A 56,404-nucleotide genomic window follows, 5' to 3' on the forward strand; every position below is an offset into this window, starting at 1 on the left:
GCCGCGAAGCAGCTGGCGAAGGAACTCGACTCGCCGACCACCATGCCCGGCAACATGCACGTCGTCGCGCTGCGCAACGCCGACGCAACGAAGCTCGCGAAGACCTTGCGCGGGATGCTCGGTAAGGGCGGCGACACCGGCTCATCGGGTGGCTCGAATGAGGCGAATTCGTTCAACCAGAACGGTAGTGGTGGAGGCGGCTTCGGCAGCAATTCGACGGGCACGTCGGGTACGCCGCCGCTGCCGTCGGGCGGACTCAATGGCAGCTCGGGGGCGTCACCCTTGGGTGGTGGCGGGGGCGGCGGATACGGTTCGAGCGGCGGCTCGGGCTCAGCCGGCCTGCTCGGTGGCGACAAGGACAAGAACGACGACAATCAGCCGGGCGGCATGATCCAGGCGGACTCGGCGACCAACTCGCTGATCATCACGGCGGCTGAGCCGGTGTACCGCAACCTGCGAGCAGTGATCGACCAGCTCGACGCGCGGCGCGCGCAGGTCTATATCGAGGCGCTGATCGTCGAGTTGAACTCGAACACGAACGCCAACCTCGGCATTCAGTGGCAGGTCGCGAACAATTCGATCTTTGCCGGCACCAACCTGGCGACCGGCACCGGCAACAGCATTATCAATCTGACGGCCGCGGCCGCAGCGACGGGCGCGACCGGCGGTCTCGCCGGGGCGCTCGCAAGCGGGAGCGGTATCCAGCAGGGTCTCAACGTCGGCTGGATTCACAACATTTTTGGTGTGCAGGGACTCGGCGCGCTGTTGCAGGCACTCTCGCAGACGCAGGATGCGAACGTTCTGTCGACGCCTAACCTCATCACGCTCGACAACGAAGAAGCGAAGATCGTTGTCGGCACGAACGTGCCGATCCAGACGGGTTCGTATTCGAACCTCACGAGCGGGACGACCAGCAACGCGTTCAATACGTTCGACCGCGTCGATGTCGGTCTGACGCTGCACATCAAACCGCAGATTACCGAGGGCGGGATTCTAAAGCTGCAGCTCTACACGGAAGACTCGGCGATCGTGAACGGCACGACCAACGCGGCGACCAATCCGGCGGGTCCCGAGTTCACCAAGCGTTCGATCCAGTCGACCGTGCTTGCCGATAACGGCGAGATCATCGTGCTGGGCGGCCTGATGCAGGACAACTACCAGGTCAGCAACAGCAAGGTGCCGTTGCTGGGCGATATTCCCTGGATCGGCCAGTTGTTCCGCTCGGAACAGAAGACCCGCGCCAAGACCAACCTGATGGTGTTCCTGCGCCCCGTGATCATCACCGATCGCGATACCGCGCAGGCCGTGACGGCGAACCGTTACGACTACGTCCAGGGCGTGACGGGCGCGTACAAGTCGGATAACAACCTGATCAAGGACAAGGACGATCCGGTGGTTCCGCCGATGCCGATCGGCCCGAGCCAGGGTGGTTCGCCCGCGATGAATCTGTTCGATCTCGACAGGATGCGTCGTCAGCAGATGGCGCCTCCGGCCATGAATGGCGGCGCTGTGCAGACGAATCCGGTCACGAACGGCGGTGCTGTGCAGACGAATCCGGTACCGACGGCACCGTCCACGGCGTCACCTGGAGTGCAGCCGTGAGCACGCCGTCCACGCCGCCGTCAGCTTCGGGATCGTCCGCAGCGGCGCGCGTCGTTGCATCGACGCAAGCCGCGGCGATTCCGCCCGCAGTCGCGGCGGAGCATGCCGAACGCATCGCGCCGTCGGCGGTCGCCGCGCGCCTTGTGCCCTACGGCTTCGCCCGCGGCGGCCAGATTCTGGTCGCGCATCAGCATGCCGATAGTCTCGAAGTCTGGATCAGCGAACGCACCAGCGATGCCGCGCTTGCTGAAGTCGCACGCAACTTCGGCGCGTTGTCTGTGGTGCGTGTGCCGGCTGACGAGCTCGCGCTCGCGATCAACCAGGCGTACGCGCGCCAGGACGGCAGTGCGGCGCAGGTGGTCGGCGAAGTGGAAGGTGAAGTCGATCTGTCGCGTTTGATGCAGGACATTCCCGAGATCGAGGATCTGCTCGAATCGGAAGACGATGCGCCGATCATCCGCATGATCAACGCTCTGCTCACGCAAGCGGCACGCGAACAGGCTTCGGATATTCACATCGAGCCGTTCGAGACTTCGTCTGTGGTGCGCTTCCGTGTCGACGGCACGTTGCGCGATGTTGTGCGGCCGAAAAAAGCGCTGCATGGCGCGCTGATATCGCGGATCAAGATCATGGCGCAGCTCGACATTGCCGAGAAGCGTCTGCCGCAAGACGGCCGGATCACGCTGCGCGTCGGCGGACGTCCGGTCGACGTGCGTGTCTCGACGCTGCCCACCGGCCACGGCGAACGCGCGGTGCTGCGTCTCTTGGAAAAGGACGCCTCACGCCTGAATCTCGAAGCGCTCGGCATGGCGCCCGATACGCTCGTCAAGTTCGACAAGCTGATCGGCAAACCGCACGGCATCGTGCTGGTGACCGGCCCGACCGGCTCGGGCAAGACGACCACGCTGTACGCGTCGATGTCGCGGCTTGAGACCGCGACCACCAACATCATGACGGTCGAAGACCCGATCGAATACGACCTCTCAGGCATCGGCCAGACGCAGGTCAACGAGCGGATCGGCATGACCTTCGCGCGGGCGCTGCGCTCGATACTGCGGCAGGACCCGGACGTCATCATGATTGGTGAAATCCGCGACCTGGAAACGGCGCAGATCGCGGTGCAGGCATCGCTCACGGGTCACCTTGTGCTGGCGACATTGCACACGAACGACGCGGCATCCGCCGTGACCCGTTTGACCGACATGGGCGTCGAGCCGTATCTGCTGGCGTCATCGCTTCTCGGCGTGCTGGCGCAGCGGCTGGTGCGGCGCCTGTGCCCGGTATGCCGCGAAGAGCGCGTCGAAGAGGATGGCAGCGTGCGCTGGCATCCGGTCGGTTGCGAGAAATGCGGCCAGTCGGGTTACGCGGGACGTCGCGGCGTCTACGAACTGCTTCTGATCGACGATGAAATCCGCACGCTGGTTCACCGCAATGCGTCCGATGCGGAAATTCTCACTTCGGGTCGCGCGCAAGGCATGCGTACGCTGCGCGAAGACTCGGACCGCTGGCTCGCATCCGGGCTGACGTCGCTTGAAGAAGTGATTCGCGTGACGGGCGGAGCATAAGCGCATGCCGGCATTTCGTTTCGAAGCAATCGATGCGGCGGGCAAAGCGCAAAAAGGCGTGCTCGACGCGGACAGCGCGCGCGGCGCGCGGACCAATTTGCGTTCGCAGGGACTGACGCCACTCGTCGTCGAACCGGCTGCGACGCGCACACGCGGTGAGCGCAATCAACGCTTGTCACTGGGACGGCGTTTGTCGCAGCGCGAGCAGGCGATTCTCACGCGGCAACTGGCCAGCCTGCTGATTGCCGGTCTGCCGCTCGATGAAGCGTTATCGGTATTGACCGAGCAATCGGAGCGCGACTACATCCGCGAGCTGATGGCGTCGATTCGTGCGGAAGTGCTCGGCGGCCATTCGCTCGCCAACGCGCTGACGCAGCATCCGAAAGACTTCCCTGAGATCTATCGGGCACTGGTAGCCGCCGGTGAACATACCGGTAAGCTCGGTCTCGTCCTCTCGCGCCTGGCCGACTACATCGAGCAACGCAACGCGCTCAAGCAGAAGATCGTGCTCGCGTTCACCTACCCGGCGATCGTGACGCTGATCGCCTTCGGTATCGTCACGTTCCTGTTGAGCTACGTGGTGCCGCAAGTGGTGAACGTGTTCGCCAGCACCAAACAGCAACTGCCGATCCTCACCATCATGATGATGGCGCTGTCCGGTTTCGTGCGGCACTGGTGGTGGGCGATGCTAATCGGCGTGGTCGTGCTGGTGTATCTGGTGCGCTCGATCCTGAAGCAGCCCGGCCCGCGCCTCGCTTTCGACCGCTGGCTGTTGACCGCCCCGCTGCTCGGCAAACTCGTGCGCGGTTACAACACCGTGCGCTTTGCCAGCACGCTCGGCATTCTGACGGCGGCCGGTGTGCCGATCCTGCGCGCATTGCAAGCCGCAGCCGAAACGCTCAGCAATGTCGCGATGCGCGAGAACATCGACGATGCGATCGTGCGTGTGCGCGAAGGCACGTCCCTATCGCGCGCGCTCGGCAATACGAAGACATTTCCGCCGGTGCTGGTTCACCTGATCCGTTCCGGTGAAGCGACCGGCGACGTGACGACCATGCTCGATCGCGCGGCCGACGGCGAAGCACGTGAGCTCGAGCGTCGCACGATGTTCCTGACGAGCCTGCTCGAGCCGTTGCTGATTCTGGCGATGGGGGGCGTGGTGCTGGTGATCGTGCTGGCGGTGATGCTGCCGATCATCGAGTTGAACAACCTGGTGCAGTAATGCGGAAACCGGGCAGAACGCCCGGTTGGGTCAGCGCACGTAGATGGTAGGACCTGGCGCATTGGCCGGCAGGAACACTTCGGAATGCGCGCCATTGCGGTCGATGATGATCGAGCGGGCGCGGACTTCGGAGAGTTTGGCACCTTGCATGAGCGCGCTGCCGAGCGACACAGCATGCGGCGGTTCGCCACCGACGCTGACGATGGCCGCGGCGCCTTCCCGCAAAGCGAGGATGCCGAACAGATGCACATCCTGGTTCGCGCTGCGGGTGAGTTGTCCGCCGAACAGCGTGGCAGCCTGATCGGTCGAGACCTGCGTATGCGCGGCGGCGGCGGGCAACGGCGCGCCGGACGTCGTGGAGATCGTGATGACCCAGTAGGTCAGCGTCGCGCAGAACACGGCGAACAGTGCGAGCGACAGAAGGCGGATTTGGATAGCGTTCATGCGCATATTGTACGGACTATTGTGAAAATTGCGTTGGGGTGCCTGGCGGTTTCACGCAACCCTTCAAGAACATGACATTAAAATGACCGGCCGGGCGTGTTCAATGGCATCTTGATTGCCTGGCGCGCGAATTCCGCCCGATCGAAATTTCACCTGAAAAGAGGTAGCAAGCTATGCAATTGTCGACCCTTCGCCGTCATGAAATCGCGGGTCCGCGCAGCCGTCGTCAACGCGGTTTCACGCTGATTGAAATCATGGTCGTGATCGCGATTCTGGGTATTCTGGCCGCGCTGATCGTGCCGAAAATCATGAGCCGTCCGGACGAAGCGCGGCGTGTCGCCGCCAAGCAGGACATCGGCACCGTGATGCAGGCGCTGAAACTCTACCGTCTCGACAACGGCCGTTATCCGACTCAGGAGCAAGGCTTGCGCTCGCTGATCGAAAAGCCGAGCACGGACCCGGTGCCGAACAACTGGAAGGACGGAGGCTACCTCGAACGTCTGCCGAACGATCCGTGGGGCAATAGCTACCAGTATCTGAATCCGGGCGTGCATGGCGAGATCGATGTCTTCAGCTATGGCGCCGATGGTAAGGCGGGCGGCGAAGGCAATGACGCCGACGTAGGGTCGTGGCAATAGACGGGTAGTTGATCGTTCGTGGCCGGCACTATGCGACTGTCTGCTTGCAAGTCCCGTGTGGACACTCCGTGTGCGGCATCGCTGCCGGGCACGGCGTGCGTCGGCGCGCGTGATTTCAGCGTAAGCCGCCGGAAGCGTGCGGCGGGTTTCACGCTGCTGGAAATGATGGTGGTGCTGGTGATCGCGGGCATCCTGGTATCGCTGACCGCGTTGACCATGACGCGCAACCCGCGTACCGATTTGAACGAAGAAGCGCAGCGTCTCGCGCTGCTGTTCGAATCGGCCGGCGATGAGGCGCAGGTGCGCGCGCGGCCAATCGCCTGGCAACCGCTCGATGGCGGCTTCCGCTTCGATCTGCGGACCGAAGACGGTTGGCGTCCGTTGCGTGACGACCTGCTTGGGCCGCGCAATTGGGAAGGTGGTGTGACCGGCGTCACGATCGAATACCCGGGGTCGGATTCGCACCCGAGCCGTGTCGTGTTCGGCACGGAAGCGATCGACGTACCTGTACAGATCACGCTGTTTTCGGCCGCGGGGCGCGCGACGATCATTGGCACCGGCAATGGCCGCTATGAGGTGCATTGAGATGCGTCGTTGCAGGAACAGGGGCGTGCGCGAGATGGTCCACGGCGCAGAGCGCGGTTTTACGATGATCGAAGTGCTGGTGGCGCTGGCGATCATCGCGATCGCGTTGGCGGCGTCGTTGCGCGCGGTGGGGAGTCTGGCGAGCGGCGAAGCCGATTTGCATCGTCGGCTGCTGGCGGGATGGAGCGCCGACAATACGCTCGCGCAATTGCATTTGACGCATGGCTGGCCGAACGTTGGCTCGACGAGTTTTGACTGCTCGCAAGGCAATCTGGAGTTGATCTGTACCGAGCATGTGACGGCGACGCCGAATCCGGTTTTTCGTCGGGTGGAAGTGATGGTGACGACGCCGGGGCGTTCCGGCAATCTCGCCCAGATGGTCACGGTGGTCGCGAATGAAAACAACCGTTCGCTCTGAGCGCCGCGGCCGATCGGGCGCGCGTGGTTTCACGCTGATCGAGTTGCTGGTCGCGATTGCGATCATGGCGGTGATTGCCGTGCTGTCGTGGCGCGGGCTGGACCAGATCATTCGTGGCCGGCAGACGATCACGAACGCGATGGAAGACGAGCGCGTCTTTGCGCAGCTATTCGACCAGATGCGGATCGACGTGCGGCAGGCCGCGTCGGATGATGAGTCCGGGCAGGCGGCCGTATCGGTGAGTGGCAACGTGCTGCAGATCGTACGGGAGATGGTATTGCCGGGGACGGCACCGCGCTTGCAGGTGGTGAGGTATCGCATATCCGAGGGGCGCGTGGTGCGGTATGCGTCGCCGCCGCTGGGGAATGTGGGCGAGTTGCGGGGTGCGCTGCGCGGTGGTGAGGGGAATGGGTGGACGGCGGTGCCTTTGATGGGGGGCGTCGGGGCTATTTCTGCCCGGCTGTATGTGCCGAAGGTTGGCTGGACCACGCAGATGAAGGATGTGCAGAGTGCGATTACGGAGAACGATAATAATTTGAAGGTGCCCCAGTTGGGGAATGCGCCGCTGCCGCGGTCGGTGACTGGGCTGGAAGTGAGTGTGGGGGCTAAGTCGTTGGCGCGGCCTGTAACGCGGGTTTTTCTCGTCGGAGAATGAGTATGAGGTTCTCTTCTTTGTCTCCGCGACGCTCTGGGTTTGGGCGCGTGCGCGCGTGCCTTTCGGTTTTGTCTTCTTTGCCTGCCTGGCGGGTTTGTCTGCACGCTTGCGGTGTTGGCCTTTCCTTGATTTGCTTTTGGTCTATTAGCGTTCCCCCTGTGCGGGGGGGCACCTACTTTTCTTTGCCGCCGCAAAGAAAAGTAGGCAAAAGAAAGCGGCTCAAACCGCTAATGCTAAGTGGGCACCGTAGCCTGCAACAGGTAGTGGTGCATCTGGAATCTGTGTTCGTGCACCTCCATACGCTAGTGACAAGGGCGTCATACCTCCCGTCTCACACTGCGTGCTCGCCGGAAGAGCAATTCAATAAACCAGTGGTCCACTTGGTCCCACCCCACTCGCAATTGCTGTCTTCCGCTTGGGTCGCGCATGCAACGCGCAACCAACCAGTCAGGCGCCTCGCCGAGGCGAAGCCGACGGCTCCCGAAGCGAACAAACCCGCCCCCTGGTTTTCAGAACGACTCTTCGGCGCGCGTAGCGCCGCCGGAAGTATGACGCCCTTGTCACTGACGCCGAATGTGAGAGAACACAGATTCCACGGAGCCACTGGCGGTTCTGAGCTACGGTTCCCGCTTAGCATTAGCGGTTTGAGCTGCTTTCTTTTGCCTACTTTTCTTTGCAGCCGGCAAAGAAAAGTAGGTGCCGCCCCGCACAGGGGCAACGCTAATAGACCACTAGCAAATCAAGGAAAGGCCAACACCCTAAGAACACTGACAAAAGCGCAAAGCAGGCAAAAGAGCCGAGCAAAGACCAACGCCGTAGGCAAACACCGAAGCGCCGCGCAGGCAACCCAACGCGGAGCAGCCATAATCAGCGCCCTACTAGTAGTCGCGCTATCAGCGATCCTAGTTTCGGGCATGCTCTGGCGCCAGCAAGTCCAAATCCGAAGGATCGAAAACCAACGCCTCCTCTCCCAGGCGCAATGGGTCGCCCGCGGCGCGCTGGACTGGACGCGCCTGATCCTCCGCTCGGAGGGCGACACCTCAGCAGGCATCACCTACCTGGGCGGCCTATGGGGCGTCCCCATTGCCAAAACCCGTCTGTCGGATTTCCTCGGGCAAATCGGCGAAGTCAGAGCCGACCAAGGCCAGGCAACCTATCTCTCAGGTTCAATCGAAGACGCTCAGGCCAAATTCAACCTCCGTAATCTCGTCTCGAGCCCCGCGCCGGGCGTCATGCAGATCAATACGGAGCAGATCGGCGCCTATCAGCGCCTGCTGGTATCCCTCGGCGTGAATAGCCAACTGGCAAAGAACACTGCAGTGCAGATGCGCGCGAGCCTCGGTCAATCGGCAACACGCTTCCAGACCGTTACGTCCACTACCGGCGCGCCGGCAGCCCCGATCAGCACGGGTGGCGGCGCCACGAGCGGCAGCTTCACCGACAAACCCGGTATGGAAGACGGCGACGACAACGCGGCCGTCGCGCCGCTGCAAATGACCAGCCTCGATTCGCTGCTGGATATTCCTGGCTATACGCCGGAAATGGTCGCGCGCTTGCGGCCGTTCGTCACCGTGCTGCCCACGGTGTCGGCGGTCAACATGAATACGGCCTCCGCCGAAGTGATCGCGGCCATCGTGCCGGGGATGAACCTGTCCGCCGCGCAAGCCTTCGTCGCGCGTCGGCAGACAGTGTTTTTCCATAACGTCAGCGACGTGCAACTCGCCTTGAGCGGCGCCGGCGTACCTTCGGTCGGGATCGATCCGAGTCAAATGGATGTCAACACGAACTACTTTCTGATCCACGGCCGCGTGCAGCACGAACGCGCGGAAGTGGACCGCACGACCCTCGTCTATCGCGACGCATTGACTCACACTACGCGTATCGTGCGGGTACAAGACCAACTATGAATAACGCCTTTCCCAGAGAGAGTGGCCTTTGAGCACACTGATCGTCCTACTGCCGCCGCGTGATCCGGCGGTGCCATCGCAGGAATGGCAACTGCCGGAGTTGCCGTTCGTGCTGCTCGACAAGTCGGGCCGCACCCAACGCGCGGGCCGCTCGGCGCTCGCGCTGCTGCCGCGCGCTACGTCGACGGTGCTGATGGTCGCCGCCCGCGACCTGCTGATGATGCCCGCCAAGTTGCCGCCCTTGCGCGGTCCGAGATTGCGTCAGGCGCTGCCGAATGTCGTCGAGGATCAGCTGATCCAGGACCCGCAAACCTGTCACATCGCCGTCGATCCGCAACCGGTCGCGGGCGGCCGGCAGTTGCTCGCGATCATCGACCGCGGTTGGTTCCGGTTCATCTGCGAGGCCTTTGCCACCGCCGGTCACCGCAGCGTGCGCGCCGTGCCGGTTACGCGCTGTCTGCCGCAAGCCGTCGCGCTCGACACGCCCGCCGAAGTCGCGGAAATGGTCAACGCGGGCGAGCCGGTTATGGCGGACTCGGCGAGCGTGGCAACATCGCTGCCGGGCGTGGCGCCGGTGATGGCGCCTGGCGTCGCGTCGGTGGTGCCGATGGTGGCGGCCGTGCTCGGCGCCGTCGTCCAGACCGCGCCCGCATTGCTGCTTGGGAGTGAGATCGAAAGCGCGCCGGTCAGTGGCACACCGCGCGTCGAACTGGCGATCGCGCGCGGCGTGCAGGGCGAAGGGCTGGCCGTGCCGGCTAATTCTGTGAACGCGACGCTCAGCGCGCTTGCCGGTGCGGCGCAGATTTCGCTCTACATGCTGACGGAAGTGCCCGGCAACGAGCCGAGTCTCGCGGCGACCAGCCCGGCGAAGCTCGCGGCCCATATCCACGGGGCCAGCCCGCTGCCGTTCGAGCAACTCGCCCGCCGTGCGCTGGAGTGCCGTTTCGACCTGTGTCAGTTCGAGTTCGCCTCGCAGCCGTGGCGGCTCGACCGCGCGACGCTGCGGCGTCTGCGCCTGCCGGTCGCGCTGGCGGTCGCCGCGCTGGTGATCGCGATTATCGGCGCGAACGTGCAGTGGTTGATGCTCGCGCGTCAGCGCGACGCAATCAACACGCAGATGACCGAGCTGCTCCTCAACGCTTTCCCCAAGACGACGGTCGTGCTCGATGCGCCCGACCAGATGTCGCGCCAGTTGCAACAGTTGCGGGTGGCTGCGGGTGAGTTGTCACCGGACGATTTCCTGTCGCTCGCCGATGGCCTCGCGCGTTCGTTGGCGCCGGTGCCGGTCAACGGCATCGCCGCGCTCGACTATCACGACCGGCGTCTCGATGTGACCTTCAAGCCCGAGGTGAAACTCGACCCCGATTTCGCCAAACGTCTCGCGCGCAATGGCCTGACCGGCGCGATCGACAGCAATACCGGCAAGTGGACCATCAGGAACGGACAATGAAAGCTGAACTTGCCCAAAGCTGGGCTGGATTCTGGGACCAGCGCACCGAGCGCGAAAAAACGCTACTGGCATGGGGCGGCGGGGTGCTGGCTGTCGTAATTGCATGGTCGGTGCTGTGGGCGCCGGCACAGGACGGCCGCGCGCATCTGCGTGAATCGCTGCCCAGCTTGCAGCGTCAGCTGGCGCAGATGACCGCGCAGGCGAACGAAGCGCGCCAGCTCTCCGCCGCGGCTCAAGGTGTTGCACCGACCGGCGCGGCGCTGAAGGACGCGCTCACCGCCTCGCTCGGCGATCACGGCCTCGCCGCGACCCAGGTGCAGGTGATCGGCAACATGGTGCAGATCCAGATGAAGAACGTGGCGTTCCCTGCGTGGACGAGCTGGGTCGACGATGCGCGCAAGCAGTTCAAGGTCCAGGTCGCCGAGGCGCACGTGACCGCGCTCAAGGAAGACGGCCAGGTGGATCTGACAGCGTCGATGCAGCCGTCTACCGCGAAATGACCGCGCCGTTACAGGATTTCGCATGACTTACTGGATGCGGCGCCTGCGCGTCGCGCTACCCTGGCTGGCGGTCGCGCTGCTGGCGAACGCAGTCGTGATGCTCACGTTGTTGCCGGCCGCATGGATCACGCCGCAGTTCGGCAGACAAACGCATGGCCACGTCAATCTCGTCAATCCGACCGGCTCACTGTGGCACGGCTCGGCCACGCTGATGCTCGCCGCCGGTTCCGACATGAGCGCGGCGACCCTGCTGCCGGGGCGAATCGAATGGCGCACGGCGTTCTGGCCGCTCTTCACCGGCCGTGTGCGGATGACCATGCGGCACAGCGAAGCGATGCCCGACCCGATCACCGTCGATGCGACCCTGCGCAGCGCGACCATCACGCCGGGTGCGTTGGCGGTGCCGGCTTCGTTGCTGAGCGGCCTCGGCGCGCCTTTCAATACGCTCGATCTGCAAGGTGACGTGCGCCTCGCATGGTCCGATTGGCGCAGCTTCAATCAGGAAGCGTTCGGCCAGTTGACCGTGACCCTGAACGACGTCAGTTCGCGCGTCTCGCTGGTCAAGCCACTGGGTTCTTACCGGTTGCTGTTCCAGGCGCAGGGTGTGTCGTCCAGGCTGGATCTGACGACTCTCAAGGGGCCACTGATGCTGACCGGCAATGGCACGGTGTCGGCCGTCTCGACATCGTTTCGTGGGACAGCCAGCGCCGCCCCGGAAGCACGCGACAACCTCGCGGGACTGCTGAATCTGTTGGGCCGGCCAAGCGGACCGGATACGGTCGCGTTGACGTTCGTGCACTGAGGCGCTGAGCCGCGGGTCGTAAAAAAAGAGGCATGGCTGCATTTCGCGGCCATGCCTCTTTTGCTTTGCTTTGCCCGGACGAGTCCCCTGCCTAGTTGCTCTGCGCCGGTTGCGGCGCGGCGCCGCTTTGTGCCACCGGCGTCGCCGACGCCGCAGGCTGCGGTGCTGGCGCCGCCATATCGCCCGTTTCGCGGTTCATTTGCGCCACGTCCCAGCCGCCGCCGAGCGCCTTCACCAGACCCACCGACGACACCATCCGCTGTCCCGCGATGCTCTCCAGCTTCTGCTCAGCCAGGAAGGCCGTGGTCTGCGCGGTCAGCACGTTGACGTAGCCGACCGTACCCGCCTTGTATTCGTTCGTGACGATGGCCAGCGCCTGACGCGCTGAATCCACCGCTTGCTGCTGCACGACGATTTCCTGTTCGAGGATGCGCTGCGAGGCGAGATTGTCTTCGACGTCCTGGAACGCGGTCAGAATCGTTTGACGGTACGCGGCGACGTTCTGGTCGTAGGCTGCACGCGCGGCTTCGGTCTTTGCTTCACGCAGGCCAGCGTCGAAGATCGTGGCGGCGAGTTGCGGGCCGAGCGTCCAGAAACGCGACGGCGCGGTCAGCAATTGCGAGAACACCGAATTCTCGAAGCCACCCGTGGCCGACAGCGTCAGCGTCGGGAAGAACGCCGCAATCGCGACGCCGATCTGTTCGTTCGCCGCCGCGGCCTTGCGTTCGGCCGATGCGATATCCGGGCGCCGCTCGAGCAGCGCCGACGGCATCTGCTCAGGCACGGCCGGTGGCGTGGCGGTGAGCGGCATCGGCGGAATCGAGAAGGTCGAGGCCGGTTCGCCGACGAGTACGGCGATCGCGTGCTCGTCCTGCGCGCGCTGCACACCGTTGTCGATTGCCGCTGCCTGTGCCGATTGCAGCTGCGTTTGCGCCTGGATCACATCCGAGCGTGCGGCGACGCCGGCCGCGTACTGGTTCTGCGTGAGCTGCAGCGAGCGCTGGTAGGCCGCGACGGTGTCGTCGAGCAGCTTCTGGGTGGAGTCGAGCGCGCGCAGCGAGAAATAGGTTTGCGCGAGCGTGGCCTGGGCGGACAGCCGCGCATTCGCCAGATCGGCGGCGGCGCCCTGTTGGCCGGCTTTCTGCGAATTGACCGAACGCGTGACCGAGCCCCACAGGTCCGGCTCCCAGCTTGCGTCGAGTTGCACGTTGAAGCTGTTGCTGACGCTGGAGCGGCTTGAGACGGTCGAATTGCCACTCGACGACGAACCGTTGCCGGAGCGCGTGGCGCCTGCCGATGCACCGATGGTCGGGAAATAGGCCGCGCGCGCTTCGCCCACCAGCGCACGTGCCTGGCGATAGGCGGCGGCAAATTGGGCGATGGTCTGGTTCGACGCGTTCAGCTGGTCTTCGAGCGCGTTGAGTTGCGGGTCCTGGTAGATGGTCCACCAGTCGCCGCGGTCGTGCTGATCGGCCGGCTGGGCGACTTTCCAGCCTGGCGCGGCTTCCTTGTAGGACGCGGGGATCTCGGCCGCGGGCCGTTTGTAGTCGGGGCCGACCACGCAACCGGCCAGCACGGTGGCGAGGGCCGCGGCAACCGCGATAGTCAGGGCGCGGGGCGCAAGCGTCCGCGCGCGCGAGATTCGTTCAAACTGCATGCAATGGATTCCTTCTGGACGCCGCAGTGCGGCCGGTGGCGGCACTGCCGGCCGAGATCATGGCTCTGCCGGAATGTTAGCGTATGGGACCGCTTGGGCGCGGGAAACTGAAAGGGTAATGCGGGGGAAGGCGGAGGTGTGTTACTTAGCGTGTCGGGATGGTTACGTGCTGTTACCGGCCTGGCTGCCGCTGGCGACGGAAAAACGCCGCACAGGCAACGAAGGCCGGTCCCTCGACTAGAGAATCAAACGCGCGAATCCGATGACGTGGGTTGCCGGGCCTGCTTGCCAGCAGCGGCACGACACGGCGCGCCAGAGCGTGCCTGGCAAGGGCCAAGCGGGCTTGCCGCAACAGCGGTGGTCGCGACGACACTCCCCGTCGCAATGACGGACCCCGCCGACTCCACCGGGACGACCTTGCTCTCCTTCTGCCCTCGCCGATGCTCCACCCACGCCAACACCGCGACGCCCACCGATCCACCGGGCAGCACGAACAGCACGGCGAACAACGCGAGTTTCCACCAGCGATGCGGACCTTGAAAGCTGCTCAGCGCGGAGTCGGTCAGGGAGCGGCTCAAGCCGCCAAGGGTGTTTTTGAGGTACAGCATCAGGGAAATCCTTTTGGCACGGCGCCATCGCGGCGTGCAGACAATCGGTCAGAACATGGTCTCGGGTGGCGCGGGTCGCGCGTAACTCGTTGCCTATAATAATATTGACTATGCAATTAAATTTCAAGATACTTTGCTCGCGCGCGGCTGCGGTGTTGTTTTTTGCGCCGTTCGCACGACGCGAAATGAAATTTGACTTGTCTGCTTAGGCAGCTAGAATCCGTTCTGCTCGACGATGTTCCCGGATACACGATGCCCGACGGCCCTTACAACGCGGACGAGATTCACCTCGAATCGAGTCTTGGCTATTACCTGACGAAAGCGCGAAACGTGCTGGTCGAGCGGACGGACCGCGCGGTCAAACCGTTAGGACTGACCGCCCAGCAAATCGGCGTGATTCTGGTGTTATCCGCGCACCGCGCGAGCACGCCGTTCGAGTTGTCGCGCGTCATGTCATACGACAGCGGATCCATGACGCGTCTGCTCGATCGCCTTGAAAAGAAAGGCTTTATCGTGCGAACGCGCAGCGACGCCGACCGCCGGATGGTCAAGCTCGAGCTGACGCCGCAGGGCCACGAAGCGGCGAAGCAATTGCCCAGTCTGGGCGCCGCCGTGCTGAATGAGCAGTTGCGCGGATTTTCCGCCGCCGACCACGCCACCCTGCTCGACCTGCTCGGCCGTTTTATTGCGAATGGGATCGATGCGGGAGGAAGCGCATGTTGCGGCGTCGGACCATCGCAGGACTCGCTGGAAGATTCACCCGAAGAGCCTCCGCCAGGTCGCGGCGGGCAGTAACCAAGAGGCGCTTTTGAAAGCGCCATCGTTTGAAAATGTCTGTCTGGGCAGAGGGTGATCCGGCATGTATGCGCGCCGCTTGAAGGGTGCGATAAAGCTGCCGCGACAAGCTTTCCCGGCTGAGGAGAAACACACATGGCTGCCACGGCTTCCGCCGACGCCCTACCCGCCGCCGAACCCGCTCCGCTCAAAGGCGGGGCGCTGGCCTTGCTTACCGTTGGTCTCGCGCTCGGCACGTTCATGGAAGTGCTCGACACCTCGATCGCGAATGTCGCCGTACCGACTATCTCCGGTAGCCTCGGCGTAGCGACCAGTCAGGGCACCTGGGTCATCTCGTCGTATTCCGTGGCCTCGGCGATCGCCGTGCCGTTGACCGGGTGGCTGGCGCGGCGCGTCGGCGAAGTGCGGTTGTTCACGCTGTCCGTTCTGCTTTTCACGATCGCCTCGGCGCTGTGCGGCTTCGCGCACAACTTCGAGTCGCTGATCGCGTTCCGGCTCGTGCAAGGGCTGGTCTCGGGGCCGATGGTCCCGCTTTCGCAGACGATTCTGATGCGCTCGTACCCACCGGAAAAGCGCGGGCTCGCGCTCGGCCTTTGGGCGATGACGGTGATTTGCGCGCCGATTTTCGGTCCGGTGATGGGCGGCTATATCACCGACAACTACACGTGGCCGTGGATCTTCTACATCAATGTGCCGATCGGGTTGTTCTCGGCGGTGTGCGCGTTCCTGCTGCTGCGTGGTCGCGAAACCAAGGTGACCAAACAGCGTATCGATGCGGTCGGCCTCGCGCTGCTAGTGATCGGCGTGTCGTGCCTGCAGATGGTGCTCGATCTCGGTAAGGATCGCGACTGGTTCAACTCGACGTTCATCATCACGCTGGCCATTATCGCGGTGGTGTCGATTGCGTTCCTGCTGGTGTGGGAGATGACGGACAAGGAACCCGTTGTCGATCTTTCGCTGTTCAAGGATCGCAACTTTGCGCTCGGCGTGGTGATCATTTCATTCGGGTTTATGGCGTTCTTCGGGTCAGTGGTGATTTTCCCGCTCTGGCTGCAGACGGTGATGGGGTATACCGCCGGGCTTGCCGGTTTGGCGACGGCACCCGTCGGCATTCTCGCGCTGTTTTTGTCGCCGATGATCGGCAAGAACATGCATCGGCTGAATCTGCGGGTGGTGGCGAGTTTTGCGTTCATCGTGTTTGCGTTTGTGTCGTTCTGGAATTCCACTTTTACGCTCGATGTGCCGTTCAATCATGTGATCTGGCCGCGGTTGGTGCAGGGGATTGGTGTTGCCTGTTTCTTTGTGCCGATGACTACTATTACGCTGTCCAGCGTGTCGGATGAGCGGCTTGCTAGTGCTTCGGGGTTGTCCAACTTCTTTCGGACTTTGTCTGGGGCGATTGGGACGGCCATCAGTACGACGTACTGGGAGAATGACACTATCTATCATCATGCTATGTTGACTGATTCTGTTAACGTCTATTCGGCTAATACCAATGCTTATACCAATGCGTTGGGGAGTATTGGGCTTTCTGGGGATAGCCTCACCGCTCAGTTGAATCAGGTTGTTACTGCACAGGCCTATATGATGGCCACTAATGATTTTTTTCGTATTTCTTGTGCGGCGTTTCTTGTGCTTGCTGTGCTTGTTTGGGTTACTAAGCCCAAGAAGGGGGTTGGGCCTTCTATGGGGCATTGAGCGTTATTTTTTGCCTTCGGCGGTGGTGCCTTTCCTTGAATTGTTAGTGGTCTATTAGCGTTGCCCCTGTGCGGGGCGGCACTTACTTTCTTTGCCGCCGCAAAGAAAGATAAGCAAAGAAAGCGGCTAGAAGCCCCTGCTAAGTGGGCACCGTGGTCTGCACAGGGTAGTGGTGCATCTGGAATCTGTGTTCGTGCCACTACATGCTCTTGTGACAAGGGCGTCATACTTCCGGCGGCGCTCCGCGCGCCGAAGAGTAGTTCCTAAAACCACTCGTCGTGCTTTTGCGTTAGTGGGTACGCGTGTCTGATTTTTTGTGCAAAAGCCGATCAGATCGTTCTACACGCGGTGTCTGGTGAAGCGATCCTCGCAGAGGATCGCGAACCGGTTCGTTGCTGATTGCGTTGCCGCTTTTGCCTCTCCTACTGCGTTATCGCTTCTCCGCTTGTTCCCGGGATCGATTGCCCCTGCGATGCGTCGGGGTGCATCGCCGTTGGTGATGGTTGCGATGGTTTTGTGGCGCTTTGCGGTGTGCCCGGCGTGTTGCCTCGTACGTATTGCTTGAAGTCGGCGCCCGCCTCCCATGGGTTTGGTTTGCAACCCATCGAGCCGTCGCAATGTGCGGCGAAACCGATCGTTGCTGTGCCGTCCGGGTTCGGGGTGCGTGTGATCTGGTACGCCAGCGCGCGCTTGCCGCCGTCCGGGCCCGATGTCTGGATCAACGTGTCAGTCGATGACTCGATCTTGTACGTCGAATGGCCCGCTACCCACGTCTGCGCTCGCTGCCACCAGATGTCACACTCGGCCTTGCTCGAACACGTCAACGGCGTCGTCGCGATCTGCATCACGTCCGGGTTCACCTGCCCCTGCGTCGAACACCCCGCCGCCACTACGCACACTACAGCCAACAGACCTTTTTTCATCGCGGTGAAGCCTCCCTCTCTGGAGCGTGTCGTCTAAGTTGGACCGTATCCCCAGCACAGTGTTTCATACGCCTTTGCGAATGGTTAAACGGACGGAGAATTTGCCGATGCAGTTGGGCCGACGGCGGCGCTTTGCGTAGACGTTACCTGGGCGCAATAAAAAAGCGGCCCTTCATGGCCGCTTCCTGCTTCGCAAATGAAAATGCCGTTCAGCGATAACTGAACGGCATTAGTTCTTAGCCTGCTTTTTCCGGCGCGCTGCCTACGTTCGTCGTCGTTTAGACGCTAAACCGGTTCAGCGTGTATGCCCTGTAGGCGGCGACAAATGCGTCGAATGAACCCACCTCTTCTCGTTCAAGCTTGGCCTGCTCTGCCAGCGATTGCGTCGCGAGGTCGGCGAACTCTTTCGTCTGTGCGGCATCCAGCGGGCGTGCGCGGAAATAGGCGGCGTGCGCTTCGCTTTGCTCGAGGCCAAAGGTGAGGAAGCTCTGCTGCTTGTCGCGCATCGTTTGCAATACGCGTGCGGACGGTGTCAGCGAGGCATCCGCCAGTTTTGCCCGTTGAACCGCCACGGCGCGTGCGTGTGAGTCACCGCCGTGTAGTGCGTCGAGCGTAGCCGCTGCCGAGTCGATCTTGACGAGCAGTTCGTTCGCCCAGTCCGTCATCGCGATCGGGTTGCCGTTGCGCGTCAGTTCGAGGCCCGGTTTGCGGCCTTCCATCGTCACGCGGCCGAAGTTCTGATTGGCCTCTGCGTACGCGTCCGGTGGCAGCGTTGCGCTGTCGTCGAGTGCGCAGACCAGCAGGTAGGCGTCCAGAAAACGCGACGTCTCCAGTGAAATGCCGGTCGGCTCAAATGGGTCGATGTCCATGCAGCGCACCTCGACGTATTGCACGCCGCGCGCAGCCAGCGCGTGCAGCGGACGCTCGCCGGGATGCGTGACGCGCTTCGGACGGATCGTCGAATAGAACTCGTTTTCGATCTGCAGTACGTTCGTGTTGATTTGCACCCACTCGCCGTCGCGTTGCGTGCCGATCGCTTCATACGCGGGATACGGCTGGCTTACGGCCTTCGCGAGTGCGTCGAGGTAGCCCGGCAAGGTGTTGTAGTCGGCCTGGAGCGCGGCTTGTGCTGTGGTGTTCGAGTAGCCGAGGTCGCTCATGCGCAAGCTGGTCGCATAGGGGCGATACAGCGTGTCGGCGTCGAAGGTTTCGAGCGTGTGCTGGCGATCACGCAGGAAGCGGCGGTCTAGTGCCGGCGACGCGCCGAACAGGTACATCAGCAGCCAGTTGGTGCGGCGGAAATTGCGGATCAGCGCGAGGTAACGGTCGGACTGGAAGTCGACGGCATTTGCCGTGGACTGCTGGTCGGCATGCAACACCCGCCACACTTCTTCGTTCAGCGAATAGTTGTAGTGGATGCCCGCAATGCACTGCATCGTGCGGCCGTAACGGAGCGCGAGGCCAATGCGGTACACGTACTTCAGTTTGCCGATATTCGACGTGCCGTAATGCGCGATCGGAATGCCTTCGTCCGTTTCAGGCAGCAGGCCCGGCATGGAGTTGTTCCACAGGATCTCGTCGCCGAGTTCTGCGTAGACGAAACGATGCAGCGTATCGAGTTTCTCGAGCGTGATCGCGACGTCGTGTTCAGCCGGCGTGATCAGTTCGAGCAACGCCTCGGAATAGTCGGTGGTGAGCGACGGATGCGTGAGCGCCGAGCCGAGCGCGCGCGGATGCGGCGTCATGGCGAGCTTGCCGTCGTGCGTCACGCGCAGGCTTTCCTTTTCGATGCCGCGCAGGCCGCGTATCAGCGCGTCGCGCTGCGGGCCTGTGGTGAGCACGGACAAGCGGTGCGAGAACGTGTCGTTCGTGCGGGAAGGTGTCGTGTTTGGCATTGATGCGAGTCGGGCGTTGTCGGCCGCCATGTGCCGCTTCACTGCTTAGGTGCAGCACTGCGCGGTTGACAACGTTCGGCGGAATTTTCGGGTAGCGGGCACTTTAACATCTCGCCACGACGGCTGCTTGAGGCCGCTCCGGACGGCCTTCCGACGACACAAGCTGGCCTGATTTCAGCACGATTCAGCACGAAAGTAGCTGCCCTGCGCCTTACGCTACCCTTCGCGCGCTCGACGCGCGATTCGCTTAGCGTCCCGAGTGCAGCCGCCACGCTAGCCGCGTGCCCACGCCCACGGTCCGCCAGTTCCGTGCTGCCCTCCCCCGACCGCTACACCACCTCAGCCGCCGCGCGCGGCGCCGGCCCGATCCGCCACCTCGTTCCATAGATGCATTGCGGCGTACGCGCGCCATGGCCGCCATGTGTCGGTGCGAGTGCGTTGCTGCGTGGGCCGCACGAGCGACGGATCGCGCGCGCAGATTGACTGCATCAGCACGAGGTCCCATGCGGGCCACGCGTCGGCATCACGCCATGCACGCATCGCCACATACTCGACGGTCCATGGCCCGATGCCGGGCAGTGCGAGCAACGCTGCGCGCAGGCTGTCGGCATCGGGCCATGGACCGTCGAGCGGCACGTCGCCCGAAGCGACTGCCTGCGCGAAGCCCTGCAACGCCGCTACGCGTTTACCCGGCATGCCGATCTTTTCCAGATCTACGGCCGCGAGCGCGGCGGGCGTTGGAAAGCGCCACGCTGTGTTCTCATGCGGATGACCTTCGATGCGCTCGCCGGCACGCTGCACCAATCGTCCGATGATGGTGGTCGCCGCCTTCACGCTGACCTGCTGCCCGACGATTGCGCGCACCACCAGCTCGAAGCCCGACCACGCGCCCGGAACGCGCAGACCCGGCACGGCTTCGATCAACGGCGCAAGCCATGGGTCGGCAGCCAGTTCGTTGCCGATCTTCTTCGGGTCGGCGTGCAGATCGAACATCCTCGCGATCGGCGCGGCGAGCGCGTCGGCGTGACGGCTTGCAGGGCCGTCGATGTTCGCGACGATGCAGCGCTTGCGCGGATGCAGGCGCACGGTCAGCGTGCCGCTGTCGCCGGCCCAATCGATCGCGCGGCGATAGGCACCGTCTTCGACGGCTTCGACGCCGGGCGTCGCGCGCCCGCCGAAAAAGCGCAGCAGGCGCGGCCAGTCGAAGGGTGGTTTGAAGGGCAGTTCGAGTGTTGCGACGTCGTCAAGCGTGCTCACGCGGCATGGTCCAGGTTGGTGGTGGTTGCGATGGCCGCGTGCTCGCGGCGCTTGGGTTCGTCGCGCGAAACGTCGCCTGCGTGCTGGGCTTCATTATCGAGCAGTGCGGCCTTGCGCGGCAGGCCCCAGCGGTATCCCGCCAGCGCCCCGCCCTTCTGCACGACACGATGACATGGAATCGCCAGCGCGACCGGATTCGTCGCGCACGCGCTCGCTACTGCGCGCACGGCCCGGGGTGAGCCCACTGCTTCCGCGATCTGCGAATAGCTGCGCGTCTCACCGTAGGGAATACGCCGCAGCGCGTCCCACACACGCTGCCGGAACGCGGTAGCGGCGATATCCAGCGGCAGATCGAAGTCCTGGCGGGTGCCGCGCAGATACGCGTCGATCTGGGCGATGAACGGTGCGAGCCGCGTTGCGTCCTCGACCAGTTCGGCGTTGGCAAACTCGCCGTGCAGATCGTCGACGAGTATCGCCTCATCGTCGCCGAAACCGATTTTGCAGATGCCTTTGTCGGTTGCCGCGATCAGTACGAAGCCGAGCGAGGTCGGCGCGCCGGCGTAGCGCACGGTAAGCCCGGCGCCTTTGCGGCGAAACGCGGAGGGCGCCATGCCCAATTCGGCTGAAGCGCTGTCGTACATCCGCGATGGCGAGCCGAAGCCGGCGTCGAGCGTGGCGCGCGTCACGTCCGACCCGCTCTGCAGCGCATCGCGCAACGCGGCGCCGCGCTGCGCGGCCTGATACTGACGCGGCGAGACACCCACCACGCGCTTGAACAGACGCTGCAAGTGGAACGGGCTGACGTGCACCGCGTCGCTCAATTGCGCGAGCGTGAGGCGTTGCTGCGGATCGGCATCCAGCGCGGCGCACGCGCGATTGACGATCTCCAGTTCGCGCGGCAGGCCGCCCGGCTGGCAACGCTTGCAATCGCGATAGCCCGCGGCGCGAGCGGCGTTGGCGTCCGTGAAGAACGCGACGTTTTCGCGACGCGGCTGGCGCGACGCGCATGACGGGCGGCAGAACACGCCCGTCGTTTTGACGGCGAAGAAGAACGCGCCGTCGGCTTGCGGGTCGCGGCGGGTGACGGCTTCCCAACGCTCGGCGTCGGTGGTCCAGCGCGGCGTGCTGGTGGCGGCTTCGTTGCTGATCTCGGTAGTGTCGGTGCGGTTCATGATGGTCCCGGAAAGTCGGTGTCGATGCTCACCAATGTAGGCCGCATGCTGAAACACTACGCCCCGGTTCTTGCTCTGTCATTGCGCTTCCTCGTAGGGCCGGAAGCCCCGCCGGGCGCCCGTTTCGCCTCAAACTGCGACAATTTGGCCCGATATCGGGTTTTCCCTTAAAAAGTTATTGCGTCGCATCAACCCCATGTGTATATTAGTACTTGTCTCCTCCATGTCTCCTCCTGATATGGATTCAGCCCGCTCCACATAGAGCGGGCTTTTTTTCGTCTGAACATTTTTGATCTGTCCCTTGCGGCCGGTTGATCGCCCGCTCTCGCAGCGCCGTCCTTTCTCCTACACTGGTGGCTGTTCATCCGTTCTGCGAGCCACGCAAGGGGCGTTCGATATGAAAATCCACATTCGCGAGATCGATCACATTGTCATTCGGGCGTCGAACGTTCCGGAGATGACGCGCTTTTACTGCGAGGTGCTCGGTTGCAGCGTCGAGAAGGAGCAACCCGATCTGGGCCTGACGCAGTTGCGCGCGGGGCGCTCGCTGATCGACCTGTTAAAGGTCGGAGCGAAGCTCGATCACCCCGAAAACGGCGTGCCGGGCGCGGGGCGGAACATGGACCACGTGTGTTTGCGGGTTGAGCCGTTCGACGCCGAGGCGCTCAAGGCGCATCTGGCCGAACACGGCGCGCGGCCAGGCGAGGCGGCTTTGCGCTATGGCGCGGATGGGTTTGGGCAGTCGCTGTATCTGTTCGACCCGGAAGGCAATATGGTCGAACTTAAAGGGCCACCCGAAGCGGCGCGTGTGACGTCGCTGTAACGGGCGCTGCCAAGGCCTTTACCAAGTTACGAGGCTAGCAGCTTACCAGGCGTTGGCAGGCGCCTTCAACACCGTCCACTCGATCTTCACCGCATCGGCATCGGCGCTGCCGAGCCATGCTTCGCCGTCCTGCACGGTGCATTGCAGACGCATGGTCCGTTCGGCGAGCGAGCCGAGCGCGGCGGCGACGTCTTCGCCGAGCGTCCATACCGTCACATTGCGCATGCGTTCGACCTTGCTGCGCACGCCCTGCCACCAGATGTCCGACGTGCGGCCGCCATAAGCGATCACGATCACTTCGTTCGAGCGGCCGCTCGCCTTGGCAATGCGCCGTTCGTCGGGCTGGCCGACTTCGATCCAGGTTTCAATCGCGCCGGTGAGGTCCTTCTGCCACAGATCCGGCTCGTCGACATCCGACAAACCTTTGCAGAATTCGAGGCGTTCCTGCGCGAACAGCGCGAACGCGGCGACGCGGACCATCATCCGTTCGTCGGTTTCCGAGGGATGGCGGGCGATCGTCAGGGAATGGTCGGCGTAATAGTGCCGGTCCATGTTGGCGATCTGCAGTTCCGCCTTGTAAATCGTCGATTTGAGAGCCATGCCGTTACTAAACCAGGCGCTCACTCCACCGGAGGCGGAGCGAACAGAAAAAGAATCGTCGACGGCGCGTTGCCGTTTTCCGTGTTTGTTGTACATCGCGTGTTCCTCCCGGGCCGAAAAAACCGGCTGCAATTGCGACTATTGCAACGGGAGAAGCATTTATCGCGCCACTGTCGGCTCGAAAGCAGTGCCATACACCTCGGCAGCGGCTTGCCGCAAGGCTTCCAGCACGACGGAGGCCGCTGGCGAAAGCAGATGCGACTGGCGCGTGATGATACCGAATGTATCCATTCTGCACGGTAAATCGATCGGTACCTGCTTGAGAACACCGTACTGTTGGTACTGACGCGCCACTTCGTCAGGTAAAACCGCCAACATGTCGCTTTGAAGTAATAAGCTCGAAATCGCCAAAAAATTGTTGGTATTGACGACGTTTTGGGGTGGATTCAGTCCGATCTGCGAAAACATCAGATCAAAGCGGTGACGCAAAACGCTGCCCGGCGGGTGCAAAACCCAACTCGCGTTGACGATTCCACGCAGTGTCAAACCTGTTTCATTTTCGAGAGGATGGCCGGGACGCGCCACCACGCAGAGCGGCTCGTCGGCGAGCGGTTCGTAGCGGACTTCCGCCTTGAACTGGTTCTGCCGCTCCAGTACCCGGCCGATCATGATGTCCAGTTCGCCTTCGGCGAGCTTCGGCAGCATCACATCCGACGTTTCCACCTCCACCCAGATTTGCAACTGCGGATAGCGTTCCTTCACGCTGGCGATGGCGCGCGGCACCATCGTCGCAGCCGCCGCGGCGATCACGCCGATCCGCACCTGGCCGGCCAGACCGGCGCGCAGGGCCGAGATTTCATCGTGTGCGTGGCTGAGATTCGAGAGCACCATGCGCGCGTGACGGATCATCACTTCGCCGTACAGCGTGGCGTGCATGCCGTGCGGTGTGCGGTCGAACAGACTCACCTCCAGCATGTCCTCCAGCTCTTTCAGAAGCCGCGACGCGGCGGGCTGGGTCATGCCGAGCACGTCGGCGGCGCGCCGGACGTTGCCCTCCTCTTCCATTGCCGCAAGCAGCAGCAACTGTCGCGTTTTAAGCCGCGCCCGCACGAACCAGTTCGAGTAGCTACGCGTCATGGCCTGTCTCCCTATGCGGCTCGATGCCGTCTATCGGACGATTTGCCGTCGTTGAGTCTCCATCATGCCATATCGAAATTGATATCGGGATGGCCGAAAAAGGGATTGGAAAGTTATTGGGGCGGCTCATACCATTCGTGGACTTTCTGAGCTTCCCCATGTGGCGCCCTCCCGTCGATGAATCGTGATCCGCTCGTCCCGCTCGTTGTCAGTCCGTTTCGCCATTACATCAATGGCGGATGGGAGACGGGCGCGACCACCGGCGTGTCGCTGAATCCGTCGGATCTGGATGAACCGGTCGGCGACTATGTGCGGGCCGATGCAAGGCAAACCGATACGGCTATCGAAGCGGCCAGCGCGGCGTTCCGCGAATGGTCGCTGGGTTCGGCGCAGCGCCGCGCGGATGCGCTCGATGCGATCGGCAGCGAGATGCTGGCGCGACGTGACGAACTGGGCCGGCTGCTCGCGCGCGAAGTCGGCAAGCCGTTGTCCGAGGCCTTGACCGAAGCTACGCGCGCCGGACAGATTTTCAAATTCTTCGCTGCAGAGGCACTTCGCGCGTTTGCCGAACCCGTGGCGTTGGCGCGCGCCGGCGTCGAGATCGATGTGACGCGCGAACCGCTCGGCGTCATCGGCATCATTGCGCCTTGGAGCGCGCCGCTGGCGATTGCCGCCGCCAAGATCGGCGCCGCCCTCGCCTACGGCAATTGCGTGGTCTTCAAACCGGCCGAATCGGCAGCAGGTTGCGCGGCGGCGCTGGCATCTATTGTCAGCCGCGCAGGTTTGCCGGCCGGCGTATTCAATTTGGTGATGGGCAGCGGCCGGCAGGTCGGCGCGCGGATCGCCGCGCATCCGTTGGTGGCGGCGGTCGGTTTCACCGGGTCCGCAGAAATCGGCACACGTGTCCTGCAGGTTGCCGCTGCAAGGCAAGCCCGCGTGCAACTGGAAATGGGCGGCAAGAATCCCTTCGTGGTGCTGGGTGATGCCGACCTCGACAGCGCTGTCGATGCAGCCCTCAGCGGCGCGTATGGTTCTACCGGCCAATGCAGTACGGCTGCGTCGAGGTTGATCGTCGAACGTGCGGTGTTCGAGCCGTTCGTCGACGCATTGCGGGCGAAGCTCGCCAGGCTCAACGTCGATCACGCACTGAAGCACGGCACCGATGTGGGCCCGGTCGCCAACGCCGCGCAGTTGGAGCGCAATCTCGACTACGTACGCGTTGGTCAGGAGGAAGGCGCGCAACTGCTGCACGGCGGCCGACAGCTGGAGCGCGCGACACGCGGCTACTTTTTCGAACCGGCTTTGTTTATCGGCGAACCCGAACACCGCATCGCACGAGAAGAGGTCTTCGGTCCGCTCGCCGTCGTGCTGAAAGCCGACGACTACGACCACGCACTGCATCTCGCGAACGACTCCGCTTACGGTCTATGCGCCGGCATCTGCACGCGCTCCTTGAGTCGCGCGCGGCATTTCCGCCGCCACGCGCAATGCGGCCTCGTCACGATCAATCTGCCGACGACCACCGTCGAGCATTACGCGCCTGGCGGCGGTCGCAAGGCATCAGCCTACGGCGCAACCGATGCAGCGTTCTGGACGGCCGTGAAAACGGCCTACGTTGCGGGTTGATGGCCATGAGGCGCGCTCACTTCGTCATCTCTCCCGCGGCTCGGTCCGCAGCGCATTGCACGGCGCACGCTGCCGCTGCCGCGATCCGAACGGTTCACCCCATCGCCCATCCACGCCCCGGCTGACGCCGCCGTGCATTCCCCGCTGCAAATAAACGAAACCAATGCAGCTTTCCAACCTCAGGAGACAAGTATGACCAGCAAGCTTCGCCGTTTGACGCTATCCGCGATCGCAGCCGCGGCGCTCGCCGCGCCCTTTGCCGCACAATTCTCCGCGCACGCAGACCAGCCGCTGAAAGTCGGCTTCCTCGTGAAGATGCCGGAACAGGCGTGGTTCATCAACGAACAGAAAGCCGCCAGCGCGCTCGGCCAGAAAGACGGCTTCGCGGTGGTCAACATCGGCACGCCCGACGGTGAAAAAGTGCTGGCCGCGATCGATAACCTCGGCGCACAAGGCGCTAAAGGCTTCGTGATCTGCGCACCCGACGTGCGGCTCGGACCGGCGATCCAGGCGCGTGCGAAGCGCTACAACATGAAGTTCGTCACCGTCGACGATCAACTGGTCGACTCCACCGGCAAGCCGCTGCCGAACGTGCCGCATCTGGGCATGTCCGCGTTCAAGATCGGCAATCAGGTCGGCACGGCGATCTCCGAAGAGATGAAGCGCCGCGGCTGGAAGCCGGAAGAAGTCGGCGCGCTGCGCATCACGAACTACGAACTGCCGACCGCCAAACTGCGCACCGATGGCGCAACGGAATCGCTGCTGGCCGGCGGCTTCAAGAAGGAAAACATCTTCGACGCGCCGCAAAAGACCACCGATGACGAAGGCGGTTTCAACGTATCGTCGCCAGTACTCGCGCAGCATCCGAACATCAAGAAGTGGGTGATCTTCGCGTTGAACGAGGAAAGCGTGCTGGGCGGCGTTCGCGCAACTGAACAGCTGCACATTCCGGCGGCGGACGTGATCGGCGTGGGCATCAACGGTGCGGGCGAAGCGTTCGCCGAGTTCCAGAAGAAGGAACCGACGGGCTTCTACGGCACGATCGCCGTGAGCTCGACGATGCACGGCAAGGAGAGCACGGAGAACCTCGTCGAGTGGATCAAGGACGGCAAGCAGCCGCCCGCCGACACGCAAACCACCGGCAAGCTGATGGTGCGCGGCAACTGGCAGGACGTGCGTAAAGAGCTCGGAATTTAAGCGGTATTCGAGTCTGCACACTGCGGGCCTTTTTTCACGTTCACGCTGACGTCAACGCGAGATCGGCCCGCATAGCTTGTCCACCCGCTAGAGGCTTTCGATGACGGTTTCTCACACTGGCGAAATGGCGTCGCCCACGCAAGCGCCCTCGCCTACGCTTGCGTCGACTGATTCGTATCTGCAACTCGACGGCATCACCGTGCGCTTTCCCGGCGTGCTCGCGCTCGACCAGGTGTCGCTCGACGTGCGGCGCGGCGAAGTACACGGGCTGATGGGTGAAAACGGCGCCGGCAAATCGACGCTGCTCAAAGTGCTGTCCGGCGTGAACCAGCCGGCGGCGGGCACCTTGCTGCTCGATGGTGTCGAGCAGCAGTTTGTCACCACCAAGGCGGCCATCGCGGCGGGCGTCGCGATCATCTATCAGGAACTGCATCTGGTGCCTGAATTGACGGTTGCAGAAAACCTGATGCTGGGCGCCCTGCCCAACCGCTTCGGCGTGCTCGATGAAAAGGCGCTGGTTGCACGTGCGGTGCGCGAGCTGGAACGACTCGGCGAAAAAATCGATCCGTCGCAGCAGGTGAAGAATCTCTCGATCGGTCAGCGGCAGATGATCGAAATCGGCAAGGCGCTGATGCGCGACGCGCGTGTGATTGCGTTCGACGAACCGACGAGCTCGTTGTCGTCCCGCGAAACCGCGCAGCTGTTCCGGATCATTCGCGCATTGAAGGCCGAGGGCCGGGCGATTATCTATGTCACACATCGGATGGACGAAGTCTACGAACTATGCGACCGCGTGACGGTGTTTCGCGACGGTCGCCGCATCGATACGTTCGAAGCCGGCGACGGACTCGATCGCGATCGCCTGATTAGTTGCATGGTGGGCCGTTCGATTGCCGACGTGTACGGCTACCGCTCACGCGAACTGGGCGGCCTGCAACTCGAAGTCAAGGACCTGATGGGACGCGGCTTGCGCGAACCGGCCTCTTTTACCGCGCGTAAAGGTGAAATTGTCGGCTTCTTCGGTCTGGTGGGCGCAGGCCGTTCGGAGCTGATGAAACTGATTTACGGCGCCGTCAAACCGAGCGCCGGTGAGATCGTACTCAAGGGAAAACGCGTGCGTTTCGCCACGCCGCGCGATGCCGTGCGTGCGGGCGTCGCACTGTGTCCGGAAGATCGCAAACAGGAAGGGATCGTCTCGATTGCTTCTGTGTCGGACAACCTCAATATCAGTTGCCGCCGTCACTTCAGCCGTTTCAACGTGCTCAACGGCCGCAAGGAAGCGCAAACCGCCAAAGAGTTCATTGGCAAGCTCTCGATCAAAACGCGTAACGGCGAGACACCGATCGGCACCCTCTCCGGCGGTAATCAGCAGAAGGTGATTCTGTCGCGCTGGCTCGCCGAAGACATCGATGTGTTCCTGATGGATGAACCCACGCGTGGCATCGACGTCGGCGCGCGCAGCGAAATTTACGGCCTGCTGTATGGGCTCGCTGAAGCGGGTCGCACGGTGATCGTGGTGTCGAGCGATCTGGCCGAAGTGATCGGCGTGGCGGATCGCGTGATCGTGATGAAGGAAGGCTGCATCGTCGGCAATTTGCCGAAGGCGCAGGCCACACCGGATGCGCTGATCAAACTTGCGTTGCCACGCTGAGGACGCCGCGTTCGCCAGTCAACCGAAGAACACTGAATGCAACCGACGGCAACTGCGTCACGCCATCGAAAACGGAATAGACATCATGCAGACACCCTCAACCGACTCCTCTACGCCAGCCATCGCTTCCTCGGGCCTGAGCGCGCGCGCCGCGCGCACCTGGGACCTGATCAACAAGTCCGGCATCGTGATGGTGTTCATCATCCTGTTCGCGGCTTTGTCGTTCACCGTGCCGGATTTCTTGAGCTCGCGAAACATCCAAGGCTTGCTGCTCTCCGTCACGCTAATTGGTTCGATATCCGTAACGATGATGTTCGTGCTCGCGCTGGGCGAAGTGGATTTGTCGGTGGCGTCGATCGTCGCGTTCGCGGGCGTGGTGGCGTCCACCTTGATTACCGCGACGCATAGCGTGACGCTCGGCATCGCTGCCGGCGTGCTCGCTGGCGGCGCGGTCGGACTGGTCAACGGCGTGCTGGTTGCGCGCTACAAGATCAACTCGCTGATCGTCACGCTCGCGATGATGGAGGTCGTGCGTGGCCTCGCCTTCATCACGTCGAACGGCGACGCGGTGATGATTTCCGAAGAGCGTTTCTTCGACCTCGGCGGCGGCGCGTTCCTCGGTATTTCCTATCCGATCTGGAGCAACATTGTCGGCTTCGTGCTGTTCGGTTTTCTGCTGAAGAAAACCGTGTTCGGCAAAAACGTGCTGGCCGTGGGTGGCAATAGCGAGGCCGCTTTGCTCGCGGGCTTGCCGGTCACCCGAATCAAGATCACAGTGTTCGTATTGCAGGGCCTCGTCACGGGCTTTGCCGGCGTGATGCTGGCGTCACGCATGAGTCTCGGCGACCCGAAAACGTCGGTCGGTCTCGAACTCGGCGTGATCTCTGCGTGCGTGCTCGGTGGCGTCTCGCTGACGGGCGGCGTCGCAACGATTTCCGGTGTGCTGGTCGGCGTGCTGATCATGGGTTCCGTGCAGGACGCAATGAGCCTGATGAACGTGCCGACCTTCTACCAATACCTGATTCGCGGCGGGATTCTGCTGCTCGCGGTGTTGTTCGATCAGTACCGCCGCAGCAAGCGCGTGCACTGACACGCGCCCGCACTACATGCTTGTCAACAGGAGATTTCATGGCTGATTCCAACCAGACAAAAAAGCCGCTGCGCAGCCAGGCGTGGTTTGGCCTCAAAGACCGCGACGGCTTTCTGCATCGCTCGTGGATGAAAAACCAGGGCATTCCGCACGACGAATTCGACGGGCGCCCGGTGATCGGCATCTGCAATACGTGGTCCGAACTGACGCCTTGCAACGCGCATTTTCGCGAGCTCGCCGAGTACGTGAAAAAAGGCGTGCACGAAGCGGGCGGCTTGCCGCTCGAATTTCCGGTGATGTCGCTCGGCGAGACCAATCTGCGGCCTACCGCGATGCTGTTTCGCAATCTGGCTTCGATGGATGTCGAGGAGTCGATTCGCGGCAATCCGATGGACGGCGTGATTCTGCTCGTCGGCTGCGATAAGACCACACCGGCGCTGCTGATGGGCGCAGCGTCGTGCAATCTGCCGGCACTGGCCGTGTCGGGCGGACCGATGCTCAACGGACGGTTCCGCGGTAAGAACATCGGCTCGGGTACGGGCGTCTGGCAGATGTCCGAGGAAGTGCGCGCCGGCACGATGACACAGGAAGAATTCACCGAAGCCGAGTCGTGCATGAACCGCTCACGCGGCCACTGCATGACCATGGGCACCGCGTCGACGATGGCTTCGATGGTCGAATCGCTCGGCATGGGTTTGCCGCACAACGCGGCGATTCCTGCCGTCGATGCACGCAGGCAAGTGCTCGCGCATCTGGCCGGCCGGCGCATCGTCGATATGGTCCGCGAGGACCTCACGATGGACAAGATCCTCACGCGTCAGGCGTTCGAAAACGCGATCCGCACCAATGCGGCGATTGGCGGCTCCACCAATGCGGTCGTGCATCTGATCGCGCTGGCCAAGCGCATCGGCGTGGAGCTTTCGCTGGAAGACTGGGAGCTCGGCTCGAACGTGCCGTGTCTCGTGAATCTGCAACCGTCAGGCGAGTACCTGATGGAAGACTTTTACTACGCGGGCGGCTTGCCCGCCGTGCTCAAGCAACTCGGTGAGCAAGGCCTGCTGCATCGCGAAGCGTTGACGGTGAACGGCAAGACGATCTGGGACAACGTGCGCAACGCGCCGAATCACGACGAGAAGGTCATCACGACGTTCGCCGAGCCGTTCAAGCCAAAGGCCGGCATTGCGGTGCTCAAGGGCAACCTGGCGCCGAACGGCGCGGTGATCAAGCCCTCGGCGGCAACGCCGCATCTTCTGAAACATCGCGGCCGCGCGGTGGTATTCGAGAACATCGAGGAGCTGCACGCGAAGATCGACGACGACTCGCTCGATATCGATGAGCACTGCGTCATGGTGCTCAAGGGCGCGGGGCCGAAGGGATACCCGGGTTTCGCTGAAGTCGGCAACATGCCGCTGCCAAAGAAGGTGCTGCAGAAAGGCATCACGGACATGGTGCGTATTTCGGACGGCCGCATGAGCGGCACGGCGTACGGCTCGGTGGTTCTGCATGTATCGCCGGAAGCGGCTGCAGGCGGGCCGCTCGCGTTCGTGCAAACCGGCGACATGATCGAACTCGACGTCGACGCCCGCCGCCTGCATCTGGATGTCACCGACGAAGAACTCGCGCGTCGCCGCGCCGCCTGGCAGCCGCCTGCGCCGCCCACGCGCGGCTACTACAAGCTCTACGTCGAGCACGTGTTGCAAGCGGACCAGGGCGCGGATCTGGACTTCCTGGTCGGATCGAGCGGCGCGCCGGTACCGCGCGACTCGCATTGATGATCTTTTGAACGGTTAGCCGTTTCTCCCTGCGCTTTGCGAGAAGGCGTATTGCCGATGCGGATCGAAAGCCCGCATCGGCTTTTTTATCGGCGTCACGTTATGGAAAACGCGCATGCAAAGCGCGCGCAGAAATAAAAAGCGGCCGGGCACGTAATGCCCAGCCGATTTTTAACTCGCAGGTTCTCAGCCCCTCAGTTTTTAATATCAGAGGGTTTATAGCGAAAATAAAACCGGGCGTTTACCCGGGGGTGTTGGCGTTTAGCTTATTGTTTGATGAATCGATCGTTTGCCCAGAGGCCTTGCGTATCGCTATTGCCGGCATTCACGAATTCGACGTCATGGCCGACTACGCGCACAACGCGGAAACTCGAGTTTTCCGGCGTCGAAACGCACTGATATCCCGAGAAGAATTCCTGCATCTTTTGCTGTTCACCGGCTTGCGCGTGGACATCGGCGGCGTCGAGTTTATCTTTCGACAGACAGCCATACGCGTTGGCCTTGAACTGGATTGTTTGCTGCGGCTTGACCATGGAGTCTTGAGCCTGAACAGAAGCGGCAGCCAATCCCGCAATGGCGAAAACAAGGGCGATTCGCGTTTTCATATTTTCCTCCGGTGCGGGTTGAATTACTCAGGTTAGCTATGTATTTAACTTTAACGTCGAACCCGCACCTTGCACTTTAGGAGAACGCGCAAGAACGACAAGCACATCTTGTGTGCGGTCGCAACAGCGGCGAATTGTCGCACCACCTGCCGCACCTGCTTAAGCTTTGAGCAGTCGCTTAAACAGGGCTGATTGAAACGGATAACTAAAAGACGGGCAGGGTGCGCCGCTTTAACCAGTAAAGCTTTGCGGCGCGTATTGGCGTAAACGCGAGGCACCAATTAAGTGATTTACTACAATTAATGCAGGTGTTTGGTGCATTGCACACAAAGTCATTCACCCGACTAATCAAAAATCACGAAATAACGGTGTGTATACAGAAGATAAAAGGTGCCAGGTGCCCCAGGCGACGCAGCATGGCGTGCCTGGGCGACGCGGTTTAGGGTACTCAGCCGTGCTGATTGGTCTTGAAGAACTCGGACTGGAACATGCACATGCGCAACGCATTGTGATAGCGGCCGTTGCCGAAAAACTCCTCGATCAACTCGGCCTCGTGCCGGAAACCGCACTTCTCATAGACGTGGATGGCAGCGGTATTCGACTTGTCGACGATCAGGTAGACCTTGCGCAGGTTCAGCACCGAAAACGCATAGTCGATCGCGAGCTGCGTGGCGACGGTGGCATAGCCGCGGCCCTGCGCATGCGGCGCGATGATGATCTGAAACTCGCCGCGCCGGTGGATATAGTCCAGTTCGATCAATTCGACGACACCGACGGTCTGGCCGTCGTTGTCGATCGCCACGAAACGGCGCTCGCGCAGGTCGTGCACGTGCTGGTCGTACAGCTGGGTCAGTTCGGAGAACGTCTCATAAGGCTCTTCGAACCAATAACGCATGATCTTTGCGTTGTTGTTCACTTCGTGGACGAAGCGCAGATCGGTGCGCTCGAGCGGGCGCAGGGTCAGTTCGCTGCTGCGTTCGTTAGTCATTGGATTCCCCTTGAGAATTATTGGTTTGATTGCGCAGGCTTGGCGTGAGAACTCAAGCCTGCGTTTCCTGTTAGTCAGGCCTCAGCGCAGGGAGTTCTTACAACGCCTCGCGCCCACGCAGCGCGTTCTTGTGAAGCGCGAGACGCTGCGCGGGTTCGGCAAGGGAGGGGCGTCGCGTTGTCGCAGGCCGCTTATCGCAAATTTGTGAGGGGCTTGGCACCGTGTGGGCACATGCGGTGCTCTACAATGAAAATCATGCTCTTGCGATGGAGGCTACCGTGATCGAGCACTTGATATTAGGCGCCTTTCTGGTCATCCCGCTGCTCATCGTCGCGTTTCTTTTTTCCGACGAATTGTGGCAGGAGCATCGGCATCTGCATGACCTGCATCTTGAGCCCACGAAGCCGCGCCGTGACTGGCGGCATCCGCTGCGCCGCTCGCGGCATCGGGTTTGACCCTTTCAGGGGAATGCATCGATCATCGCGCTGCAAGCGTCGCTGCGAGGCGAGGGCGCTTCTTGTGAGACCCACGAACGAGACCCACAATCAGACCCGCAAATAAAAAAGCCTGCCGTTTCGGGCAGGCTGAAAAGAGATCCACACTCAATGCCTTGCGGGTACAAGGCAGACGCCAGTCTAGCCGTCTAGCGCGTGCGGCTGGTTTCACCGGCCATTACACATATTACGGGGCGTGACCAGTTGCGTCGTCCTCGGCCTTCGCGCCGTCTGCAGGGGCGCGCCAATGGTTGCGAATGCGCGTGGCGAGCGCTTCGAGCGTGGCCGCATCGGCGACATCGCGTGCATGCATGCGCAGCGGCTGTCCTTCCCAGCGCGGGATCACGTGAAAATGCACGTGCGGCACCGTTTGTCCCGCCGCAGCGCCATTGAACTGTCCGATGAACACGCCGTCCGGGCGCAAGGCCGCGCGAACGGCGATGGCAAGTTTCTGCGTCATACGCATGCAGGCTACCGTCGACGCATCCGACAACTCGAAAATCTCAACCGCGGCTTCCTTTGGCACGATCAGCATGTGGCCGTCGGCTTGCGGCATCAGGTCCATGAAGGCCAGCGCGGCATCGCTTTCCGCCACTTTGATGCAGGGTAGTTCGCCGCGCAGAATCTTCGCGAAGGGATTGCTGTCGTCGTAGTTCATCACGCGTCCTCTAGTTGCCGTACGGTCCAAGGTGGAGATGCTGGACGATATTGTCCACCACCTCTGTTACAACACGCTGCTATACCGCGCGCGCTGCGCGTTTGATTGCCTGCGGCGGCTGGCCGAACGCGCGCAGAAAGGCGCGCCGCATCCGTTCGGTATCGATAAAGCCGGTTTCGGCCGCGACGGCTTCCATCGAGTGACGGCCTGCTTCGAGCATGGCGCGAGCGGCTTCCACACGCAACGCCTCAATGGCCTTGGCCGGCGATTGGCGCGTTTCGTCGCGAAAGGCGCGGCTGAACTGGCGCGGGCTCAGATGCGCGACGTCGGCGAGCTGTTCGACCGTCAACGGCTCGCGCAGATGGTTCTTCGCGTATGACAGCGCGTCCTGAATCCGGTCGGACTTCGGCTCCAGGTCGAGCATGGCCGAGAACTGCGACTGCCCGCCGGTGCGCCGGTGATAGACCACCAGTTTCTTGGCGATGGCGCGCGAGACCTCGACGCCGAGATCGCTTTCGACCAGCGCCAGACACAGATCGATGCAGGCCGTCATGCCGGCCGAGGTCCACACCGAGCCGTCGGCGACAAAGATGCGGTCTTCGTCGATACGCGTATCGGGAAAGCGCTGCTGCAAGTTGCGGGCGTGGTACCAGTGGGTCGTGGCATGCCGGCCATCGAGGATGCCCGCTTCGGCCAGCACGAAAGCGCCGGTGCAGATGCTGGTGGTGCGGCGCGAGGCGGCGAGGGCGTCATTCAGAAACCCCAGCAATCCCGCCGATGACGGCTCGATCTGCATCGCGCCCGTCACGACGACCGTGTCATACGCCGGGTCACCGAACGCCTTCGTCGCAACCTCGACGCCCGCCGAGCTGCGCACCATCCCGCCCTGTTCGGAGATGACTTCCACCTGATATTCCGGCTGACCGACCTCGAGGTTGGCCAGCTCGAACACGGAGATCGCCACCATATCGAGGATCTGGAAGCCGGGAAAAACCACCACGCCGACGCGTTTCATTGCGATGTCCTAAAACGAGGTAAATACGACATTTGAGACAAGAGGCTACGCGCCTAGACTTCACTCGTCAACACCGCGATGCCCACAAAAAAGGCACAGCGGCGGAGGTTTCAGTCTTCCCATTCATCGATCAGGGCTCAGGCGTGACGCGCCAAGCCCGCAAGGAGATTCACCATGGCAACGCAAGCAAACAAGGGCACGGCATTGATTACGGGCGCATCGTCGGGCATCGGTGCGGTTTATGCGGACCGCCTCGCACGGCGCGGTTACGACCTGATTCTGGTGGCGCGCGACGTCAAACGTCTGACGGGCGTAGCCGAGCGTCTGACCGCGGAAACCGGCCGCCATATCGAGACCATTGCCGCCGATCTGACCGTCAAGGCCGACCAGCGGCGTATTGAGGAACGTCTGCGCGCCGACCGTGGCATCACCATGCTGGTCAACAACGCAGGCGTCGGCGCGACAGCTTCGTTGATCGACTCGAATATCGATGACCTCGACGGCATGATCGAGCTGAACGTGACAGCACTGACGCGGCTGACGGCGGCAGCCGTGCCGGGTTTCGTGGAGCGCGGCAACGGTATCGTGATCAATATCTCGTCGATCGTCGCGCTGTCGCCGGAAACGCTGAACGGCACCTACAGCGGCACCAAGGCCTACGTGTTGAACCTGACGCAGTCGCTGCATCACGAAGTGGGCGGCAAGGGCGTGCAATTGCAGGCCGTGCTGCCGGGCGCAACCAGCACCGCGTTCTGGGACCGCGCCGGTCTCGCGGTCGAACATCTGCCGTCGCAGATCGTGATGACCGCCGAGGACATGGTGGACGCCGCGCTCGTGGGTCTCGACCAGCATGAACTCGTGACGATTCCGTCCTTGCCGGACGCGGCCGACTGGGAGCGCTTCAACACCGCTCGCCAGCATCTCGGGCCGAACCTGTCGCACAGCCTGCCGGCTGCGCGTTACACACGCGGGTAATCGCTGGCTTGGTGTGCGCCTCGCGAGCGCCTAGCGCCAGTCGGTTGAAACGTCGTCGGGATCGACCAGCGTCAGTCCCGACGACGGCAGCGGCAACGCCGTCTTGTAGCGCACCTGCTTGAGCGCAAAGCTCGAACGAATGTTGGAGATGCCCGGAATCTTCGTCAGATGATCAACGATGAAGCGCTCCAGCGTCTGCATATCCGGCATCACCACACGCAGCAGATAGTCGGCGTCGCCCGTCATCAGATAGCACTCCATCACCTCGGGGCGCTCCGAAATCGCCTGCTCGAAGCGAGTCAGCGCGTCTTCCACCTGCTTTTCCAGACTCACCTGAATAAACACGTTGATGCGTAGCCCGAGCGGCTCCGGATTCAGCAGCGTGACCTGCTGCTTGAACAGGCCGAGCTTTTCGAGCGCGCGCACGCGGTTGAAGCAGGGCGTGGGCGACAGATTCACCGAGCGGGCCAGATCCGCATTGGTGATGCGCGCGTTCTGCTGCAACTGGCTCAGGATGCCGATGTCGATGCGGTCGAGTCGTCTGGGTGGCGTGGTCATAGAGTAAATATTCTGTTGTGTGGGCCAAATCCGGAATAAATAGCCTATCCCAGTGCGGGATCACAAGCAAATGAGATGCTCATTTTGTGAGCACGTGGTTACCATTGACTCACTTGATCTTGAGCCGAACGCGTTGATGCGGGAGTGGTGCCATGACGGATTTGTCCAGCGGTAGCACGCAGATGCAGTCTTTGGATCTCCAGCGCGCGGAGCGTGCGGAGCCGGAAGATGCCGATCCGCAGGAAACCGCCGAATGGCTGGAAGCGCTCGATGCCGTGGTCGCTCATGTCGGCCGTGATCGCGCGCAGTTTCTGTTCGACAAGCTCGCGGGGCATGCGCTGTCGCTGGGTGTGGAATCGGCGCGGACCAACGTGACGCCGTACCAGAACACGATTCCGTTCGATCAGCAGCCGCGCTATCCGGGCAATCTCGAACTCGAAGAACGTCTGGCCGGCGCGCTGCGCTGGAATGCGCTGGCGATGGTGGTGCGCGCGAACCAGGCGTATGGCGAACTTGGCGGCCATATCGCGAGCTACGCGTCAGCGGCGGATCTGTTCGAGGTCGGGTTCAATCATTTCTTTCGCGCCGCGGCGCCGGGCGGAGAGGAGGGCACAGGCGACCTCGTGTACTTCCAGCCGCATTCGTCGCCGGGTGTGTATGCGCGGGCTTATCTGGAAGGCTTTCTCTCCGAGGAGCATTTGCAGCACTACCGTCGCGAGATCGGCGGGCCGGGGTTGTGTTCGTATCCGCATCCGTGGTTGATGCCGGACTTCTGGCAGTTCCCCACCGGCTCGATGGGCATCGGTCCGATCAACGCGATCTATCAAGCGCGCTTTATGCGCTATCTCGCCAATCGCGGCCTCGTGCAAACGGAAGGCCGCAAAGTGTGGGGTTTCTTCGGCGACGGTGAGATGGACGAGCCGGAATCGACCGGCGCGCTCTCGATTGCGGCGCGGGAAGGGCTCGATAACCTCGTATTCGTCATCAACTGCAATCTGCAGCGCCTGGACGGGCCGGTGCGCAGCAACGGCCGCATCATCGACGAGCTCGAAGCGCACTTCATCGGCGCCGGCTGGAACGTGATCAAGGTGGTGTGGGGCTCGGACTGGGACGCGCTGTTCTCACGCGACCGCACCGGCGCGTTGCTGCGCGCGTTCGCACACACCGTCGACGGCCAGTTCCAGACCTTCTCTGCCAACGACGGCGCGTACAACCGCGAGCGTTTCTTCGGCCAGAACCCGGAGCTTGCCGCGCTCGCCGCGCAACTGAGCGACGACGACATCGACCGTCTGCGCCGCGGCGGCCACGACGTGCGCAAGCTGCACGCGGCGTATGCGAAGGCGCTCGCGCATCGCGGCCAGCCGACGGTGATTCTCGCGAAGACGATGAAGGGCTTCGGCATGGGCACCACGGGCCAGGGCCGCATGACCACGCATCAGCAGAAGAAACTCGGCTTCGACGACCTCAAGGCGTTTCGCGATCGTTTTCGCCTGCCGCTCACCGATGAGGATGTCGAACAGGTGAAGTTTTACAAGCCAGCGGACGACAGCCCGGAGATGCAATACCTGCACGCTCGCCGGGCTGCCCTGGGAGGCTATCTGCCCAGAAGGCGGAAAGTGGCATCGACGGGGCTGATCGTCCCGCCGATGTCCTCCTGGGGGCAATTCGCGCTGGATTCGAACGGCCGCGAGATGTCCACGACGATGGCGCTGGTCCGCATGTTGACCGCGTTGCTCAAGGACAACGAAGTCGGCCCGCGCGTGGTGCCGATCGTCGCGGATGAAGCACGCACCTTCGGCATGGCGAACATGTTCCGCCAGGTCGGCATCTATTCGCCGCTCGGGCAGTTGTACGAGCCGGAAGACCTCGGCTCGATGCTGTACTACCGCGAGGACACCAAAGGGCAGATTCTCGAAGAGGGGATTTCGGAAGCGGGCGCGGTGTCGTCATGGATTGCGGCGGCGACTTCGTACAGCGTGCATAACCTGCCGATGCTGCCGTTCTACATCTACTACTCGATGTTCGGCTTCCAGCGGATCGGCGATCTGATCTGGGCGGCGGCGGATCAGCGCGCGCGAGGTTTTTTGATCGGCGCGACATCGGGTAAGACGACGCTCGGTGGAGAGGGTTTGCAGCATCAGGACGGCACGAGCCATCTGGCGGCATCGACGATTCCGAATTGCCGCGCGTACGATCCGGCGTTCGCTTACGAGGTTGCCGCGATCGTCGACGAAGGCATGCGCGAGATGGTCGAAGAGCAACGCGACGTGTTCTATTACGTGACGGTGATGAACGAGAACTACGCGCAGCCTTCGGTGCCGGGTGGTGATTTGACGATGCTGCGTGAGGGCATTCTCAAGGGCATCTATCCACTCGGCAGCCATGCGCAGGCGGTAACTTCAGTAGCTCAAGCGCAGGTGCAGTTGCTCGGCGCGGGCGCGATTCTCGGTGAAGTCATCGCGGCGCAGCAGCTGCTCAAGGACGACTGGCAAATTGAAGCCGCGGTGTGGAGCGTGACCAGCTTCACCGAGTTGCAGCGTGACGGGATGACGTCGGAGAGAAATGCGCGCCTTGGCGAACCGACAGAGGCGCCGTACGTCACGAAAGCGCTCGAAGCATCGCACGGCCCGATCATCGCCGCGACCGACTATGTTCGCGCGGTGCCCGAACTGATCCGGGCCTACGTGCCGCGCCGCTATGTGACGCTCGGCACGGACGGCTTCGGCCGCAGCGACACGCGCCAGGCGTTGCGCGAGTTCTTCGAAGTGGACCGCAAGTCGATCGTGATCGCGTCGTTGAAGGCGCTGGTGGACGAAGGCGCAATCGATGCAAGCGTGCTCGCCGAAGCACGCAGCAAGTATCGAAGCGATGCGCCCGTGGGCGCCGCTTCGTGGCAATGCTGATCAGCCGCTCACCGACACCTGATTCTTCCCGTCGCGTTTCGCCCGATACAGTCCGACGTCCGCGGCTTCGATCAACGTCGTCACGGGTTCGGTAGCGGACGGCACGAGGTTCGCCGCGCCGATACTGATCGTCACGACGCCCGCCGCCGATCCCGCATGCGGAATCGCGAGCCCTTCAATTGCGAGGCGGATTTTCTCGGCAAGCAAGTGCAGGCCGCCCGATGATGTTCCCGGCAGCACCACCGCGAACTCTTCGCCGCCAAACCGGGCCGCGAGATCGGGTGAACGTCCCAGACACGACTCGACGGTGTGCGCAACGCGCTTAAGCACTTCGTCGCCGGCAACGTGTCCGTAGGTGTCGTTGTAGGCCTTGAAGTTATCCACATCGATCATCAGAAAGCCGAGGGCTGTCTTGTCGCGCGTGCCGCGACGCCATTCGGCGGCCAGGTACTGATCGAGGTAGCGTCGATTCGACAAACCCGTCAATCCGTCCGAATGCGTGAGTCGCTGCAGTTCCAGATTGGTTGCAAGCAACTGCTGTTGCGACTGGCGCAGGGCTTGATACGCCTCGTCGCGCTGCAACAGGTTCAGATACGAGCGCGAGTGATAGCGAATCCGCGCGATCAACTCGATGCGATCCGGCAGCTTCACCAGGTAGTCATTGGCGCCGGCAGCGAAGGCCGCGCTTTTCACGAGCGGCTCTTCCTTGGTCGACAGCACGATGATCGGAATATCGCGCGTCGCCGGCTTCTGCCGGTATTGCCGCACGAGGGTGAGGCCGTCGGTGCCGGGCATCACGAGGTCCTGCAGGATCACCGTTGCGCGGGTTTCCTCGGCGCAGCGCACCGCCTCTTCGGGCGACGCGCAGTAGTGGAAGTCGACGCTCGTTTCGTCGGCCAGCGCCTGGCGGACCGCCTCGGCGATGATCGCCTGATCGTCGACCAGCAACACCATGATCGGGCACTCTGCCGCGGGCGGATTGCCGAGGATGCGCGCTAACGCGTCATCGATGGCGCTATTGGGTTCGTCCTCCGCGTATGCCTGCGCGTTCGCGTCCTGTTCTGCGAGCTTCGGCGCGGTGGCGGTCTGATGCGGTTTAGGAGTGTCCATATTGGTCAGCCAGAATGAATGTCAGTGAGTCGTAGCGGGCTAATGTGCGGCTAGTGTGCGCCTATCGGGGCTTAACGTGTGCCGACGGCCGCAGCGAGCGCCGCTGCAATGCGGGGCAGAGGCAGGATCGCGGCGGCGGCGTCGAGCGCCGCGGCCGCCTTCGGCATGCCGTACACGGCGCAGGTCGCTTCGTCCTGCGCGATCGTGTGATAGCCCTTGGTGCGCATCGCCTTGAGCCCGATCGCGCCGTCGCGGCCCATGCCGGTCAGCAGCACACCGATCGCCCGCGCCGGCCAGCGCGCCACGACACTATGGAAAAACACGTCGACCGAAGGCCGGTAGGGTGTTTCCGCCGGCACGTTCGTGTAACCGAGTACGTTGGGTAGCTTCAGGTGTAAATGATCGTCGGTGGCGGCGAGCAGCACGACGCCTGCTTGCGGCCGGTCGCCTTCATTGGCGATCCGCACCGGTAACGCCGACTGCTGGTTCAGCCAGTCGGCCATGCCGGCGGCGAAGGCCGCGTCGACGTGCTGGACGATGACGATTGCCGCCGGGAAGTCCTTCGGCAAGGCGGCGAGCAGGGTGGCGAGCGCCGCCGGGCCGCCTGCCGAGGCGCCGATTGCAACCAGCGGCGTGTCGCGGTTAGTCGCGGTTCTTGGCGCCGCCGCAGCTGCTGCGCCAGGCGCATTGCGTTCGGTGACCAGCGCGGCGATGCTGTCGATCTTGGCGATCAGGGTGGCGATGCTTTTGTTCGCGTCAGGGCCGCTCAGCGAGGGCGTATCCACTGCATCGAGCGCGCCCGCGCCCATCGCTTCGTAGACGCGCCACGCATTCGCGCCCACGTCGACGGTGACGATCAAGATCGCGCACGGCGCCTTCGCCATGATGCGGCGCGTGGCTTCGATGCCGTCGACGTTCGGCATCACGAGATCCATCAGCACGATGTCGGGTCGCTGCGCGGTGCAGAAATCGACCGCCTGCTGGCCGTCCTGCGCGACCCATAGCACCTCGTAGTCGTGGCGCGCAGCAAGCGCGCGGCGCAGTGCCTCGACAGCGAGCGGCAGGTCATTGACGATTCCGATTTTCATCCGTTTTACCCGTGGGTTTAACCGTAAGCTTCGCCGATCAGATCACGCACTGCATCGAGCAGTGCTTCGTCGTGGAAACTGCCTTTCGCCAGATAGTAATCCGCGCCCGCGTTCAGACCGGCGCGGCGATCCTCTTCGCGATCCTTGTACGAGACGATCATCACCGGCAGCGACTGAAGTTGCGGATCGCGCTTGATGAGCGTGGCGAGTTCGATGCCGTCCATGCGCGGCATGTCGATGTCGGTAATCACGAGGTCGAAACGCTCGCCGCGCACCGCGTTCCAGCCGTCCATGCCGTCGACAGCGATCGTCACGTCGTAACCGCGTGTCGCCAGCAGCTTGCGTTCGAGCTCGCGTACGGTGAGCGAATCGTCGACCACCAGCACGCGCCGCGTGACGCGCCGGGCGGTGAGGGCAGCGCCGTGCTGCGTGTGTTTCAGATCGCCGCCGGCGACGAGTCTTTCGACTGAGCGCAGCCAGTCATCGACATCCGCGATCAGCACGGGGTCGCCGTTTTCCATCAACGCGCCGGCGGTGATGTTCCTGATCTTGCCGAGGCGCGGGTCGAGCGGCTGCACGACCAGCATGCGCTCGCCGAGAAAGCGATCGACCACCACGCCGTAGGTTTCTCCACCGTCGCCGATCACGATCAGGCTGACGGTATCGCCTTCGTTGGCGGGCGGCGCGGTGTCGAGAATCTGATGCGCGGTGACGACGCCGATGCGGCGGCCGTCGAAGGCGATGTGCTGATGGCCTTCGAGCAATTCGATATCCGCGCGGCTTACGTGCAGTGTGCGGTTCACATGCGCGAGCGGAACGGCGTACGGCTCGCCCGCGACTTCGACGAGCAGGCTGCGAATCACCGAGAGCGTGAGCGGCAACTGCAACTGCACGCGTGTGCCGACGCCGGGTTCGTGTGTGATGCGCACCGTGCCGCGCACGCGCTTGACCACATCGTGTACCGCGTCGAGTCCGACGCCACGGCCCGACACCTCGGTGACCTGATCGCGCAGCGAGAAGCCGGGCAGCAAGAGGAATTCGAGCAGTTCGGTTTCGGACAGACGTGCGGCCGTTTCCGCACTCGCCAGTTTCTTGCGAACGATCGACGTGCGCAGTGCGTCGAGATCGATGCCCGCGCCGTCGTCGGAGACGCTGATGAGCAGGGCGCCGGCCGTGTGACGTGCGTCGAGCGTGAGCGTGCCCTCTTCGGGCTTGCCGCACGCGAGACGGACCTCAGGCGCTTCGATGCCGTGGTCGATCGCGTTGCGCAGCATGTGGCCGAGCGGCGCTTCGAGCAGATCGAGAATGTCGCGGTCGACCTGAGTCGATTCGCCGATCAGTTGCCAGCGCACCTTCTTGCCGAGCGAACGCGCGACGTCGCGCACCATGCGCGCGAGGCCGGTGGTGCCATCGCCGAAGGGGCGCATGCGGCATTGCAGTGCGGCGTCGTAAAGCTGTTGCGATAGATGAGTTGAGCGGCGGTCGAAGCTTTCCAGATCGGCCAGGCGCTCGGCGAGCAGGTGTTGCGATTCTGCTGTGAGGCGGCGCAGTTCTTCGAGCGCGGCGTCCGCGCGCGGGTCGAGCTTCAGATCGGCGAGCGTTTCGTGCAACTGATCCAGCGCGCGTGTGCCGTCACGTTGGACGCGTTTGACGCGCAGCATCGATTGCGCGAAGGGTTTGAGCCAGCGTGATTCGACCAGTGATTCGCCGGATAGTGAGAGCAGCCGGTCGAGGTTGTCGGCGCGTACGCGCAGCATGCGGCCGGGGTCTGTTGCTGGGGCGCTTGATTCGTGCGAGGTGGGTGCAAGGGCGCTTGCAGGAACGGCCGGTGAGGCGCTTGCAGGCGCGGACTGGATTGTAGAGACGAGGGTGGACCCATTTGCAGTCGTGCTGGCCGATGCGGTTGGCGCAGGCGTCGCTTCTGCACGCAGGGCGCTGGCTAGCAGATTGAATGCGGCGTCGGGGTCATGGTCGGCTTCGGCCGATGTGCTTTGCGGTTTGGTCGCTGCGCTGGGTGTAGATGCAGAACTGTCGACACGAGCAGGAGCAGCCGGTGGCACAGCGTCCCTTCGCATTGCCGCCCCATGCGGCACCACACCCACCATCCGCGCTTGCAACGACGCCACACACACGCTGACCGCATCACGCGCGGACTCGTCCTCATCATTGCCGATGCGCGCAACGATATCGACCCCGCGCAACAACTCATCAATCCAGGCCGCATCGAGCAACGCGCGCCCTTCCTGCGCGGCGACGAAGCAATCCTCCATCGCGTGTGCGAGTTCGACACCCACCTGCACGCCGACGATACGCGCCGCACCCTTCAGCGAATGCGCTGCACGCATGCAGGCCTCGAGTGCGGCGGCATCGCTCGGCGCGCGGTCGAGCGTGAGCAGGCCATCGTTGAGCACGCGTGCCTGGGTCCGCGCTTCTTCGCGGAAGAGATCGATCAGCGACGGGCGGCGCGGGTCGTCCGTCATCCGAGACTCCGGTTCAAAGTGTCGAACAATGCGTCGGCGTCGAGCAGGCCGACCGTCATGCCGCGCCACGGAGCCACGGCGCGCGTATGGGCAGCGGCGGCGTGCGAGAGCGTCGCGGGCGGTGGGCAAAAGGTGGAGATCGCGATCCGATGCACGCCGTCGACCTGATCGACGGGAAACACCGCGTGCTCTTCGGCGCGCGAGACCACCAGCAAACGCGGCAGATCGTGACGGGCTTTGTCGTCGCCTGCAGTGGTGTTGGTTTCGAAACCCAGCAGATGCGCGAGCGACAGACAGACCAGCAAGTCGCCCTGCACGTTCACGACGCCCAGCACCGCGCGATGCTGCCGATGCGGCAACGTATGAATCGGCCGCGTCTGCACGATGCGCTTGAAGATCGGCGTGGGCAGCGCGAGCCATTCACCGCCGATACGGAAGATGAGGAACGATTCACTCGCGTCTTGCTGATCATGTCGCTGCAATCGCGCCGGCGTGTCAGGGTCATTCAGCGAGAGATCCACAAGCGGAATCGGACGCTCCAGCAATTTGGCCGCGGCCGCTTCGAACACGGGGCAATTCAGACAGCGCACGTATTCGACCAGCCGCTCGCACGACGAATCGCCGCGCACGCCGATGCGGTTCCAGCAATCGTCGAAGGTCACCGTGCGTTCTTCAACCACGTTGCGCTCCCTGTGCGCGCGACGCGCGGTCCATCAACAGACGCGCGCCGTTGCGATCGCCTTCAAGCTCGAGCAGCGTCGCCAGATGCGCGAGCGCCTCGGCGTGCTGCGGGTCGAGGTAGAGCGCCTTGCGATACTGGCCGCGAGCGAGGTTCGTATCGCCGCTGGCGTCGGCGAGCACACCGAGCAGGTAGAACGCGTCGGCGTGCGGCGCGTGCTGTTCCAGATAGACGTTGATCGCGTTCGCGGCTTCCGTCAGACGGCCCGCGTCAGCCAGCGCGTGCGCTGCTTGCAGCGTGTCGCGTGCGGCGTTGGTCGGCGAGGTGATGGGCGATGACGCAAACTCGTGCGACTGCGACGCGGCTTTGTACGGTTTCGGCGTGGGCTGCGGAATACCGCCTAAAGGCGTGCGCTGTGAAATCTCATTCGACGGCGTGTTCTGAGAAATACCTGTCAATGACGTGCGCTGCGAGACTCCATCCGATGGTACGAGCGGCGACTTTGCATTAAACGGCGTCTGCGCCAAACCGCCATTGAACGGCGTGCGCGCAACCGGATCGGGCCACGCAAAAGGCTCGGCAGAAAACACTTGCAACGGCGCGAGCGCGGGCACCGGCGAATGCGTCATCGCGAGCGCCGCGGCAGTAGCGAGCGGCGCGGTGTGCCAGCTGTTCAACTGCGCTTCAGCAGGCGTAGCGCGATGGAACGCGAACGCCAGCGGAATCTTCGCCGACTGCATGCCATAACGCATCAACAGCCCGGTTTCCGCAGGGCCGACGAACAGCGTGCCGTTTTCAGCCAGCACGCTGTTGAGCGCATGCAGGGCCTTCTGCTGTGCGTCGCGGTCGAAGTAAATCAGCACGTTGCGGCAGAACACGAAGTCGTAGACGCCGAGCGCCGTGGCATCGAGTTGCATCAGGTTCGCGCGCGAAAATCGGACTGCGTCGACGATGCGCGGCGCGAGACGCCAGCCGTCTTCGGTGCGCGTGAAGTGGGCGTCGCGGAACGGGAACGCATTGCCGCGAAACGAGTTGCGGCTGTACACGGCGCGCTGCGCGAGGGCCAGCGAGCGCTCGCTGATATCCATTGCGTCGATGCGCATGTGCGCCGCGTCGATGCCGGCGTCGAGCAGCGTCATGGCGATCGTGTACGGCTCTTCGCCGGTGGAGCAGGGCAGACTCAGAATCCGCAGCGGCAGCGCGGTGCCGCGCTCGTCGAGCCGTTCGTGCGCGAGACGCGCGAGCGCCCTGAACGCGTCGGCGTCGCGATAGAACCACGTTTCCGGCACCACCACCGTTTCGACCAGCGCCTGCACCATCGAGGGCGACGCGTAGGTGGCCTCCCAGTAATCGGCGAGCGTGGCGTCGGCGTGACCGTCCGCGCACCAGGCTGCGGCGCGCTGATCGACCGCGCGCTCGATCGACTGATGACCGAGCGACGCGGCATCGAGCCCGATGGTTCGATGCAGCAAGTCGGCGAAGCGTCGATAGAGCGGCGCGTTGTCGTGATGCGCGTTCATGCGTGCGCCTCGGGAAACAGCAGGGCTTTGACGTCGTCGGGCAACAGATGCTCGACGCGAATCCATTGCACCAGACCGCCTGCTTCGCTTGCCACCGGGCCCAGATAGCGCGCGTTCGGCATGTCGATGCCGGCATCATGAAACGCCTCGACGTCCAGGCGGATGGTGCGCGTGGCGCCTTCGAGCAGCAGCGCGAGCAGGCGCACCGTGCCCGCATGCGGATAGCGCACCAGCACGACGCGTGTCGACATCAACTGCGCGGCGGGACGGCCGAGCGCGAGCGCCGGCAGATCGATCACCGCCCGCGGCGCGCCTTCGTGTTCGAGTACGCCCGCGACCCACGACGGCGCGCCGGGGATCGTCTTCGGCGGCGACTGCGGCGTGAGCGGCATCAGACGCTCCACCTGCGTCGCGTCGATCACGTAGCGTTCGTTATCGAGCGTGAAGAGGATGAAGAGCATCGGCGTGGGCTGGGCTGTAGGAGAGGCATATGGGTGGATCGGCGTCGGCGTGCTTCAGTGAGCCCGCCGCGACGCGTCAGGCCACCACCTTGAAGCGCGATACGCCGGTGCGCAGACTATTGGCGACGTGCGTCAGATCGTCGATGGCCTGGGTCGACTGCCGCAGCGATTCCGCCGTCTGCTGCGCGGCCTCTGAGAGCTGTGTCAGCGCCTGGGTAATCTGCTCGGCGCCGGTGGCTTGCGTCTGCATGCCTTCGTTGACCATCGAGAAGCGCGGCGCGAGTTGCTGCACTTGCTGAATGATCTGCGTGAGATGGCCGCCTACGTTCTGCACGTCGAGCATGCCGCGCCGGACTTCTTCGGAGAACTTGTCCATGCCCATCACGCCCGCAGCCACCGCCGACTGGATCTCCTTAACCATCTGTTCGATGTCGTAGGTCGCGACGGCAGTTTGATCCGCGAGGCGGCGAATCTCGGTTGCCACGACCGCGAAGCCGCGGCCGTACTCGCCGGCCTTCTCTGCTTCGATCGCCGCGTTCAGCGAGAGCAGATTCGTTTGATCCGCGACCTTGGTGATGGTGGCGACGACCTGGTTGATGTTGCTGGCCTTCTCGTTGAGGATCGCGAGCTTCGCGTTGACTGAGCCGGCCGCTTCCATCACGAGGCGCATGGTGTCTTCCATGCGCGCGAGACCGGCGTGGCCGGTGCCGGCGAGCGCGGCTGACTGGCCGGCTACTTCGGAGACTTCGTTCATGGTGCGCAGCAGGTCACGCGAGGTCGCGAAGATTTCGCGCGACGTGGCACCGATCTCGGTGGTGGTCGCCGCGGTTTCGTTCGCGGTGGCTTGCTGTTCACGCGAGGTCGCCGCGATCTCCGTCACCGACGTGGTCACCTGAACCGCCGACTTCTGCGCCTGGCCAACCAGCGCGGTGAGCTCGTCGGTCATGCGGTTAAAGCCCGCTTCCAGCGCGCCGATTTCATCCGCGCGATTCAGTTGCAGACGTTGCGTGAGGTCGCCCGTGCGCATGACGTCGACGACTTGCAGCACCTTCGCCATCGGCGTGGTGACCGCGCGCAGCAGCCAGTAGCCGGCCAGCACGGCGGCGATGGCGGCAACCAGCAGCATGACGAGCAGCACGACACGGGTCGCCTCAACCGAACTACGGATGTTTTCGGCGGCTTTGTCGGCGTCGGCCTTGTTGTTCTCGACCAGCTTGCGCGCCGAGACACGGCCCGCTTCCCAGATCGGCGTGAGTTGCGTGTTGAAGAGGTGCGCGGCGTTCTCTTTCGAACTCGGCAAGACGTTCAACAGGGATGCCTGGATCGGCAGGTACTGTGCGTGTTGCTGGCGAAAGTCGTTGAAGAACTCGCGATCGTTGTCGCGGAAGATGGTCGCGCCATAGTCGCCGAGGAGCTTCTGAAGCGTTTGCTCGGTGTCCTGCAAAGCTGCGGTGTCGCGCTTGACGGACTCAGGGTCCGTATCAACGTAAATGAGACGCTGCGTGACGGTGTAGTTCTCGAACCAGGCCGCGCGCATCGCGGTCGCGTAGTAGAGGCCGGGCATCGAGTCTTCCTGCTGACTCTTCGCGTCGCGATCGATTCCGCTGAGCTGCTCGAAAGTGACGATTGCCATTGCCAGCATCACGATCAGCACGATCCCGAAGCTGCACAGAATCCGTTGCCGGATGGTCCATTGTTTCACGCGCACGCCCCTTAACTTTTTTGCTTGGGCTCGACGCCCGATGTCGACTTGTGGGTCTCGGGGTCGAAGGATCGGAAAGCTTTGCAGACGTCGGATTTGTCCGACGGGTCATGCGGCGAATTTTACATTGATCGTGGGAATGGATGGCGGTCAACGAGGCGGTTGCCCAGCCACGCGTTACACCCGTAATGGCCGGTTACCAACTGCAGCATCTATTTCTGCGCGCGCCATACACAATCTGTTCCATGCCTGAACGGCGGGAGAGAAACATGAAAAAGATTGCGGTGGCGTTGTTGATGGTGGGGAGCCTGAGCGTGGCGGGTCAAGCGTCGGCGCACGGCAATGGCGGCGATGTGGTCGGTGCGCTGATCGGCGGCGCCGTGCTGGGCGCGGTGGTGACGTCCGTGTTGAATCCGGCGCCTATGGTCGCTTACCAGCAGCCGGTCTATGCGCAACCGGTGTATGCGCAGCCGGTGTATCAGCCGGCGCCTGTGTACGCGGGGCCGCCGCCGGGATACTGCTATGACCAGTACCAGCGTGCGTATGTCGCGTGCGGTGCGCCGCCGCCCGCACAGTATGGGTATCCGCAACAGCCTCAACAGGGCTGGTAAAGGACGTGAGCAGACACGCGCAGCTTTGATGCTCGCGCGTTAGAGAGAAAAAGGCCGTCGCAGGGTGCGACGGCCTTTTCTTGTTGGGTATCTCTGCTCAGTGCTTGTGATGCAACCACTCCGCATAATGCGTATCGAGCCAGCGTTCGAGGCGCTCCGGCTTCGTCTTTTCGTGATAGTGGGACGCGGCCCAGATCGCCACGCCGACCACCAGCATCACCAGGGGTCCCAACAAATAAGCCATTAACGGTTCAGACATGGGAGCCTCCGTCCCGATGTGCATCGATGTTTTAGTTTAGTCGATGAACGGCGAGAAAAAAGGTCGCTTTAAACGGTTGGCTGTCGGCGCGGCGGGATTGACGTGATTGGGCTTGTGGGGCGTGGTGTGGGAGGATTGAGAACCTAGTGAGGGAGGTGGTTTTCTTTTTCTGGGTGGGCATTTGCGTCTTGCCCTTCTTTCTCTGTGTACCAAAAGTGTGCTGTTGGCCACGGGCGAGGAGGGTTGCGGCGGGTGGCTGACGCCCGCGGCGTTTACAGCGCCGGACGCATTTAGCTTGTCACGCCTTGTCGGTTGCTCTCGATCTGGGCGTCGACAAAATCTGCCCATAGTTGCAACGTCCGACGCCGTTCTGCGGCGTGTTCAGCGGGATGGCCTCCGTCCGGGGCGTCTTTGACGGCATGCGCCAGTGCATTCTCTATCACGTCCGCAGACTGCCCCATCTCGCGCAAGTGGGTCGCGGCGGTGCGTCGAAAGTCATGTAGGACGAAATGCTCGACGTCGAGCCCGAGCGATTTGACGGCTTGATTGAGCGTGCTCTTCGCGATCGGCCGGTCGTCGCCCCTGACGCTCGGGAATACGAAATTCCGGCTGGTTTTCGTGTCCTGAAGCTCGCGCAGCAGGGCGACCGCCTGATGCGAGAGATGCACCACGTGCTTGCGGTCCTTATTCATGCGCTCAGCCGGGATCGTCCATCGTGCTGCGTCGAGGTTGAATTCGGACCAGGCCGCTTCGACGAGGTCCGATTTCCGTACCATCGTCAGCACCAGCAGGTGCAAAGCCAATTTCAGCGGGCGTCGAATGTTCGATGCGTAGATCGCCCGGAGCGTGGCGCCGATTTCGTCCGGATCGAGTACGCGGGTACGGCTGTCCGGCGTTGCGATGAAGCGTGCCGGGATGAGTTCTGCCGGATTGGTCGTAGCGAGTTGCCGGGCGATCAGGTATTCGTAGAGCCGCTTGACGGCGTTGCGCGTGTGCAATGCCATTTTGGGCGAGCCGCGGCTTTTGATCTGGTCGCAGATCGCGCGGATGTCGTCGTCCGTCACGGCTTTGATCGGTTTGGCGCCGATGGCGGGCAGGACGTCCTTTTCGAGCGCGCGCCGCGTGGTGCGCTGATATTCCGCCGACTTGCCGGCCATCTCCGTCGCGAGATAGAGCTCGGCGCCTTCGCGCAGTACCTCTGCTTTGCTTTCTGCGCCGCGGTCGCGACGCGCTGTGGCCGCTGGCGAGACGCCGCTCGCGACCATCTCCGCGTACTTCTGCGCCTTGGCGCGCGCGACCCGCAGCGAAATCATCCGGTAATCGCCGATCGTGACGAGCGGTTGACGCTTGCCGTTCAGTGAATAGCGGAAGCGCCAGACCTTGGTGCCCGTCGTCATGATTTCGATGACGAGGCCGTTGCCGTCTGCGACGCAATATCGGGTGGCGCGCGGTTCGAGCGCGCGGATCTGCGTTTCGGTGAGGGGGGCGGCTAGTTTTGGCATAGCGGATCGTTTGATGCACGGACAGCCGGGATTTTAAACCGGTTGTCTTTTGTGTACCAAAGAAATGTGGGGATTTGGGTCAACACAAGGTATTTGACGCCTGTCCTGATGGCTACTCGGAAAGGACTTGTCAGGCATGACAGGTAAGCCTTTTGTCCGAAATCTGCCGACCCGTCTTACTTGCCGATACAAAACCGGCTGAAAATCACTCCGAGCAGGTCATCCGAGCTAAATTCACCGGTGATCGAGTTCAGTTGATCCTGCGCGAGACGCAGTTCTTCGGCGAACAGATCGAGCGCTTGGGAATTCTGATCGGCGTGCGCCGCAGCGGTCGCCAGATGCTCCTGGGCCGCGCGCAGCGCAATCAGATGCCGCTCACGCGCGAGGTAGACGCTCTCCGCGCCCGCCTGCCAGCCGGCGATGCGCAGCAATTCCTCACGCAGCAGCGCAACGCCATCGCCCCGTTTCGCCGACAGCCCGACTTCGCTGAGTTCGAGATCCGCGTCGAGCGGTGTCACCGACGGCGCGAGCCCCGTCAGGTCCGTCTTGTTCAGCACGCGCACCACCGGCACGCCGCTCGGAAAACGCGCAGCGATCGTTTCGTCTTCGGCGGTCATGCCGGTGCGTGCATCGAGCAGATGCAGCACGACGTCCGCGCGTTCGATCTCGCTCCACGTGCGCGCGATGCCGATCTTTTCCACTTCGTCTTCGGTATCGCGCAGACCGGCTGTATCTATCACATGCAGCGGAATGCCTTCGATCTGGATGGTCTGCGCGACCTTGTCGCGCGTCGTGCCGGCGATCGGCGTGACGATAGCCAACTCTGCGCCGGCCAGCGCGTTCAGCAGCGACGACTTGCCAACGTTCGGCTGCCCCGCCAGCACCACCGACAAACCCTCGCGCAGCAACGCGCCCTGGCGTGCCTCGCTCAGCACGTGCACGAGGCGCTCGCGAATCCGCGTGAGCTTGCCGCGGGCGTCGGCGGCTTCGAGAAAGTCGATTTCTTCTTCCGGGAAATCGAGCGTCGCTTCGACCAGCATCCGCAGCGTGATGACCTCTTCGACCAACGCGTGGATGTCGCGCGAAAACGCGCCGTCGAGCGAGCGGCCCGCCGAGCGCGCGGCGGCTTCGGTGCTGGCCTCGATCAGATCGGCGACGGCTTCCGCTTGCGCCAGATCCAGCTTGTCGTTGAGAAACGCGCGTCGCGTGAATTCGCCCGGCTCAGCCAGACGCAGACCGAACCCACGACCGGCGTCGATGCACCGCTGCAGCACCAGTTGCAGCACGACCGGACCGCCATGACCCTGCAACTCGAGCACGTGTTCGCCGGTGTAGGAGTGCGGCGCGGGAAAGTACAGGGCGATGCCGCGATCGAGCGCGCTGCCGGTGTCATCGAGGAACGGCACATAGCTCGCGTGACGCGGCGCGAGTGCCTGGCCAGTGAGCGCTTGCATCAACGGCTGCGCGGCGGCTTCCCCGGCGCGGCCGAACGAAATCCGCACGACCCCGATTCCACCTCGGCCGGGTGCGGTGGCAATGGCGACGATCGGATCGGAATCGGTGGCGAGCATGGGAACGAGGCTGTCAGAAGGGATTGAATGCGCATGAGTAAGCGCCGGGCATTGTAACGCGGGGGCACCCACCGGCTGTGGACTCGGGCCCGATTCCTAAGGCGGCATGAGCCGCATAAGACAAATAAGGATTTATCTCACACAAGCTAAGATAGCTTAAGACGCATTTGCGACTCGCTGACGTATCAAAGTGCCTAAAACGCACGCTGCACAAGGAAAAGACAGAATTCTATAAAATCGTGAAACGCGTTATTAGGTGCCGATTTCAGGCTAAAAATAGCTTATTTAAGCAATAAAATTGCGCGTTTGGTTGTCCACTGATAATGCGCCGAATTGCACAATCGGGCCCATGCCGACCTCCAAAGAAAAAGCAGCTTTCGCCAAACGGCTGAAAGACTCACTCCCCAAAGACATTAAGGGTGGGACCGATTTAGCCAGGGAATTCAATCTGCTTTATAGCAGTGGCCCTGCCGTCTCACCACAAACCGCGCACAAATGGCTCGCGGGTACGACGATTCCGAAGCGCGACAAGTTGCAGGTTCTAGCGACGTGGCTGCAGAAGGACGTCCACTGGCTGCACTACGGACCGACGCCCTCCGGCAAGGCTAAGCCGCTTGCTCGTGGCGAGAAGTATCCGATGACGCCGGAAACGATCGAGCTGGTCACGAAGATGGCTAACCGCTTCGTGGGTTTGTCGCCGAGGCAGCGCAATCTGGTGGAAGAACTGATGACGGAGTTCGACGGTGGCACGCAACAGGAAACCGATGCCGCGCCTGAAGACGCATCGACAACGACATCGAAAGATAAGGGCCAATCGGCCGAGTGATAAAAAAAGCCGCCCGGCGCAAACCGGGCGGCTTTTTTACAGCTAACTTCTGCCTATCAGTCAGCGGGCGCTACCACCACCCGCCTCAAGCAAGACATCAATCAAGCCGCTTTCGTCTTCGCCTGCCCCATCATCCGCGTGATGTAGTACTGCTGGGCGATCGACAGCACGTTATTCACCACGTAATACAGCACCAGACCGGCCGGGAAGAAGAAGAACATGACCGAGAACGCGATCGGCATGAACATCATCATCTTGGCTTGAACCGGGTCCGGCGGCGTCGGGTTCAGCTTGGTCTGCAGGAACATCGAGACGGCCATCAGCACCGGCAGGATGAAGAACGGATCCTGCTGCGACAGATCGTGAATCCAGAGAATCCACGGCGCGCCGCGCATTTCAACCGACGACAGCAGCACCCAGTACAGCGAGATGAACACCGGAATCTGAATCACGACCGGCAGACAGCCGCCGAACGGATTGACCTTCTCGGTCTTGTACAGCTCCATCAGCGCCGAGTTCATCTTCTGCGGATCGCCCTTGAAGCGTTCGCGCAGGGCTTGCATACGCGGCGTGATCGCCTTCATGCGCGCCATCGACTTGTAGCTCGCGGCCGACAGCGGGAAGAACACGGCCTTGATCAGCAGCGTGAGCAGCACGATCGACCAGCCCCAGTTGCCGACATAGCTGTGGATCTTCTCGAGCAGCCAGAACAGCGGCTTCGCGATGATCGTGACCCAGCCGTAGTCCTTCACCAGTTCCAGACCCGGGGCGATGCCTTCGAGCATGCGCTCTTCTTCCGGACCGGCGAACAGGCGCGCGGACACGTCAACTGATTGACCCGGGGCGATGGTCGCCACCGGTTGCTTCACGCCAACGCGATACAGCGTCGGATCGATCTTCTCGACATAGATGTCGCGCTTCGCACCTTGCTGCGGAATCCACGCCGACGCGAAGTAATGCTGCACCATCGCGATCCAGCCGTTGTCGGCCGAATTGACGAAGTCTTCCTTGTTCTTGTCGATGTCGCTGAACGTCATCTTCTGGAAGTGGTGCTGGTCGGTGTAGACAGCCGGTCCGATGAACGTGTGCGAGAAGCGCGGCGTTTCCACCGGCGTATCGTCGCGCACCAGTTCCATATAGACCGACGGCGTGACCGGCGCGGTCCCGACGTTCTCGATCTTCGTGTCAACGCCGATCACATAGCTGCCGCGCGTGAACGTGTAGGTCTTAATGACCTTCACGCCACCCTTGACCGGCGACTCGAGGCTGAGCTGGAACGACTTGGCGTCGCCCGTCAGATCGTGCGGCTGGTTCGGCACCGGCGTGAAGACGTCGGTGTGGTTCGGGAAATCGCCGCCGAGCAGACCGGTGCGCGCCAGATACGTATGGTTCGCGGTACGGTCGAACAGCGTGATGACCAGATCGGGTTGCTTGCCGTCGCCTTGCTTGACGAGCGACAGCTTCGACAGCGTGCCGCCGCGGGTGTCGATCTCGCCGTTATAGACGTCGGTGCTGAAGCTGATCAGCTGGCCCTGAGCCGCGGCAGCCGGCGCAGTGCCCGGCGCAGCAGCAGTGGTGGCCGGCAGATCGGCGGATTGGGTTCCCGGCGTCGTGGTTCCCGGTGCGGCGCTACCGACGGTCTTGGTCGGGTTGGCGCTCGGGAAGAACATCGACGGGCGTCCGTGGTCGCGTTGCCAGTTGTCGAACAGCATGACCGCTGACATGAAAAAGATGACCCATAGGACGGTGCGTTTGATATCCATGCGTTGTCTCAGTGTCGATGGAACGGCGCGTCAGCGCTTTTCAGAAGTGGGAGGCGGGACGAGATCGATGCCGCCCGCGGAAAACGGGTGGCAGCGGCAAATACGCCTGGCGGCGAGATAAGTCCCGCGCGCGGCGCCATGATACTGGATTGCTTCGCGCGCGTAATCAGAGCAGGAAGGGTAAAAACGGCACCGGTTGCCGAGCATGGGGCTGACGGCAACCTTGTAGAAACGCAATAAAGCGATGAGTACCGTTTGCATGACTGGTGCGGCCTAACGGCGCCGCGCAACGTGGAGTACCGGGCGACGCCCGCGCAGCCTGGCTGCCCAACCTACTTTGGCGGCCTGTACTGCAAAGCGGGCGGTCACTTGAGCGTCATTCCGTCTTGGGCGCTTCCGCGGGCGGCGCCTCGCGACGGACAATTTCGCGCGCTGCTTTATCGAGCAGCGTCTCTATTTCGCTGCGGCACAGCGCCCTCAACGGCGGCGACGAGGCGCTCGGCAAAGCTTTCTTGTCGAAGCGCGTGTGCAGACGCAACAGCACATCCCAACCGCCGAATTCCGCGCGACGCAGCCGGAAGGCTTCACGCGCGAGCCGACGTACCAGATTACGCGTGGCCGCGCGCGGCGCATACTTCTTGCCGATCACGAGACCTAAGCGAGCGTCGTTACCGGTGGGCCGGCCGTACACCACGAAGTGCGCGGTGCGGCGCCACGGGCGCAAACGAAAAACGGATGAAAATTCATCCGTTTTCAGTAGCCTTGCGGCTTTGGGGAAGGCGGCTTGCGCTCGCAACGGAATCGAGCCCAGTTGCGGCGCCCCAGCCGCTCCCGCTTCACCGCGGGCTTCGCCTGTAGGCACAGACAGAGCGCGCAATCCGCTCGCCAACCTTAGATGGCGAGGCGCTTGCGGCCCTTCGCGCGACGTGCGTTGATGACCTTGCGGC

The 56,404-nt window shown here is 62.8% G+C and carries 52 protein-coding genes (2 of these 52 cut by a window edge); 24 read left to right on the top strand and 28 right to left on the bottom strand.

Going from position 1 to position 56,404, the window contains the following annotated elements; genetic code table 11:
- The 3 genes in view from gspD to gspF are tightly spaced (at most 4 nt apart) and all read left to right on the top strand, a layout consistent with a single transcriptional unit that may run on beyond the window.
- Positions 1-1,602, top strand: partial view of a type II secretion system secretin GspD gene (gene gspD, locus KHO30_RS29975; protein ID WP_211703117.1) — the 3' portion only. Its footprint begins 732 nt before the window's first position; only the last 1,602 of its 2,334 coding nucleotides appear in the window; its start codon lies off the left edge, out of view; its stop codon occupies positions 1,600-1,602.
- Entirely contained in the window at positions 1,599-3,167 is a 1,569-nt protein-coding gene (gene gspE / locus KHO30_RS29980; RefSeq protein ID WP_280531453.1) for a type II secretion system ATPase GspE, read from the top strand. Before gspD ends, gspE begins: the two co-directional genes overlap by 4 nt.
- Before the next feature lie 4 nt (positions 3,168-3,171).
- Positions 3,172-4,389 (top strand): type II secretion system inner membrane protein GspF, encoded by a 1,218-nt coding sequence (gene gspF / locus KHO30_RS29985; RefSeq protein WP_093634517.1) that lies wholly within the window; start codon positions 3,172-3,174, stop codon positions 4,387-4,389.
- Positions 4,390-4,419: 30 nt separating this feature from the next.
- Here gspF and KHO30_RS29990 read toward each other — a convergent pair whose 3' ends face one another.
- Positions 4,420-4,833, bottom strand: a complete 414-nt coding sequence (locus tag KHO30_RS29990) for a type II secretion system protein N (protein ID WP_093634673.1) — start codon at positions 4,831-4,833, stop codon at positions 4,420-4,422.
- Positions 4,834-5,006: 173 nt separating this feature from the next.
- Here KHO30_RS29990 and gspG point away from each other — a divergent pair, with 173 nt between their 5' ends.
- The 8 genes from gspG to KHO30_RS30030 all read left to right on the top strand — a co-directional run bounded on the left by gspG (position 5,007) and on the right by KHO30_RS30030 (position 11,788).
- Entirely contained in the window at positions 5,007-5,471 is a 465-nt protein-coding gene (gene gspG, locus KHO30_RS29995; protein ID WP_093634518.1) for a type II secretion system major pseudopilin GspG, read from the top strand.
- Positions 5,472-5,501: 30 nt separating this feature from the next.
- On the top strand, positions 5,502-6,056 hold the full coding sequence (locus KHO30_RS30000; protein ID WP_211703118.1) for a GspH/FimT family pseudopilin: 555 nt from the start codon (positions 5,502-5,504) through the stop codon (positions 6,054-6,056).
- 1 nt (position 6,057) lies between these two features.
- On the top strand, positions 6,058-6,474 hold the full coding sequence (gene gspI / locus KHO30_RS30005; protein WP_211703119.1) for a type II secretion system minor pseudopilin GspI: 417 nt from the start codon (positions 6,058-6,060) through the stop codon (positions 6,472-6,474).
- The gene (locus KHO30_RS30010; RefSeq protein ID WP_211703120.1) at positions 6,452-7,129 is read left to right on the top strand and encodes a PulJ/GspJ family protein; all 678 of its coding nucleotides are present in this window, start codon (positions 6,452-6,454) and stop codon (positions 7,127-7,129) included. Before gspI ends, KHO30_RS30010 begins: the two co-directional genes overlap by 23 nt.
- A 548-nt stretch (positions 7,130-7,677) precedes the next feature.
- Positions 7,678-9,036: a type II secretion system minor pseudopilin GspK gene (gene gspK / locus KHO30_RS30015; protein ID WP_244864163.1), complete on the top strand. Its 1,359-nt coding sequence runs from the start codon at positions 7,678-7,680 to the stop codon at positions 9,034-9,036.
- 28 nt (positions 9,037-9,064) lie between these two features.
- Complete coding sequence (gspL, locus tag KHO30_RS30020) at positions 9,065-10,486, top strand: type II secretion system protein GspL (RefSeq protein ID WP_211703121.1); 1,422 nt, start codon at positions 9,065-9,067, stop codon at positions 10,484-10,486.
- On the top strand, positions 10,483-10,986 hold the full coding sequence (locus KHO30_RS30025; RefSeq protein ID WP_093634523.1) for a type II secretion system protein M: 504 nt from the start codon (positions 10,483-10,485) through the stop codon (positions 10,984-10,986). The genes gspL and KHO30_RS30025 overlap by 4 nt, the downstream gene beginning before the upstream one ends.
- A 22-nt stretch (positions 10,987-11,008) precedes the next feature.
- Positions 11,009-11,788, top strand: a complete 780-nt coding sequence (locus KHO30_RS30030; protein WP_211703122.1) for a type II secretion system protein N — start codon at positions 11,009-11,011, stop codon at positions 11,786-11,788.
- A gap of 91 nt (positions 11,789-11,879) precedes the next feature.
- On the opposite strand, the gene KHO30_RS30035 is transcribed toward KHO30_RS30030, so the two are convergent.
- On the bottom strand, positions 11,880-13,445 hold the full coding sequence (locus KHO30_RS30035; protein ID WP_211703123.1) for an efflux transporter outer membrane subunit: 1,566 nt from the start codon (positions 13,443-13,445) through the stop codon (positions 11,880-11,882).
- Between the two features lie 245 nt (positions 13,446-13,690).
- The gene (locus tag KHO30_RS30040; protein WP_093634526.1) at positions 13,691-14,053 is read right to left on the bottom strand and encodes a hypothetical protein; all 363 of its coding nucleotides are present in this window, start codon (positions 14,051-14,053) and stop codon (positions 13,691-13,693) included.
- 252 nt (positions 14,054-14,305) lie between these two features.
- Here KHO30_RS30040 and KHO30_RS30045 point away from each other — a divergent pair, with 252 nt between their 5' ends.
- Both KHO30_RS30045 and KHO30_RS30050 read left to right on the top strand, forming a co-directional pair.
- Entirely contained in the window at positions 14,306-14,848 is a 543-nt protein-coding gene (locus tag KHO30_RS30045; RefSeq protein ID WP_211703124.1) for a MarR family winged helix-turn-helix transcriptional regulator, read from the top strand.
- A 135-nt stretch (positions 14,849-14,983) separates the two neighbouring features.
- Positions 14,984-16,546, top strand: coding sequence for a DHA2 family efflux MFS transporter permease subunit (locus KHO30_RS30050; RefSeq protein WP_211703125.1), 1,563 nt, complete (start codon positions 14,984-14,986; stop codon positions 16,544-16,546).
- Positions 16,547-16,968: 422 nt separating this feature from the next.
- Here KHO30_RS30050 and KHO30_RS30055 read toward each other — a convergent pair whose 3' ends face one another.
- The 4 genes from KHO30_RS30055 to ada all read right to left on the bottom strand — a co-directional run bounded on the left by KHO30_RS30055 (position 16,969) and on the right by ada (position 21,793).
- The gene (locus KHO30_RS30055) at positions 16,969-17,469 is read right to left on the bottom strand and encodes a hypothetical protein (RefSeq protein WP_211703126.1); all 501 of its coding nucleotides are present in this window, start codon (positions 17,467-17,469) and stop codon (positions 16,969-16,971) included.
- Positions 17,470-17,747: 278 nt separating this feature from the next.
- Positions 17,748-19,364, bottom strand: a complete 1,617-nt coding sequence (gene gshA, locus KHO30_RS30060; RefSeq protein WP_211703127.1) for a glutamate--cysteine ligase — start codon at positions 19,362-19,364, stop codon at positions 17,748-17,750.
- A gap of 339 nt (positions 19,365-19,703) precedes the next feature.
- Positions 19,704-20,621: a DNA-3-methyladenine glycosylase family protein gene (locus KHO30_RS30065; RefSeq protein ID WP_211703128.1), complete on the bottom strand. Its 918-nt coding sequence runs from the start codon at positions 20,619-20,621 to the stop codon at positions 19,704-19,706.
- Positions 20,618-21,793 (bottom strand): bifunctional DNA-binding transcriptional regulator/O6-methylguanine-DNA methyltransferase Ada, encoded by a 1,176-nt coding sequence (ada, locus tag KHO30_RS30070; RefSeq protein ID WP_211703129.1) that lies wholly within the window; start codon positions 21,791-21,793, stop codon positions 20,618-20,620. The genes KHO30_RS30065 and ada overlap by 4 nt, the downstream gene beginning before the upstream one ends.
- 397 nt (positions 21,794-22,190) lie before the next feature.
- Between ada and KHO30_RS30075 the strand changes: the two genes are divergently transcribed.
- On the top strand, positions 22,191-22,616 hold the full coding sequence (locus tag KHO30_RS30075; RefSeq protein ID WP_093634532.1) for a VOC family protein: 426 nt from the start codon (positions 22,191-22,193) through the stop codon (positions 22,614-22,616).
- A gap of 42 nt (positions 22,617-22,658) precedes the next feature.
- On the opposite strand, the gene KHO30_RS30080 is transcribed toward KHO30_RS30075, so the two are convergent.
- Positions 22,659-23,216, bottom strand: coding sequence for a YaeQ family protein (locus KHO30_RS30080; RefSeq protein WP_054037178.1), 558 nt, complete (start codon positions 23,214-23,216; stop codon positions 22,659-22,661).
- 159 nt (positions 23,217-23,375) lie between these two features.
- Positions 23,376-24,353, bottom strand: coding sequence for a LysR family transcriptional regulator (locus KHO30_RS30085; RefSeq protein WP_200565621.1), 978 nt, complete (start codon positions 24,351-24,353; stop codon positions 23,376-23,378).
- Positions 24,354-24,530: 177 nt separating this feature from the next.
- Here KHO30_RS30085 and KHO30_RS30090 point away from each other — a divergent pair, with 177 nt between their 5' ends.
- The 5 genes from KHO30_RS30090 to KHO30_RS30110 all read left to right on the top strand — a co-directional run bounded on the left by KHO30_RS30090 (position 24,531) and on the right by KHO30_RS30110 (position 31,689).
- Positions 24,531-25,979, top strand: a complete 1,449-nt coding sequence (locus KHO30_RS30090) for an aldehyde dehydrogenase family protein (protein ID WP_211703130.1) — start codon at positions 24,531-24,533, stop codon at positions 25,977-25,979.
- Between the two features lie 192 nt (positions 25,980-26,171).
- Positions 26,172-27,176: an arabinose ABC transporter substrate-binding protein gene (locus KHO30_RS30095; RefSeq protein ID WP_211703131.1), complete on the top strand. Its 1,005-nt coding sequence runs from the start codon at positions 26,172-26,174 to the stop codon at positions 27,174-27,176.
- A gap of 100 nt (positions 27,177-27,276) precedes the next feature.
- Positions 27,277-28,827 carry an L-arabinose ABC transporter ATP-binding protein AraG gene (gene araG / locus KHO30_RS30100; RefSeq protein WP_408384491.1) on the top strand — a complete coding sequence of 517 codons (1,551 nt, stop codon included), beginning with the start codon at positions 27,277-27,279 and terminating at the stop codon, positions 28,825-28,827.
- Positions 28,828-28,912: 85 nt separating this feature from the next.
- A complete protein-coding gene (gene araH, locus KHO30_RS30105) occupies positions 28,913-29,917 on the top strand; it encodes an L-arabinose ABC transporter permease AraH (RefSeq protein ID WP_093634676.1) in 1,005 nt (334 codons plus the stop codon).
- 38 nt (positions 29,918-29,955) lie between these two features.
- A complete protein-coding gene (locus KHO30_RS30110) occupies positions 29,956-31,689 on the top strand; it encodes an IlvD/Edd family dehydratase (RefSeq protein ID WP_200565623.1) in 1,734 nt (577 codons plus the stop codon).
- 266 nt (positions 31,690-31,955) lie between these two features.
- Here KHO30_RS30110 and sap1 read toward each other — a convergent pair whose 3' ends face one another.
- Positions 31,956-32,294 carry a surface attachment protein Sap1 gene (sap1, locus tag KHO30_RS30115; RefSeq protein ID WP_093634538.1) on the bottom strand — a complete coding sequence of 113 codons (339 nt, stop codon included), beginning with the start codon at positions 32,292-32,294 and terminating at the stop codon, positions 31,956-31,958.
- A gap of 448 nt (positions 32,295-32,742) precedes the next feature.
- A complete protein-coding gene (gene speG / locus KHO30_RS30120; protein ID WP_211703132.1) occupies positions 32,743-33,282 on the bottom strand; it encodes a spermidine N1-acetyltransferase in 540 nt (179 codons plus the stop codon).
- 221 nt (positions 33,283-33,503) lie between these two features.
- On the opposite strand from speG, the gene KHO30_RS30125 reads away from it, so the two are divergent.
- Positions 33,504-33,737 (top strand): hypothetical protein, encoded by a 234-nt coding sequence (locus KHO30_RS30125; RefSeq protein ID WP_143131699.1) that lies wholly within the window; start codon positions 33,504-33,506, stop codon positions 33,735-33,737.
- Positions 33,738-33,963: 226 nt separating this feature from the next.
- Here KHO30_RS30125 and KHO30_RS30130 read toward each other — a convergent pair whose 3' ends face one another.
- Both KHO30_RS30130 and KHO30_RS30135 read right to left on the bottom strand, forming a co-directional pair.
- On the bottom strand, positions 33,964-34,434 hold the full coding sequence (locus KHO30_RS30130) for an HIT family protein (protein ID WP_200565624.1): 471 nt from the start codon (positions 34,432-34,434) through the stop codon (positions 33,964-33,966).
- A 79-nt stretch (positions 34,435-34,513) separates the two neighbouring features.
- A complete protein-coding gene (locus KHO30_RS30135; RefSeq protein WP_211703133.1) occupies positions 34,514-35,449 on the bottom strand; it encodes a GlxA family transcriptional regulator in 936 nt (311 codons plus the stop codon).
- A 174-nt stretch (positions 35,450-35,623) separates the two neighbouring features.
- Here KHO30_RS30135 and KHO30_RS30140 point away from each other — a divergent pair, with 174 nt between their 5' ends.
- Entirely contained in the window at positions 35,624-36,424 is an 801-nt protein-coding gene (locus KHO30_RS30140) for an SDR family NAD(P)-dependent oxidoreductase (RefSeq protein WP_211703134.1), read from the top strand.
- A gap of 30 nt (positions 36,425-36,454) precedes the next feature.
- Here the strand turns inward: KHO30_RS30140 and KHO30_RS30145 are convergent, their stop codons facing one another.
- Positions 36,455-36,982 (bottom strand): Lrp/AsnC family transcriptional regulator, encoded by a 528-nt coding sequence (locus KHO30_RS30145; RefSeq protein ID WP_054037036.1) that lies wholly within the window; start codon positions 36,980-36,982, stop codon positions 36,455-36,457.
- Positions 36,983-37,134: 152 nt separating this feature from the next.
- On the opposite strand from KHO30_RS30145, the gene mdeB reads away from it, so the two are divergent.
- On the top strand, positions 37,135-39,885 hold the full coding sequence (gene mdeB / locus KHO30_RS30150; RefSeq protein ID WP_211703135.1) for an alpha-ketoglutarate dehydrogenase: 2,751 nt from the start codon (positions 37,135-37,137) through the stop codon (positions 39,883-39,885).
- Here the strand turns inward: mdeB and KHO30_RS30155 are convergent, their stop codons facing one another.
- The 7 genes from KHO30_RS30155 to KHO30_RS30185 form a co-directional block, all read right to left on the bottom strand.
- Positions 39,886-40,995 carry a diguanylate cyclase gene (locus tag KHO30_RS30155; RefSeq protein ID WP_280531454.1) on the bottom strand — a complete coding sequence of 370 codons (1,110 nt, stop codon included), beginning with the start codon at positions 40,993-40,995 and terminating at the stop codon, positions 39,886-39,888. It abuts the gene before it with no gap.
- Between the two features lie 71 nt (positions 40,996-41,066).
- Positions 41,067-42,083, bottom strand: a complete 1,017-nt coding sequence (gene cheB, locus KHO30_RS30160; RefSeq protein WP_211703136.1) for a chemotaxis response regulator protein-glutamate methylesterase — start codon at positions 42,081-42,083, stop codon at positions 41,067-41,069.
- Positions 42,084-42,100: 17 nt separating this feature from the next.
- Entirely contained in the window at positions 42,101-44,563 is a 2,463-nt protein-coding gene (locus KHO30_RS30165) for a hybrid sensor histidine kinase/response regulator (RefSeq protein WP_211703137.1), read from the bottom strand.
- Positions 44,560-45,243, bottom strand: coding sequence for a chemotaxis protein CheW (locus KHO30_RS30170; RefSeq protein WP_093634549.1), 684 nt, complete (start codon positions 45,241-45,243; stop codon positions 44,560-44,562). Before KHO30_RS30170 ends, KHO30_RS30165 begins: the two co-directional genes overlap by 4 nt.
- Positions 45,236-46,762, bottom strand: a complete 1,527-nt coding sequence (locus KHO30_RS30175) for a CheR family methyltransferase (RefSeq protein WP_211703138.1) — start codon at positions 46,760-46,762, stop codon at positions 45,236-45,238. Before KHO30_RS30175 ends, KHO30_RS30170 begins: the two co-directional genes overlap by 8 nt.
- A complete protein-coding gene (locus tag KHO30_RS30180; RefSeq protein WP_211703139.1) occupies positions 46,759-47,223 on the bottom strand; it encodes a chemotaxis protein CheW in 465 nt (154 codons plus the stop codon). The genes KHO30_RS30175 and KHO30_RS30180 overlap by 4 nt, the downstream gene beginning before the upstream one ends.
- A gap of 76 nt (positions 47,224-47,299) precedes the next feature.
- Entirely contained in the window at positions 47,300-48,967 is a 1,668-nt protein-coding gene (locus tag KHO30_RS30185) for a methyl-accepting chemotaxis protein (protein WP_372450146.1), read from the bottom strand.
- 227 nt (positions 48,968-49,194) lie between these two features.
- Here KHO30_RS30185 and KHO30_RS30190 point away from each other — a divergent pair, with 227 nt between their 5' ends.
- Positions 49,195-49,536 (top strand): ecotin precursor, encoded by a 342-nt coding sequence (locus KHO30_RS30190; RefSeq protein WP_200565634.1) that lies wholly within the window; start codon positions 49,195-49,197, stop codon positions 49,534-49,536.
- A 97-nt stretch (positions 49,537-49,633) separates the two neighbouring features.
- Here KHO30_RS30190 and KHO30_RS30195 read toward each other — a convergent pair whose 3' ends face one another.
- The 3 genes from KHO30_RS30195 to mnmE all read right to left on the bottom strand — a co-directional run bounded on the left by KHO30_RS30195 (position 49,634) and on the right by mnmE (position 52,868).
- A complete protein-coding gene (locus KHO30_RS30195; RefSeq protein ID WP_167378375.1) occupies positions 49,634-49,795 on the bottom strand; it encodes a hypothetical protein in 162 nt (53 codons plus the stop codon).
- Between the two features lie 290 nt (positions 49,796-50,085).
- Positions 50,086-51,297 carry a tyrosine-type recombinase/integrase gene (locus KHO30_RS30200; RefSeq protein ID WP_211703140.1) on the bottom strand — a complete coding sequence of 404 codons (1,212 nt, stop codon included), beginning with the start codon at positions 51,295-51,297 and terminating at the stop codon, positions 50,086-50,088.
- Between the two features lie 176 nt (positions 51,298-51,473).
- The gene (gene mnmE, locus KHO30_RS30205; RefSeq protein ID WP_211703141.1) at positions 51,474-52,868 is read right to left on the bottom strand and encodes a tRNA uridine-5-carboxymethylaminomethyl(34) synthesis GTPase MnmE; all 1,395 of its coding nucleotides are present in this window, start codon (positions 52,866-52,868) and stop codon (positions 51,474-51,476) included.
- A 349-nt stretch (positions 52,869-53,217) separates the two neighbouring features.
- On the opposite strand from mnmE, the gene KHO30_RS30210 reads away from it, so the two are divergent.
- Positions 53,218-53,694 (top strand): XRE family transcriptional regulator, encoded by a 477-nt coding sequence (locus KHO30_RS30210; protein ID WP_244864164.1) that lies wholly within the window; start codon positions 53,218-53,220, stop codon positions 53,692-53,694.
- Between the two features lie 101 nt (positions 53,695-53,795).
- On the opposite strand, the gene yidC is transcribed toward KHO30_RS30210, so the two are convergent.
- The 4 genes from yidC to rpmH form a co-directional block, all read right to left on the bottom strand.
- Positions 53,796-55,457, bottom strand: coding sequence for a membrane protein insertase YidC (gene yidC, locus KHO30_RS30215; RefSeq protein ID WP_093634554.1), 1,662 nt, complete (start codon positions 55,455-55,457; stop codon positions 53,796-53,798).
- A gap of 30 nt (positions 55,458-55,487) precedes the next feature.
- Complete coding sequence (yidD, locus tag KHO30_RS30220) at positions 55,488-55,718, bottom strand: membrane protein insertion efficiency factor YidD (protein ID WP_007180115.1); 231 nt, start codon at positions 55,716-55,718, stop codon at positions 55,488-55,490.
- Positions 55,719-55,833: 115 nt separating this feature from the next.
- A complete protein-coding gene (gene rnpA / locus KHO30_RS30225; RefSeq protein WP_171925254.1) occupies positions 55,834-56,334 on the bottom strand; it encodes a ribonuclease P protein component in 501 nt (166 codons plus the stop codon).
- 14 nt (positions 56,335-56,348) lie between these two features.
- Positions 56,349-56,404: the 3' portion of a 50S ribosomal protein L34 gene (gene rpmH, locus KHO30_RS30230; protein ID WP_004198824.1), read on the bottom strand. 79 nt of this gene lie beyond the right edge of the window; the window shows 56 of its 135 coding nt (coding positions 80-135); its start codon lies beyond the right edge, outside the window; the stop codon is at positions 56,349-56,351.

This window comes from Paraburkholderia aspalathi, assembly GCF_905220735.1.
In the GTDB taxonomy this organism is placed as follows: Bacteria; Pseudomonadota; Gammaproteobacteria; order Burkholderiales; family Burkholderiaceae; genus Paraburkholderia; species Paraburkholderia aspalathi.

What these genes read in the sequence shown, in the direction of transcription:
- gspK (WP_244864163.1), top strand. Translation starts at nt 7,678, where the DNA reads ATGACGCCCTTGTCACTGACGCCGAATGTGAGAGAACACAGATTCCAC.
- KHO30_RS30025 (WP_093634523.1), top strand. Translation starts at nt 10,483, where the DNA reads ATGAAAGCTGAACTTGCCCAAAGCTGGGCTGGATTCTGGGACCAGCGC.
- KHO30_RS30090 (WP_211703130.1), top strand. Translation starts at nt 24,531, where the DNA reads ATGAATCGTGATCCGCTCGTCCCGCTCGTTGTCAGTCCGTTTCGCCAT.
- KHO30_RS30110 (WP_200565623.1), top strand. Translation starts at nt 29,956, where the DNA reads ATGGCTGATTCCAACCAGACAAAAAAGCCGCTGCGCAGCCAGGCGTGG.
- gspG (WP_093634518.1), top strand. Translation starts at nt 5,007, where the DNA reads ATGCAATTGTCGACCCTTCGCCGTCATGAAATCGCGGGTCCGCGCAGC.
- KHO30_RS30140 (WP_211703134.1), top strand. Translation starts at nt 35,624, where the DNA reads ATGGCAACGCAAGCAAACAAGGGCACGGCATTGATTACGGGCGCATCG.
- KHO30_RS30210 (WP_244864164.1), top strand. Translation starts at nt 53,218, where the DNA reads ATGCCGACCTCCAAAGAAAAAGCAGCTTTCGCCAAACGGCTGAAAGAC.
- KHO30_RS29990 (WP_093634673.1), bottom strand. Translation starts at nt 4,833, where the DNA reads ATGAACGCTATCCAAATCCGCCTTCTGTCGCTCGCACTGTTCGCCGTG.
- mnmE (WP_211703141.1), bottom strand. Translation starts at nt 52,868, where the DNA reads ATGCTCGCCACCGATTCCGATCCGATCGTCGCCATTGCCACCGCACCC.
- KHO30_RS30010 (WP_211703120.1), top strand. Translation starts at nt 6,452, where the DNA reads ATGAAAACAACCGTTCGCTCTGAGCGCCGCGGCCGATCGGGCGCGCGT.
- gspF (WP_093634517.1), top strand. Translation starts at nt 3,172, where the DNA reads ATGCCGGCATTTCGTTTCGAAGCAATCGATGCGGCGGGCAAAGCGCAA.
- KHO30_RS30040 (WP_093634526.1), bottom strand. Translation starts at nt 14,053, where the DNA reads ATGCTGTACCTCAAAAACACCCTTGGCGGCTTGAGCCGCTCCCTGACC.
- KHO30_RS30180 (WP_211703139.1), bottom strand. Translation starts at nt 47,223, where the DNA reads ATGCTCTTCATCCTCTTCACGCTCGATAACGAACGCTACGTGATCGAC.
- KHO30_RS30030 (WP_211703122.1), top strand. Translation starts at nt 11,009, where the DNA reads ATGACTTACTGGATGCGGCGCCTGCGCGTCGCGCTACCCTGGCTGGCG.
- KHO30_RS30145 (WP_054037036.1), bottom strand. Translation starts at nt 36,982, where the DNA reads ATGACCACGCCACCCAGACGACTCGACCGCATCGACATCGGCATCCTG.
- speG (WP_211703132.1), bottom strand. Translation starts at nt 33,282, where the DNA reads ATGACTAACGAACGCAGCAGCGAACTGACCCTGCGCCCGCTCGAGCGC.
- KHO30_RS30175 (WP_211703138.1), bottom strand. Translation starts at nt 46,762, where the DNA reads ATGAACGCGCATCACGACAACGCGCCGCTCTATCGACGCTTCGCCGAC.
- araH (WP_093634676.1), top strand. Translation starts at nt 28,913, where the DNA reads ATGCAGACACCCTCAACCGACTCCTCTACGCCAGCCATCGCTTCCTCG.
- sap1 (WP_093634538.1), bottom strand. Translation starts at nt 32,294, where the DNA reads ATGAAAACGCGAATCGCCCTTGTTTTCGCCATTGCGGGATTGGCTGCC.
- ada (WP_211703129.1), bottom strand. Translation starts at nt 21,793, where the DNA reads ATGAACCGCACCGACACTACCGAGATCAGCAACGAAGCCGCCACCAGC.
- gspI (WP_211703119.1), top strand. Translation starts at nt 6,058, where the DNA reads ATGCGTCGTTGCAGGAACAGGGGCGTGCGCGAGATGGTCCACGGCGCA.
- KHO30_RS30165 (WP_211703137.1), bottom strand. Translation starts at nt 44,563, where the DNA reads ATGACGGACGACCCGCGCCGCCCGTCGCTGATCGATCTCTTCCGCGAA.
- KHO30_RS30045 (WP_211703124.1), top strand. Translation starts at nt 14,306, where the DNA reads ATGCCCGACGGCCCTTACAACGCGGACGAGATTCACCTCGAATCGAGT.
- KHO30_RS30195 (WP_167378375.1), bottom strand. Translation starts at nt 49,795, where the DNA reads ATGTCTGAACCGTTAATGGCTTATTTGTTGGGACCCCTGGTGATGCTG.
- yidD (WP_007180115.1), bottom strand. Translation starts at nt 55,718, where the DNA reads ATGCAAACGGTACTCATCGCTTTATTGCGTTTCTACAAGGTTGCCGTC.
- cheB (WP_211703136.1), bottom strand. Translation starts at nt 42,083, where the DNA reads ATGAAAATCGGAATCGTCAATGACCTGCCGCTCGCTGTCGAGGCACTG.
- mdeB (WP_211703135.1), top strand. Translation starts at nt 37,135, where the DNA reads ATGACGGATTTGTCCAGCGGTAGCACGCAGATGCAGTCTTTGGATCTC.
- KHO30_RS30155 (WP_280531454.1), bottom strand. Translation starts at nt 40,995, where the DNA reads ATGGACACTCCTAAACCGCATCAGACCGCCACCGCGCCGAAGCTCGCA.
- KHO30_RS30000 (WP_211703118.1), top strand. Translation starts at nt 5,502, where the DNA reads ATGCGACTGTCTGCTTGCAAGTCCCGTGTGGACACTCCGTGTGCGGCA.
- KHO30_RS30080 (WP_054037178.1), bottom strand. Translation starts at nt 23,216, where the DNA reads ATGGCTCTCAAATCGACGATTTACAAGGCGGAACTGCAGATCGCCAAC.
- KHO30_RS30095 (WP_211703131.1), top strand. Translation starts at nt 26,172, where the DNA reads ATGACCAGCAAGCTTCGCCGTTTGACGCTATCCGCGATCGCAGCCGCG.
- KHO30_RS30130 (WP_200565624.1), bottom strand. Translation starts at nt 34,434, where the DNA reads ATGAACTACGACGACAGCAATCCCTTCGCGAAGATTCTGCGCGGCGAA.
- gshA (WP_211703127.1), bottom strand. Translation starts at nt 19,364, where the DNA reads ATGCCAAACACGACACCTTCCCGCACGAACGACACGTTCTCGCACCGC.
- KHO30_RS30035 (WP_211703123.1), bottom strand. Translation starts at nt 13,445, where the DNA reads ATGCAGTTTGAACGAATCTCGCGCGCGCGGACGCTTGCGCCCCGCGCC.
- KHO30_RS30055 (WP_211703126.1), bottom strand. Translation starts at nt 17,469, where the DNA reads ATGAAAAAAGGTCTGTTGGCTGTAGTGTGCGTAGTGGCGGCGGGGTGT.
- araG (WP_408384491.1), top strand. Translation starts at nt 27,277, where the DNA reads ATGACGGTTTCTCACACTGGCGAAATGGCGTCGCCCACGCAAGCGCCC.
- KHO30_RS30190 (WP_200565634.1), top strand. Translation starts at nt 49,195, where the DNA reads ATGAAAAAGATTGCGGTGGCGTTGTTGATGGTGGGGAGCCTGAGCGTG.
- KHO30_RS30075 (WP_093634532.1), top strand. Translation starts at nt 22,191, where the DNA reads ATGAAAATCCACATTCGCGAGATCGATCACATTGTCATTCGGGCGTCG.
- KHO30_RS30085 (WP_200565621.1), bottom strand. Translation starts at nt 24,353, where the DNA reads ATGACGCGTAGCTACTCGAACTGGTTCGTGCGGGCGCGGCTTAAAACG.
- yidC (WP_093634554.1), bottom strand. Translation starts at nt 55,457, where the DNA reads ATGGATATCAAACGCACCGTCCTATGGGTCATCTTTTTCATGTCAGCG.
- KHO30_RS30135 (WP_211703133.1), bottom strand. Translation starts at nt 35,449, where the DNA reads ATGAAACGCGTCGGCGTGGTGGTTTTTCCCGGCTTCCAGATCCTCGAT.
- KHO30_RS30200 (WP_211703140.1), bottom strand. Translation starts at nt 51,297, where the DNA reads ATGCCAAAACTAGCCGCCCCCCTCACCGAAACGCAGATCCGCGCGCTC.
- KHO30_RS30050 (WP_211703125.1), top strand. Translation starts at nt 14,984, where the DNA reads ATGGCTGCCACGGCTTCCGCCGACGCCCTACCCGCCGCCGAACCCGCT.